Genomic DNA, 56485 nt, shown 5'->3' with positions numbered 1-56485 from the left:
GTGGATTCCGCTTCCGCGAATCCACCAACGCGAATCCGGCGCAGGGCGGCGACATGCCCTTCCGTGCCCAGGGCAAAGGCAATATCGCGCGCCAGGGAGCGTACGTAAGCGCCTTTGCCGCAATGCATTTCCAGCACCGCCATATCGCTGTCAGGACAGTCCAGAAGGCGCAGCGCCTCGATATGGACCTGGCGCGCCTGCAACTGCACGTCCTCGCCGCTGCGGGCCAGATCATAGGCACGCTCGCCATCGACCTTGATGGCCGAATAGGCGGGCGGCACCTGTTCGATATCACCGATGAAGGTGGGCAACACCGCCTCGATCGCCGCGCGATCGGGACGGACATCGCTGGTCGCGACAATTTCACCCTCACGGTCGAGCGTATCGGTGCGTTCGCCCCATTTAACGGTGAAGCGATAGGTCTTCGAGCCTTCCACCGCAAACGGCACGGTCTTGGTCGCTTCGCCCAGGGCGATCGGCAAAATGCCCGAGGCCAGCGGATCCAGCGTGCCGGCATGGCCGGCCTTCTTGGCATTGAACAGTCGCCGGACCACCGAAACGGCCTGGGTCGAGGTGATATCAAGTGGTTTGTCGAGGATCACCCAGCCATGGATGTCCTCGCCCTTGCGGCGTCGCGCCATATTGGCCTCCTTCAGGCGCCGGGGATCGGACCCGGATCGCGGGAGGGGCGGACCTAACGGAACAATGCCCGCAAGGCAAGGCCGGTGGCTTGCTGCGACCGTCGGAACACCGTAATCCTCACCCGTCCCCAAGGAGTTGCGCCATGATCCGGTTCGCCCTCACCAGCCTTCTCGTGATCGGCATCACCGTCGGCCTGCCGCGCGCCGATGGGCAGGCGCCGCGGGATGGCGACACCAGCCAGGCCGCGATCGCGCAACGGATCCATGACTGGGTGTCGCCGCTGGTTGAAACCCGCGATTTCTCCGGCGTCATCATGGTCCGGCGCGGTGACGGGGAACCGGTTGCCCTCACCTTTGGTTATGCCGACTGGGTCAGCGGCGCCCCGATGACGGCGCAAGCGCGTTTTCCCGCCGGCTCCGTCACCAAGAGCCTGACGGCCGCCATGGTCCGGCGATTGATCGACGAGGGCAGGATATCGGCCACCGGTGCGGTCAATGACTATATCCCCGAGCTGACCGGCTATGGCGCGGTGCGCATCAATGACATCCTGTCTCACACGGCGGGCCTGGCGCGCGACATTCCCGCCGGCGCTCTTGCCGATGCCCGCAGCGACACCCTCGTTTCCTGGTTGGCGCGGCAACCTGCACCCGGCGCCGGACCGCATGATTATGCCTATTCCAATCTCGGCTACGGCCTGCTCGCCGTGATCGTCGAGCGGGTGATGAATGCGCGCTATGAAACCCTGCTGGCGACTGAGTTCCTGATCCCGCTGGACATGCAGGACAGCCGCATCGCCCGGCGCGCGGCAGCGGCGGGTGCCCATGTGCCGCGCGGATATGCCGCCGGCCCGCTGCCGCTCGACCTGCGGGCGCCAATGACCGACAGCCCGGCACTTGGCGATGCCGGCCTGGTGGCGCCGATTGGCGATCTGCTGCGTCTCGCCGACGCCGTCCGGACACGCCGCATGGACCTGTTCGAGCCGGACGGCCGCATGGTCGGTGGCTGGCAGGTCGAGCAGGTCGACGGAGAGGCGATCTACACGATCCAGGGCTCGGTGCCGGGATACAGTGCCGGCATCTCCATCCTGCCCGGGCGAGATATCACAATCGCCTACGGAACGAATGTCGAATCCTATCCCAATTGGGAATTGCGCAACGCCCTTCACGCGCTCGCCCTCGACCGCCCCCTGGCGCCGCCGGCGGGCCGGCCGGCGACAGACCGGCTCACCGCCTCACATCTGGACGCTGCGGGGTCCTATGCCGGAAGCCCGTTCGGGCCGGTGGTGATCGAACCAACCGAAGGCGGTCTCGACCTCGTGCTGAGCGAGCGCGGTTGGCGCTTCTATCTCACGCCGACCGGTCCGGACGCGCTGAACTGGCGCCTGTTCAATGCCGATTTTGCCTATGAGCGTGATGAGGCGGGCCGGGTCGCGGCGATCGCGGTCAACCAGGCCGGTCTGACCGGGGCCGACAATCGCTGGCGACTTGAACGCACGGACTTGCCACCGCTGCCGGAACCTGATGCCGGCGACGTGGCCGAAGCGGGCGACGGTGATTAATCGTCCGGATCGCTGGCCCCGGCGTCCTCATCGTCAAGATCGCGGCGGACCTGCGGGCGATTGAGCAAATCGTCGACATGGCTGGCCGTGTCGAAGGAATTGTCCGGGTGGAAGTGCAGCTCCGGCGTGAACTTCATCTCGATTTCACGGCCCAAACGGCCGCGCAGGAAACCGGCGCAGCGGTTGAGGCCGGCAGCGAGCTTGGCTGAGTCGCCCCGGCCGAGCGGTGCGACATAGACTTTTGCGACACGCAAATCCGGGCTGGGGCGCACTTCGGTCACCGAAATCAATTGCCCTTCCAGATCCGGGTCACGCAATTCCTCTCGCGTGAGAATGCCGACGAGTGCATGACGAACGAGCTCGCCGGCGCGCAATTGGCGCTGGCTCGGGCCTTTGGGCGATTGGTTCTGACGGCGGGCCATGCATGTCTCCATCCCGGCGGAAGCGAGGCGCGGGGGTGTACGCCGCTTGACCGGTCGATGCAAGGGGGCGCCCCGACCCGGTTTCGTCCCTCGCCCCCCGGCGCTCATCACATTGGCCGGCCCCGGGACTTTACCGCTGCCGCCGGGGCAGGGCTACTCGCCGCCACGCACTGCCATCCGTGCAGCGATGAAACCCCGACCGAGTGCCGAGCTTGCCATGACCCGAATGACCCACGCCTGCCTTTTGGCGACCTGCCTGCTGACCGCCGCACCAAGCGCCGCGCAGTCGACCCCGGACGCGACGCCGCGCCGCATCGCCGAGGCTTGGCTGGACGCCTATGCCAGCCAGGACTTTGCCGCCATGTCGGCGTTGATGACCGAGGACACGCGGTTCATCGACCCGACCTCCTTCGACATTGATGCCGTGACCGAGCGGATCGAATGGCGCGGCCCCGCGGCGATCACGGCCGGCATTGCTGCCTGGGGCATGGATCATGGCGTCTACACGATAGACAGGACCTATGAGGCCTCCGGTCAGGTCGTGTTCAACGGCCATATGGACGTCGTTTACGGCACCGGCGACGACGCGCAGACCTTTCGCTATCCGATCACGACGATCATTGCGGTGGTCGATGGCCATGTCGCCGAGCATCGCGACTACACCGACTTCAACAATGCCGCGCCGGTGCAAGCCTCACACTGACTGACACAGGGGCGTCGCGAGCGCCCGTCCGAATGGTCTGCAGAGGGTGTGTGCCCCCTGTGCAGACCGGGCCGGCGCCTCAGGGACTCTCTGCCCGAGCCAAATCCCCGAGTCGCCGGCCTGACCCTTCACCCATCATGGAAGACAAGACGATGACACATTTCCTCTCCCTCGCTGGTTTCGCCACAGGCCTCACTCTCACCCTTGCCCCCGCGCTGTCGGCCCAGGACGATACCAATGCCGAAGCCGAAGCCATCGCCCGGACCTATATGGACCACTATTCCGCCGTCGACTGGGATGCGATGGAGGCCATGCTGGCGGCCGACATGGTCTTCAGTGACACCACCGCCCAGGGCGAGAGTTACGGGCCGGACGGCATTCAGGAGGACGGGCGCGACGCCATGATGGCGACGCTGCGCGAGTTCGGCGAGCGCTATCACCCGATCGAGCTCGGGTTTGAGTGGGATGATGTCTTCGCCTCGAACAGCCGCGTCGTCTTCATCGGCCATGTCAACGCGCTCTACCCGACACAATCAGAGGGCCAGGTCTTCCGCTGGCGCTCACGGCAGGTCAGCGTCATCACCGTTCGTGACGGGCAGGTCGTCGCGCATCAGGATTTCGCCAATTACGCGGCGCCGGAACAGGGATTGATCGCAGCCGACTGACAACTGATCCGGACCAAGGCCCGACAGCAAGAAAAAGGGCGGCCCCGTGGGGCCGCCCTGTCATGTTTCAAACCTGTCCTGGTCCGCTCGGGACCGGTGATCAGGCCTCGAGCTTGCGCGCGACTTCGATCACTTCGAAACACTCGATCTGATCGCCCTTGCGCAGGTCTTCATAGCGCTCGAAGGCCATGCCGCACTCGGTGCCCGCGCGCACATCCTGCACTTCATCCTTGAAGCGCTTGAGCGTCTTGAGCTTGCCTTCGTGCAGCACCGTATCGTCGCGCAGCAGGCGCACACCACAGCCGCGCCGGACCACGCCTTCGGTGACACGACAACCGGCGACCTTGCCGGTCTTGGTGATGTTGAAGACTTCCAGGATCTCGGCGTAACCGATGAAGTTCTCGCGCTTCTCCGGCGCCAGCATGCCTTCCATCGTGTTCCGCACATCGTCGATGACATCATAGATCACCGAGTAGTAGCGGATCTCCACGCCTTCACGTTCGGCCAGTTCGCGGGCCTGCTTGTTGGCACGGACATTGAACGCGAAGACCGGTGCACCGGATGACTTGGCGAGCAGGACATCGCTTTCATTCACACCGCCCGGAGCGGCACGAATGATCCGCGCGCGGACTTCGTCATTGCCGATACCTTCGAGCGACTGCTTGATCGCCTCGGCCGAGCCCTGAACATCCGACTTCACGAGAAGCGGCATTTCCTGGGTTTCGTCCTGTTTGAGACGCGCCATCATCTGCTCGAGCGAAGCACTGGCCGGCGATGAACCACCGGTCGCCTCACGGCCCTTGCGCTGACGGTAGTCGGCGATCTCGCGGGCGCGGGACTCGCCATCGACAACGGCGAAGACTTCACCCGGATCCGGCGCTCCATCGAGGCCGAGGATCTCGACCGGAACCGACGGTCCGGCTTCTTCGAGCTGTTGGCCGCGCTCATTGACCAGGGCGCGCACACGGCCCCATTGGGCGCCGGCGACGAGGATGTCACCGCGCTTGAGCGTGCCGCGACGGACCAGAAGCGTCGCCACCGGACCGCGGCCCTTATCGACCTGGCTTTCGATGACAATGCCTTCGGCGCTGCGCTCCGGATTGGCCTTCAGGTCGAGCAGTTCGGCCTGCAGGGCGATGGCCTCGGTCAGCTCGTCGAGACCCTCACGGGTCTTGGCCGAGACATTGACCGATTGCACGTCACCCGACATCGCCTCGACGACGATCTCGTGTTGCAGCAGGTCGGTGAGGACTTTCTGCGGATTGGCTTCGTGCTTGTCGCACTTGTTGACGGCCACGATGATCGGCGTGCCGGCAGCCTTGGCATGATGGATCGCCTCGATCGTCTGCGGCTTCACCGAGTCGTCTGCAGCCACCACCAAGATCACGATATCCGTCGCCATCGCGCCGCGCGACCGCATGGCCGAGAAGGCAGCGTGGCCGGGCGTGTCGAGGAAGGTGATCTTCTCACCGCCCTTGAGCTGGACCTGGTAGGCGCCGATATGCTGGGTGATGCCACCGGCTTCGCCCGATGCGATATCGGTCGCGCGGAGTGCGTCCAGCAGCGACGTCTTGCCGTGGTCGACATGACCCATGACCGCAATCACGGGCGCCCGCGGCAGCTTGGCCTCGTCGGCATCATCATCGGCGATGAAACCGTCTTCGACGTCAGCCTCGGACACACGCTTCACGATGTGGCCAAAATCCTCGACCACGAGCTCGGCGGTATCGGCATCGAGCACATCGTTCACGCGGACCATCTGGCCCTGCTTCATCAGGTATTTGATGACGTCGACAGACCGTTCCGCCATCCGGTTCGCCAGATCGGCCACCGTAATGGCTTCCGGCACGATGACTTCGCGTTCGATCTTGTCGCGTCCACCGGACGTGTCCTGACGGCGCTGCTTCTCGCGTTCACGGGCACGGCGCACCGAGGCGAGCGAGCGCTGACGCTCCTCATCGCCTTCCAGAATGTTCTGGATGGTCAGCTTGCCGCGGCGGCGATTATCGGTCTTGGCACGGGCCGGTTGCTGTTTGGCAGCCGGGCCGGGGCCGGCAGCCCCGCCCTTGCGCTTGACGCGACCGCCGAGGGCTTCCAGCGCGCTGGCCGGATCATCCATCGGGATGGCATCGGGCGTGGCCCGCTTTTCGTCCTTGGCCGGCGCCCGGCGGCGCGGATCTTCATCACGCTTGCGGGACCCGTCCTTGGCTGCGGTCGCAGCTTCGGCCTCGGCTTTCAGTCGCGCTTCGTCTTCAGCGGCCTTGCGCGCAGCCTCTTCGGCTTCGCGCTCTTCACGAACGGCGCGCTCGCGCTGTTCGGCCAGCTGGCGCTGCTCATTGGCAGCCCGCTGCGCCATGGCGGCGTCAGCCTCTTTCTTCTGAGCTTCGCGATCGGCGGCTTCGGCGCGGGCACGGGCAATGGCCCGTTGGCGCGCAACGAGTTCCTCTTCGGACAGGCCGAGCTGGCGTGCCTTGGCCGCCAGTGCGGACTCACCACTTTTGGCGCCCCCGCCCTGCTTGCCGCCGGGACCGCCATCCTTGGCCGGCGTTGCCACACGTTTGCGCTTCTTCTCCACGACGACCGCCTTGGAGCGACCGCGCGCAAAACTTTGCTGCACGGTACCGCCACCGGGGCGTTTCAGAGAGAGCGGCCGGCGGCCGGAGGAGTTGTTGTCGTCTGCGTCGCTCATACGAGCCTTCCAAATCGGCTTTCGTTCCGCGGGGCCTTCCGGTAGCCGAATGCCGGAAACCCGCACTGTTCAAACCACTGTCCGGCCTGAAGGCTCGCTAAACTAGCCAGCTCAAGGCCGATATCAACCGCTGTCGCGGCAATCTCCGCACGTCAGCCTTGCGGGACGAGCGGCCGGAAGCCCGAAAGCTTCCCCATCACAGTCGTAAATGCCCGCGCCTGCGAGCCTTTCGACATGCTGGCATGGACCACCGGACCGCGACCTGTCGCATCACCGATGGCTTCCGCCGTGAAACATCCCGCGACCGGGACATCACCCCAGGCCGCGAAGGCCAACCGATCCAGCTTGGACCGGCCATCCTCAGCCCCGTCCGACGCTTCGATGCGCCAAGCGGGTTTGGCGGCCTTGAGTGCCAGACGCACCGCGTCATAGCCAACCGCCAGGTCTCCGGACCGTCGCGCCAGACCGAGAAGGCTCAGCGCGCGCTCGACCAGCTGACCCTCAATGAGGCCCGGCAGGTCGTCCGGCATTTTTACCGGACACCCGAAGGCCCGGTTGAAGGCGGATTTCTTGACCGCCTTCTCAATCAACGTCCGCTCCGCACTGACCCAGGCACCACGACCGGGCAGTTTGGCAGCGAGATCAGGCACCAGCTGGTCGCCCGGCCCGAGGGCCATCCGGATGAGATCCGCTTCCTCACGGACCTCGCCGGTGGCAACGCAGCGTCGCTCCCTCGACTGGCTGGCCCGGGGGCTAGTCAGCCTTCGTCTCCTCGTCGCCTTCCGGCACCTCGGCGTCGAGGTCGAGACCAAGCGCCTCGGCTTCGGCTTCCAGGGCCGCCAGATCCATATTGGCCACGTCGAAGGCCTCTTCAGCCTCCTCGACCTCTTCTTCAACCACTTCCGGCTGCGGCAGGTCTTCCTCGGAGATCCAGCCAGCCGCAACGCGGGCCCGCATGATCATCATCTCGGCATCTTCGGAGGAGAGATTAAACTCTTCCAGGATGCCCGGCTCGCGAATTCGTTCGCCATTCTTGGTCTCGAACCAGCCACGCAGATCATCGGTCACCAGACCGGCAAGATCGTCGACCGTCTTGACGTCATTCTCACCAAGCTTGACAGCCATGGCGAGCTCGACACCCGGAACCTCAAGCACCGCGTCCTCGACACCGAGCTCCTTGCGCTTGGCGTCCTGTTCGGCAGCCAGGCGATCAAGATAATCGCGGGCACGCGCCTGGATTTCCTCGGCCGTGTCTTCGTCAAAGCCTTCGATGACGGCAATTTCGCCGAGATCGACATAGGCCAGATCCTCGACATCGGTGAAGCCTTCTGTCGCCAGAAGCTGGGCAATCACCTCGTCAACATCAAGGGCGGCGATGAAGAGTTGCGTCCGCTCAGCGAATTCCTTCTGGCGGCGCTCGGACTCTTCTTCCTCGGTCAGAATGTCGATCGACCAGCCGGTCAGCTGCGACGCAAGACGGACATTCTGGCCGCGGCGACCAATGGCGAGCGACAGCTGCTCGTCCGGCACCACGACTTCAATCCGCTGGTCTTCCTCGTCGAGGACGACCTTGGCGACTTCGGCCGGCTGAAGGGCGTTGACGATGAAGGTCGCCGGATCATCCGACCACGGGATGATGTCGATTTTCTCGCCAGCCAGCTCGGACACGACCGCCTGGACACGCGAACCACGCATGCCGACGCAGGCGCCGACCGGGTCGATGGAAGCGTCATTGGAGATGACAGCGATCTTGGCGCGCGAACCCGCATCACGGGCGACCGACGGGATTTCGATGATGCCTTCGTAAACTTCCGGCACTTCCTGCGCGAACAGGGCGGCCATGAAGTCCGGATGTGCGCGCGACAGGAAGATCTGCGGGCCGCGGACTTCTTCGCGAACATCATAGATATAGGCGCGGACCCGCTCATTGTTCTGCAGATTTTCGCGCGGGATACCGTCGGCGCGGCGGATAATGCCTTCGGCGCGACCGAGATCGATGATCACATTGCCGTATTCGACGCGCTTGACGATGCCGGAAATGATCTCGCCAACGCGATCCTTGTATTCCTCGAACTGGCGCTGGCGCTCGGCTTCACGGACTTTCTGCGTGATGACCTGCTTGGCGGTCTGCGAAGCGACGCGGCCAAATTCGATCGGCGGCAGCTCGTCGGAGAAGACGGTGCCGATCTCGGCGGTCTTGTCGATTTTCTTGGCGTCGGCGAGGTTGAGCTCCTGGCTGTCATTCTCGACCTCTTCCACAACCGTCATGTTGCGGGTCAGCGACAGCTCGCCCGTTTTCGGGTCGATCTTGGCGCGGATGTCGTTTTCGGCCCCATAGCGGGAGCGCGCGGCCTTCTGGATGGCTTCCTCGATGGCCTCGATCACGATCGATTCATCGATGGACTTTTCCGCCGCGACCGCACGGGCGATCTGCAGAAGTTCCAGACGGTTTGCACTGACACCAATGCTCATCGGGTGATCCCCGTTGCGTTGAAAAGCGACATTATTCGTCTCCTTCAGTCGTCGCGGCGCCACGGCCCCGCGCTTTCAAATCCGCCTCGATCAAGGCGTCTGTCAAAACCAGTTTGGCCTCAACGATCCAGTCGAACGGGATCATCGTGGTGTCGTCCTCGCCTTCCATGTCGAGCCCGACATTATCATCTTCAACCCCGGCCAGAATGCCGCGGAAGCGCTTGCGGCCCTCGGCGAGGCGATCGAGTTCGATCTTGGCCTCATTGCCTTCCCAGCGCGCAAAATGCGCCAGCGTGGTCAGCGGGCGATCAATCCCCGGCGAGGAGACTTCCAGGTCATATTCCCCGGCAATCGGATCCTCGACCTCGAACACGTCGGACAAGCCGCGTGACAAGCGGGCGCAATCCTCGACCTCGATACCGCTGCCATCGGCGCGGTCGGCCATGATCTGCAGGCGGGCACGCTTGCCCGACATGATGCGCACGCGCACGATCTCGAGCGCGAGCTCGGCAGCCACCGGCTCGGCGAGGGCGAGGATGCGGTCATCCTGAGGCGATTTTGTCTTCAAGGCGCGGGCCCCGGGGTCTGCAGAAACAAAAAGAGCGGCCGCCGTGGGCGACCGCTCGAATGTATCATCCGATACAATCGAACTTGTAAGAAGCCGCCTTGTACTCCGTACGGCGCGACTTGGCAAGACGGGCGCGCGGTCAGCGCCGCACGAAATCCATGAAGACCGGCGCGCAGTCGCCAAGGTTTTTGGTCTCGTAGCGGGTGGTGATGTGATCGTCAGGCGCGCGGGTCCAGTCTGCAGAGGTCCCGGCCTGCCAAACAAATCGTGCGTCGCCGGTCAGCTCGATCATGCAGTGATCGGCATAGGATTTGACGTCGGTCGCGATCCGCAGCCGCCCGCCGGGCTTGAGCAGGCGGGCGAACTGGTCGCGCGTCTCCGGCTGCACGAAGCGTCGCTTGGCATGCCGCTTCTTGTGCCATGGGTCCGGAAAGAGAAGGAAAATCCGGTCGAGACAGGCGCTCTCGAAACGCGGCAGGACTTCGCGGGCATCGGCCCGGGCCAGGCGGACATTGGTCAATTCCTGCGCGTCAAGGGCGGTCAGTGCCTTGGCGACCCCGTTCAGGAAGGGTTCGATGCCGATAAAACCGGTCTCCGGGTGGGCCGCCGCCTGGGCGGCCAGGTGCTCACCACCACCAAAGCCGATCTCGAGCGCCTGGGTCCGGCAATCCGGCATCAGAGCCGCCGGGTCGATCACCCCGTCTTCCGGCAGTCCGATGCGCGGCAGCAGATTGTCGACCAGGCCCTGTTGGCGCGCCGACAGGGGCTTTCCCTGGGCGCGTCCGAACAGGCGGAAGGCAGGCGTTTCAGGCGTCTCAGTCATCATGGGAGGCGGGTTTAGCGGGTTCCGGACGGGCTTGCACCGGGAAAGTCAGCGGCACATCACGTCTTGGCAGGATCGTCAGTCGCCAGCGTGCGCACCAGCTCCAGCACGCGCCGACGCACTTTCGCATCCGTGATGCGGGAAAAGGACTCCGCCAGCGACACCCCGTCCGAACTCTGGATGAAATCATAGACGATCGGCGTCTGGTCGCCGTCGGTCATGCCGGTCGCGCCGGACTGCTCCGCCAGACCATCGAAAAAGAACTGGACCGGCACTTCCAGCACGCTGGACAGCCGGTACAACCGGCTCGCACCGACCCGGTTGGCGCCGCGCTCATACTTCTGAACCTGTTGGAAGGTCACACCAAGTTCATCGCCCAGCTTTTCCTGGCTCATCTTGAGCAATTGCCGGCGTAGCCGGATGCGTGAGCCGACATGGATGTCGATCGGATTGGGGCCACGCGGATTTACCTTCGGCATTGAGTCACCTCGTTGGGATTGGGCCAAAGCGCAGATCAGACCGGTAATCTAGCACAACCAAAGGGATGCGTACCAATCAACTCATCTCACGGCTGCACATCATCGGCTGCGTGGACCTGCCGGAAACGCTGCCAGGACATGCCGAGCAGGACCAGGACGCAGAAGGCGAGGAAAGGCGTGTCGCCCCAAAAGGAATAGGGTGTGCGCTCAAGTCGGCCCGGCAGCGCGACATCGCGCACGCCTTCGCCGCTTGGCTCCATTGCGACACGCGCCCGGCCGAGCGCATCGACCACGCCGGACACGCCCAGCGCCGCCGATCGCACCATCGGAAGCCCGCTTTCAATACTGCGATAGCTGGCCTGGTTGAAATGCTGACGCGGACCCGCGGTCGGGCCGAACCAGGCATCGTTGGACAAATTGTAGAGCCAGTGCGCCCGCGTATCAGCCGAACGGACGAAGCCGGGAAAGATCGACTCGTAACAGATCAGCGGCAGCATGTCCGGCGCGCCGGGGATTTCCAGTACATTGGCCCCCGGCCCGGGGCTGAACTCATAGCGCGCAAGATCCTGTAACGCCTCGATTCCGGTCATCGCCATCAGCCCGGACAGCGGTGTGAATTCGCCAAACGGGGTCAGCCGCACCTTGTCGTAGAGCGCGGCAATGCGCGGTGTGCCCGACTGGTAGCGCAAGGCCGCCAGCGTGTTGTAATAGCCCAGCTCACCGCCGTCGGACGCGCGCCGGTTGACGCCCGCGAGCAAGACCTGCCCGCCATCCAGCACATCGCCGATCCGCGCCAGCGTCGCGCCGTCTTCCAGCATGAAGGTCGGCAGGGCGCCCTCCGGCCAGACGACATGGGTCACCGTTTCGATGCCGGGGCGGGCGGTCAGCGCGAGATAGCGGTCGCGGGTCAGTTCGGCACCGCCAGCAGCCCATTTCTGCGCCTGGGGAATGCCGGCCTGGACGAGACGGATCGACACGCCCGGCACATCGTCAGGCGCCGAGGCGGCGAGCCGGATGGCGCCGGTCGCCAGCACGATCATGGACAGGCCCAGCGCCGCGAAAGCCGGCAGGCTGCGCGCCAGTTCCAGCCGCGGTGCGATGGCCAGTACAGGCGCGGTGAGCACGAAAATCGTCAGCAGGCTGAGACCATAGACGCCGAACCAGGACGCCGTCTGGCTGACCAGTCCGCCGGCCGGCCAGACATAGGCGGGCAGGTTCCAGGGCAGGCCCCCGAGAAGATGGCCGCGCGCCCATTCGGCAAAGGCGAGGGCCGCCGCGAACACCAGAACCCGCCACACAGAGCGCGGCGCCAGCGCGCAATGGATCACCGCGCCGAGCCCCCAGAAAGCGGCCATCAGCGCCGCCAGTCCGATCAGCCCGACCGGCGCCAGGAATTCAACGCCATTGCCGCGGGTCAAGAAGGCATAGACGATCCACGCCATGCCGGCGATGAAATAGCCAAAACCGAACAGGAAACCGCGCAGGAAAGCGCTGCGCAGCGGTCGGTCGAAACGACGCGAGCCATCCAGTGCCGCGAACAGGACCCACAGCCCGATCATCAGGGCGGGCACGATGTGCAAGGGTGCGACCGCGAGTGCACTGAACAGGCCGGCCACGAAAAGCGCGATCCGCGGGCGCCATCCGGACCGCGTTGCCAGCCAGGTTCGCGGCCACCAGACCAGGAGGTGGAGCCGCCGCATCAGCCTGCGTCCGTGGCGTCCGTGGCCTCTGGCCCGGCCGGTTTGGGCCGCTTGTGCGGTGCCCGCACCCGCATGCGCTTGATCCGTCGCGTATCCGCTTCGATCACTTCAAACTCATAGCCGGTCGGGTGACGGATCACCTCGCCGCGCTCGGGGACCCGGCCGATCAGGGTGAAGACCAGACCGCCGAGACTGTCGACATCCTCGTCCTCGTCCTCGGCGGCGATCTCCTCGCCGACCACCGCTTCAAAGGCGTCGATCTCGGCCCGCGCCTCGACATCCCAGACACCGGGGCCACGCGAGCGGATGGCGGGCGTTTCCTCGTCGTCATGCTCATCTTCGATATCGCCGACGATCGGCTCGATCAGGTCTTCCAGCGTCACCAGCCCGTCCGTGCCGCCATATTCGTCGACCACAAGGGCCAAATGCATGCGTCGGCCCTGCATGCGGCGCAGAAGGTCGAGCGCCTTCATCGACGGCGGCGCGAACAATAATGGGCGGCCAATGGACGGCAGAACCTGTTTCTGGGCCCAGCCGGCCGGGCGCTTGCCCGACGAACCCGGCGCCAGATGGCTGACCACATCCTTGATGTGGACCACCCCCACAGGATCATCCAGCGTGTCGCGATAGATCGGCAGGCGCGAATGCGCGGCTTCGGCGAAGATCTTGGCCAGCTGCCCCAGCGGCGTCGACACGTCGACTCCGACGATATCAGCCCGCGGCACCATCACGTCAGCCACACGCAGCTTGTCCAGCGCATCGGCTTCGATGGAATTGTGAACCGGGCCCGACGCGATTGCGCTGCTACCGGAAACGGAAGATGACGCGCCACCGAACAGGCGCGCGAACCAGGATCGACTGTCAGGGTCAGAAGGGGCGGATATATCGGTCATTCAGCGTGCGGGTCGGAACCCGAATCCTCATTGGCATAGGGGTCGGCAACGCCCAATCGGGCAAGGGCGCGGCGCTCGATCATTTCCATGAGTTCGGCCTCGTCATCACCCTGGTGATCATAGCCCTGCAGATGCAGGAATCCATGGATGATCAGGTGGCGCAGATGATCGGCCGGGTCGATGGCGCGCGCTGCCGCTTCGCGGGCCACAACGCCGTGCGCCAGCGCGATATCGCCGAGATGATTGTCGGCATGCTCGCCGGAGGGAAATGACAGGACATTGGTCGGCCCGTCCTTGCCTCGGAACTGCACATTCATCGCCGCAATCGCCGCGTCACTGCCGAGCAGGACAGCGACCACACCCGGTGCGCGATCCGGCAATTCGGCACAGGCAGCACGGATCGCCTCCTCGGCGAGGCGTGTCTTGCCCTGCAGCGATGACCAGGCGTCATCTTCGACAATCAGATCAACGGCGTTCATCGCGGTTGCGCGGGGCCTGTCCGACCGCGCGCATCTTCCTCATAGGCTTCGACAATACGGGCCACGAGATCGTGGCGCACCACATCAACGCGCGAAAAGCGCGTAATGGCAACACCTTTGGTGTTGGCCAGGATATCCAGCGCATGCGGCAGGCCGGACGGATCACGTGGATTGAGGTCGCACTGGCTGGGGTCGCCGGTCACCGCCATGCGCGATCCTTCACCGAGGCGTGTCAGCACCATCTGCATCTGGGCTCGCGACGTGTTCTGGGCTTCATCAACGATCACAAAGGCCCGGTTGAGCGTGCGACCGCGCATGAAGGCGATCGGCGCGACCTCGATCCGGCCGTCCTCGCGCATTTTCTCCAGCTGGCTGCGTCCCAGCGTATCGGCCAGCGCGTCCCAGACCGGCAGCAGATAGGGATCAACCTTCTCATTGAGGTCACCGGGCAGGAAGCCGAGCTTTTCGCCCGCCTCGACCGCCGGCCGGGTGATGATCAACTTCTCGACCTTGCGCTGGATCAGCATCGAAGCGCCATAGGCCACGGCCAGCAAGGTCTTGCCGGTGCCGGCCGGACCGACGCCGAAGATCAGGTCATAGGCTTTTTCATTTTTCAGGGACCGCACATAGGCACGCTGGCCTTCGGTGCGGGCGATCAGGCTGGAACCGCGCGGCACGCGGATCACACCATCATCGACGAGACCCGGCGTCGCCTCGTCATCCTGCAGGCGCAGGGCGGCACGCACCGCCGCCTCGTCGCAGGTCAATCCGTGTTCGAGACTGCCATAGAGGCGCTTGAGCACCCGCTTGGCCTCGTCGCGCGCGCTATTGTCCTCGGCCGTGATCACCACTTGCCCGCGACCGGGCGCGCTGATCGAAACGCTCAGATCCTGCTCGATGAGCATGAAAAAGCGGTCACCGGCACCGGCCATGCCGCGCAGGCGTTCAACATCCTCGAAATAAAGGCTTTCCGAGGCCGCTTTGCGGGGTTTGGCGGCTCGCTTGCGAGCCGGGGGACGCGATGCGGTCACGCGGCACTCCGTTTGGTCCCGACCAGGCGCCCGGACAGGGCGTTGCGGGAGGCGGTTTCAATCGCGACCTCGGCGATCTGGCCGATCAGCTCGGCGGGACCGTCGACATGCACGGATTGCAGATAGGGGCTGCGGCCATGCAACTGGCCGTCGAGCCGGCCGGGCTTTTCAAACAATACCGGCAATGTCCGGCCGATCATGCTTTCATTGAAGGCAACCTGCTGGCTGTCGAGCAAGGCCTGAAGCGCAGCGAGGCGCTGCGATTTCACGCCCTCATCAATCTGGTTGAACATCGCCGCACCCGGCGTTCCGGGGCGCTTGGAATATTTGAACGAGAAGCAGGAGGCGTAATTGACCTGGCGCACCAGCTCCATCGTCGCCTCGAAATCCGCATCTGTTTCACCCGGGAAGCCGACAATCATGTCACCGGAAATCGCGATATCCGGGCGCACTTCGCGCAGGCGGGCGATCGTGGCGAGATAGTCGGCCGCCACATGCTGACGGTTCATCGCCTTGAGAATCTTGTCCGATCCCGACTGCACCGGCAGGTGGAAATAGGGCATCAGCTTGGGCGTATCGGCGAAGGCCTGGATCAGGTCCTCATCCATGTCGCGCGGATGCGAGGTGGTGAAACGGATACGCTCGATCCCGCCGATCAGCGCGACATGGCGCACCAGCTGGCCGAGGCCCCAAGCGCCGTCGGCCTCGCGACCGCTTGGCGGGGCACCGTGAAACGCGTTGACGTTCTGGCCCAGCAGCGTGACTTCACGAATGCCCTTGGCAGCAAGGGCGCGGATTTCGGCGATGATCTGATCCACCGGGCGCGACCATTCCGCGCCGCGCGTATAGGGCACGACACAGAAGGTGCAGAATTTGTCGCAACCTTCCTGCACCGTCACAAAGGCCGAATAACCCTCGACCTGGCGGTCGCTGCCCAGCTTGTCGAACTTGTCCTCGACCTCGAACTCGGTATCCAGCGCCTCGCCCTTGGCACGGTGGGCCTGGGCAATCAGCTCGGGAAGCTTGTGATAGGTCTGCGGGCCAACGACCAGGTCGACAACCGGAGCGCGGCGCATGATCTCGGCGCCTTCGGCCTGGGCGACACAGCCGGCGACGGCAATTGTCATCCCGCCCGAGGCGGCCTTCTCGTCCTTCAGCGGACGCAGGCGGCCCAGCTCGGAATAGACTTTCTCGGCCGCCTTCTCGCGGATATGGCAGGTATTGAGGATGACAAGGTCGGCCCCATCCGGCGTGTCCGACGACTCATAACCAAGCGGCGTCAGAACGTCCTTCATCCGTTCGGAATCATAGACATTCATCTGACAGCCATAGGTCTTGATGAAGAGGCGTTTGCGCGTCGTACTCATGAATTCTGCCAGTTTGCCACACACAGTCCACACTGTCCCTATCGACCAGCGGGTCGCGGGAAGGCGCGGGTTATGCTTGAAATCCCCTTGCCCCGCAAGGGGTGCGCCTAATCAGCCGGTGGCATCGGGCCGGAACCGACGGGTGCGTTCGCGGCCGGACCGACCGCCGGGACCACCGCTGCAGCGTCCGGCTTGGGATCGTGCTTGCGGGCCCGCAGCCCGACCAGCAATGCCAGGAATGTCAGGACCGCGGCGAGATAGAAGGGTGCGCCGGGCAGGTAGACCGGCGCGGTGTCGCCGGAGAAATACTTGAACGCCCGCGACATCAAAAGCGGCCCGACCACCATGGACAGGCTCTGCAGGCTGGTCATCGCGCCTTGCAGTTCGCCCTGCGCATTGGCCGGCACCTGGCGCGACATCACCCCTTGCAGGGCCGGCTGTCCGATACCGCCGATCGCCGCGACGCAGATCACCACATAGACCATCCAGCCCTCGGTCACGAGGCCATAGGCCGTATAGGCAGCAACCGCGATGCTGAGCGAAATGATGATGGCGCGCCACTCGCCGAGCTTAGGAACAAGAATCCGCGTCAGCCCGCCCTGGACGATGGCGGCGGTCAGTCCGACCACCATCAGTGACAGGCCGACATCGGCTTCGCTCCAGCCGAATTTGAAGGTCGAATAATAGGACCAGATTGCCGGATAGACGGCGTGTCCGAACAACATCAGGAAAACCGCGCCCATCAAGACCAGGGCAACCGGATAGTGGCGCATCTGGTAGATCGACCCGAACGGGTTGGCCCGGCGCCAGTCAAAGCCGCGCCGGTTCTCCGGTTTGAGTGTCTCCGGCAGCACCAGCAATCCATAGACCAGGTTCAACCCGGCCAAGGCTGCGGCGGCGAAGAACGGCGCGCGCGGACCAAACCATTCGCCAAGAAAACCGCCGATCGCCGGCCCGACAATGAAGCCGATCCCGAACGCCGCGCCAATCATGCCGAAACGGCCAGCACGCTGTTCCGGCGGCGTGATGTCGGCGATAAACGCATTGGCGGTCGAATAGCTGGCCCCGAAAATGCCGGCCAGAACCCGTCCGGCCAACAACAGCCAGAAGACTGGCGCAAAGCCCATGATCAGATAGTCAATTGTAAAGCCGGCCAGCGCGGCCAGCAGTACCGGCTTGCGGCCAAAACGGTCTGACAGCCCGCCGACAATCGGGGCGAAGAAAAACTGCATGCCAGCATAGCTGGCCATCAGCCAGCCACCCATCACCGCAGATTCATTGGCATCCAGACCGGTAAGCTCGTGCAGAAGCGACGGCATGACCGGGATGATCAAACCAAAGCCGATCATGTCGATCAGCACGGTCACGAAAATGAAAATGATCGCGTGTTTGCCGGGCGTGCGCGCGGACATGGCCTCTCCTCGAAACCCGACGATGGGTGGCGCGCTTAGTCCTCGGCGCTCTTGAGGGGAACGCCGTAGAGTTCGAGCCGGTGATCGACAAGCTTGTAGCCCAGCTTGCGGGCAATCGCCTCTTGCAGGCGCTCGATCTCTTCATTGACGAATTCGATGACTTCACCGGATTTCAGGTCGATGAGGTGATCATGGTGTTCATCGCCGACCTCTTCGTAACGGGACCGTCCGTCGCGAAAATCATGGCGCTCGATGATGCCGGCCTCCTCGAACAGGCGGACCGTCCGGTAGACCGTTGCCAGCGAGATGCGCGGATCCTCGTCGGACGCGCGACGGTGCAATTCTTCGGCATCGGGATGGTCGTCTGACTGCGACAACACGCGGGCAATGACCCGGCGCTGATCCGTCATACGCAGGCCCTTGGCAATGCAAAGTTTCTCGATCCGGTCCGGCATGATCATTCCCCTATCGGTCCTGTCGAGAAATAGGCGCTCACGGGGCGGTCTGTCCATCTTTGCGCAGCCATTTTTCAAGGACGAGCGCATCGCTGCCATCGCGGTAATAGGCGGGGCGGCGGGCAATTTCAGTGTATCCGACTGCCAGGTACAGGGCTTGCGCGCCCGGATTACCGGTGGAAACCTCCAGAAATATCCGCGTAATACCCGTGTCGGACAGACGATCTTCGCCCGCCGCCAGAACCCGTTCTGCCAGGCCTCGGCGCCGATGATCAGGATCTGTCGCGAGAGTCAGCAATTCGGCTTCGTCAGCGGCGCTGCGAAACAGGGCCATGGCGATGAAGCCGGTGCCCTTGCTGCTGGCCAGCGCCATGCATCCGGGCAGGTTGAGCAGGGAGGCGATCTCCGCCGCAGACCAGCCGGCGGCAAAACAGCGGGCGTGCAGATCCGCCAGACGCGCTGCGCTCGACGCTTGGACGGTTTCGACCTTGTCGCTCACGCCGGCAACACGCCGCCCGGCAGTTTGGCATCAGGCGGTCTGGCGTAAAACGGGGTGGGCGGGTGTCCGGACGGATCCAGCTCACCCGTCATCGCCAGCAGCACGGCCGGGTCGAGCGTCGTGATGCCGAGATCGGAAAAGCCGTCCGGCAATCGCGCAGCGCCCGAACCCGTGACCTTGCAGCCGGATCCGGCAAGGGCCTCGATGCGGGCCGGCAGATCCGCGACGGGACAACGCTCGGGCGGCCCCGCCTCGCCCTGCGTCCAGAGTTGAAGGATCACCTCGCCGCGCTTGGCATCATGCAAGACTGCGAGTGCCGGTTGCGGGCCGGCTTGCCGTGCCAGGACCGCGAGATTGGGGATGCCGATGCAGCGTGCGCCGCAGGCCAGCGCCAGACCGCGCGCGAATGCCACCCCGACACGTGTGCCCGCGAAACTGCCCGGACCGATCGTCACGCCGATCCGCGCGATCTCGGTCGGTGCCGCCCCGGTATCGGCAAATATCTGCTGGACCATCGGCGCCAGACGCTCGGCATGACCGCGCCCGATCGGGTCGCTCAAAACATGGGAGGCACCGCCACCCAGGCGCAGGGCGACGGTGCAATTCTCACCGGTCGTATCGATTGCCAGCCACATCATGGCAGTCATTTAGAGGATATTCGCCGCCAGGTCGAAGCCCCCGTGTGGTTGTCAGGCGGTTAAATTAGCCTGCCTCAGTTTGCGATCAGAACTTTGATCTTTGCGAAGCACTTCGGAAGGACCAACAAGACCGGCATTCAAACGCACGAACCGAATCATTTAGGCGCACGCGCACATTTGATTCACGACACCTTGAATGCGCACACGTTTGATTCAGAAATTCGACTTTATAGAATCATTTCTTCCACTATTTGCATTTGTCAGCACAAACGACCAAAGTTTTGCCGAACAATGGAGATAGATTGTGAAGCCACAACTCGCATCTGATCCGTCGGGGCAGCCTATTGAAAACGAACTCGATATGCTCCTGCAGTCCATTCCCCACCAGTCTGCCGACACCCCCATCGCACGGGCCCTAGAGACACTGGCCGAACACTGCAGTGAGGGGGTTCAATTGGGGAAATCTAAAGAGCAAATCTTAAAAGAGTTAAGAGAAAAATTATCGCGGATATAATTAGGAGCATCAACCCGACGAATAAAAAAATGGAAATTGTATAGCGAGCACCAGCGTTGCTTCGATTCTGCAAATTCCATTCAGCTCTAGCAGGTAGTATCCAGTCCGAGAATTCTTCACCGCCTATGTCTTCATTGTTTAGCAAATCATAGTCTATTCGCTTCGCTGACAAAAATTCTTGCCTGTTTTTATGATGAACAATTTTAGATGGACAAAATGTATTGAAGACAACTAAGGCAAGAAAAAATAGTAGTGACCCGAGTATGTATAGCCCCAACCCCGCAACAAACGACAATAGGGGAATTTCCGACAGAGTTTCGCTGCTGCCATTCGCCCCAATTGCCAGTATCGACACAGGGGCAGCCATAACCGCCCCCATAGCAAATGTTACAGGTAGCGTTTGAGAATCTTGAAGAAATGCCCTCAGTCTCGTCCAAAGAACAAACGGTGACTTAAAAGAGCCGCGTCCGGTCACGCAGCAAGAACCCGCCAAATATCTTCGATCTTGTATGAAACGATGGTCCGAATGCCGGTCACTTTTGATCGCACCCAACGATCTTTCACGTCAGGACCTTCATGATCCGCCACCACCCGCACGAGTTCTCGAATTAGAGAGTCAGTTAGGTCGTCGGGCATCGCTGGAGATCCCCGCGCAATCCGACGGTTATACAAGTGACCCGCCCGATTGTGCTTTGTGAACAATACCAACACGATAAACGGGTTGATGTGCTCGGAAATGGCCGACGCAATAATTTCTGTCGCCTCAGCTGAGGAAGCACGGCTAATTTGACCACGAACAACGCATTTTCTTACACAGTATTCTGCCAATCTCGCATCAAAATTGATGTTTTCCTTTGCGGCTTCAACAAAAGAAGCGAACTGAGCATCCGGCTCATTTTCGGTCAAAATCGGATCTTTACCAAGCATTGGCTCACCCCAACGATCTAACGCCTCCGCAAAGTCACCCTAGGTGGCAGCGAGAGTCAATGCTATTCCACCGCCTCGACGGCCTGGATTTCCGGAATGTAGTGCTTGAGCAAATTCTCGATGCCGGATTTCAGCGTCATTGTGGATGACGGACAACCGGAACACGCCCCGCGCATCTTCAAGCGCACAATGCCGCCGTCGGAAATATAGGAATGGAAGAGGATGTCGCCGCCATCCTGGGCGACCGCCGGGCGGACCCGAGTGTCGATCAGCTCGATGATTTCCTTGACCAGGCTCTCATCCTCGCCGGCATAGGCCGCATGGCCGCTCTCGGTGACGGCGTCGCCAAGCAGGGGACGCCCCGATTGCAGCCCGTCCATGATCGCGCCGAGCAGGAAGGGTTTGATATGATCCCACTCATAGGCGTCGGTCTTGGTGATGGCGATGAAATCCTCACCGAAAAACACGCCCGACACGCCATCGACCAGAAAGAGGTCAGCCGCGAGCGGCGCATCAGCGGCATCCTCTTCGCTTTCAAACTCGCGCGGGCCGTCCGGCGCGATTTCGCGGCCGGGCAGGAATTTCAGCGTGTTCGGATTCGGCGTGGCTTCGGTCTGGATGAACATGGCAGGGCCTCCTGACGCTCACTTGGCGCTCTTTCGCCCACCATTCAACCACACTCGTGCTAGGGTTTTCAGACGAGCGCGTCGATCTCGGCTTCGTCCATGTCGCCCGGAACAACCGTCACCGGGACGGCGCGGCCTGAAAACAGACCCTTGCCGCGGGCCAAGGCCGTCACCAGCGGGCCGGGACCCTCGCCATTGGCCGACGCCGCGAGAACCAGCAGGGAGATCAGCGGATCTTCTTCGAGCAATTCGGACAGGACCTGACGGCGATCGCCTTCACGCAGAAACAGTTCCGGACGCTCGCCGGTCACCGCTTCGGCGTCTTCCGCCATCGACTCCAGCAGGGTCTCGGCGGCCGATTCGGCCTCGCGCTTGGCGGTTTCCGCAACGCCGATCCAATGGCTGAAATCACCCGGTTCATGCGTGGCGAGAATGGCAACATGCGCGCCCGTCGCCTGGGCCCGGCGGGCGGCAAAATAGAGTGCGGTCCGGCACTCGGTGCTGTCGTCCGCGACGACGAGAAACTTGCGCGTGCTATGCGGCATGACGCGAGTTTGGCGCCTGCCGCACGACACGTCCAGCAATTCATGCTAACCCCCGCAGCGAAAGGGAAATTTATGGACACTGCGACATTGATCGACCGCCGCAATGCCGGGACACCGCTGCGCAATTTCTCCGTGGATTCGCAAGCGATCACGTGGCGCGACGGGGAAGACGGCCCGCAACACAGCCTGGCGCTGACCGATGTCCGGCAAGTGCGACTGGCGGTCGAAATGGCGGGCCAGAACAGTCAAGTCGTGTGCCGTGTCAGCGCCTCCGACGGCCGCGAGATCGCGTTCGGGTCGATGCGCTGGGCCGGTATCGGCCAGTGGGAGGCCAATGCCCGCGACTTCCGTGATTTCCTGCGGGTGCTGCATGGCGGCCTGGCCGACCAGACGGGGCCGATCCGCTATGTTGAAGGTGCGTCGATGGCCTTCCTCGCGGTCATGACGGCGCTGGGTGGGGGGGTGGCGCTGATCGGCGCCGGCTTCTTCATCAAGCTCTTCCTGGTCGATGAAAACGCCATCGGACTGGTGCTGATCCCGGCGATCGCGCTCGGTGTCTGGCTGATGCGCCTGTTCTGGCCGAGGGCCGCCAAGGCCTACGATCCGGCGATTTACACAACAGCGCCCGACGATGGCAACACCAATGGTGGCACGGAGTCCGGCGCGGACCTGGCAGGAAACGAGGGTTCAGTAACGTCTCGTTAACCCAGCGGGATCCGCGCCAAACCGTCGGCCAAGGCCGCAAGGCCGGTCGGTCAGTCTTCCGCCGGGCTTTCCGGTGCCGTATTGCGCACGGAAAACGTAACCGCGATCTCGCCGGCCCGTTCAAAGACCAACACGCCCGGAACGGTATCGCCCTCTATGATCGGGGCAAGGCCGTGCACCATCAGGTGAAAGCCGCCGGGCATGAAGACCAAGGGGTCGGAATCAACAAGATCCGGCGGGGCGATCGGACGCATCCGCATCATGCCCTGCTCGTCCATTGTGTGGCCGTGCAGCTCAACCCGCCCGGCGCCGGTGACCTGCACTGACAACAGGCGGTCGGCATGACCTTGCGACAGGCGGGCCGTGAAATAGGCAGCCGTGACGTCGCGCCCGTTCGGGTGCGGCCGGATCCAGGCATTGCGCACCTCGATCACCGGCGCGATACCGTCATCCGGCAAGGGGGCCTGTTCGTCATCGGCCGCCGGCATGACGTCGCCATGGTGGTTCCCGGCGTGTTCCCGAGGACCCTGAGCGGCGTCCTGGTGGGACTCATCACCGCCGCCACAGGCGGTGAGCAGGGTGGCGAGCGCGACGAGCGGGACGAATTTCTGCATCTTCTTCTCCTCGTGAACCAGACCGGACCCGGCTGGTACAGTCGGTCTAGGGCATGGCGCGCATCGGCGGGAGTGCGGCAAAAAGCCTACCCCCAGAAGCCGACGATCTTCTTGGTCTCGGCGACGACCGGCTGGGCGACCGCGCGGGCCCGCTCGGCCCCCTTTGCCAGGATGCGGTCGATCTCGGCCTTGTCGGAGATCAGGCGACGATACTCGTCAGAGATCGGGGCAAGATACTCGACCGCGACGTCCGCCAGCGCCGGCTTGAAAGCGCCGAACCCCTGGCCGCCGAACTCACCGAGCACCTCAGCCTTGGTCTGGTTGGTGAGCGCTGCGTAAATGCCGACCAGGTTGGACGCTTCCGCCCGCCCCTCAAGCTCCTCGACCGTGGCCGGAAGCGGTTCCGGATCGGTCTTGGCCTTCTTGATTTTGCGCGCAATCATGTCGGCATCGTCTTCCAGATTGATGCGGGAATTGTCGGAGACATCCGATTTCGACATTTTCGACGTCCCGTCTCGCAGGCTCATGATGCGGGCGCCCGGGCCTTGAATGACGGGCTCGGTGATCGGGAAGATCGCTTCGCCCTTGCCGTAGTCACGATTGAAGCGGGCGGCGATATCCCGGCACAGTTCAAGATGCTGCTTCTGATCCTCGCCGACCGGCACTTCGGTCGCCTTGTAGACGAGGATGTCGGCGGCCTGCAGCACCGGATAGGTGAACAGCCCGACCGAGGCCCGTTCCTTGTCCTTGCCGGCCTTGTCCTTGAACTGCGTCATCCGCTCGAGCCAGCCGAGCCGGGCGACGCAATTGAAAATCCACGCCAGCTCGGCATGCGCCGGGACCGCCGACTGGGCGAAGATCGTGCTCTTCTCAGGATCAACCCCTGCGGCGATATAGGCGGCAGCAGCGCAGCGAACCGTATCCGGCAGGGTCGCCGGATCATGCGGCATGGTGATCGCATGCATGTCGACAATGAAGTAAAAACACTCCCGCGTCGGGTCTTCCTGCAACGCGACCCAATTCTTCAGCGCACCGAGATAATTGCCGAGATGAAGGCGACCGGTCGGCTGCATGCCGGACAGGACGCGTTGCGGACCTTTGTAATCGGTGGGCGTGTCACTCATGGGAGGGCCTTGCGGGTAAGACGGACAGGGACATGCCTCTTAGCGAGCGCAGGCGATTGCCTCAAGAGCGCTTGAGCGCCGCGCGCACCTCGGCCGGACGCAGCGCACCGGTCGTGAGCGCCGCCAACCCGTACACACCCAGCCCTGCCCCGCACACAACGAGAAGGGTCAGCAGCGTTGAATCGAACAGGATCGCCCGCAAGAGCTCGGCATAGTGTTCGGCGACCAGCAGGAAGACCGCCATGACCGCGCAGGCACCGAGAATGCGCGGCAGCTTGCCCAGAAGACGCGCATCCGGCTCAAGCAGGCCGCGCCGTTTCAGGGTGACCGCTAGCAGGATGGTGTTGACCCATCCTGCCAGCGCCGTCGCCATGGCGAGCCCGGCAAAGCCCAGCGGCCCGAAAAACAGTGCGAGGCCGACGGCCAGGTTCACAACCACGCCGACTGTCGCGAACTTCATCGGCGTCAGCGTGTCCTCACGGGCGAAGAAGCCGGGCGACAGCACCTTGATCAGTACGAAGGCCGGCAGGCCGATGGCAAACGGCACCAAGGCCTGGCTCACCATGATCGCATCGGCGGGCGTGAATTCACTGCGCTGGTAGATGCCGGTGGCCACGAAGACCGGGATGACAGCCAGCGCCGTCGCCGCGGGCAAGGTCAGGGCCATGGAAATCTCCAGTGCCCGGTTCATCGCATTCGACGCCGCCTCGACAGCACCGGCGCGGACCCGCCCGCTGAGCGTCGGCAACAACACCACGCCCATGGCAATCCCGACCACGCCAAGCGGCAATTGATAAAGCCGGTCGGCATAATAGAGCCAGGACCGTGCGCCCTCTTCGATGGTGGCGATGGATGAGGTCACCAGGATGTTGATCTGCGTCACCCCGGCAGCAAGGGCGCCCGGCACGCCCAGCACGATCAGGCGCCGAATTCCGGGAGACAGGCGCGGCAAACACAGGCTCAGGCGCAAGCCGGTGGCGCGGCACGCGGCGAACAACCAGGTCAATTGCGCGATGCCGGACAGGCTGATCCCGATCGCCAGATGCAACGCCAGACCTTCGCCCCCGGCCGGCGAAAAATAGAGAATGCCGATCAGGGTCAGGTTCAGCAGCACCGGTGCCGCCGCCGCGACCGCGAACCGGCCGTGCGAGTTAAGCACGCCGCTGAGCATCGCGCTCAACGACATCATCAACAGATAGGGCATGGTGATCTGGGTCAGCAGCACCGCCAGCTGATACTGGTCCGGCTGTCCGACGAAGCCGGGCCCCAGCGCATACATCAACCAGGGCATCAACAATTGCGCCGCGACGACAAGGATCAGCATAGCCGTCAGCAGGACAGACATGACCTGGCGGGCAAATTGGATGGCTTCTCCGGCCTCGCCGGTCTCCAACTTGCCGGCATAGAGCGGGATGAAGGCGGAGTTGAACGCACCTTCCGCAAATATACGTCTGAAAAGATTGGGGAACTGAAAAGCTGTCAGGAATATGTCAGTAACGGCGCCCGCCCCCAGAGCCGCCGCCAGCAGCATCTCCCGCACCAGGCCAAGGACCCGGCTCGCCATGGTCAGCACGCCGACAACGGCCGTGGATCGAAGCAGATGCATCTGAACCCCTTTTACCGCAACACGCTCGCCCGGGCCCGGGCGATACCGCGTTGGGCCGCTTTCTTGTCGAAGGCGGTTTCGCTTTCGGAAAAGACCGCCAGCAACCCGCTTTGCACACGCTCGACAATCGCCGCATCGACCAGTTTTTCGCCGCGATGGGTGACATAGAACACGTCCGTCGCCCGCTCGCCATAACCATCGATCTGGGCTGAAGTAAGGGCGAGGTGTTCGTCGGCGAGGATGTCGGCAAGGTCGGCCAGCAGGCCCGGCCGGTCGCGCCCCGACGCTTCGATCACGGTCGCCTGCTCGGCGATCTCGTTGGAAATCGTCACATTCGGTGTCACCCGGAAAGCCGCGTCCCGGCGCTTGAGCGGCGCCGCCGGACGCCGCCTGACCGTGACCTCACCGGTTGCCACTTCGCGCAGATACTCAACCAGGGCCTGGCGCTGTACGGCATCATGCCGGCCATAGGGCTGGCCGGCGGCATCCTGGATGTAGAAGATGTCAAACACCTGATGCGACGCCGTGGTGTTGATGGTGGCCCCGACCACATCAGCGCCAACCTCGGCGAAGGCGGCGACGATATCGGCAAACACTCGCTCCCGGTCCGGCGACCAGATCATGACCTCGGTGGCCGCCCGACGCCGGTCAACACGCACCGCCGCCGAAGTCTGGCGGGCGCCATTGCGGGCATGGCGCACGAACGCGGCGTGGCGGAAGCGGTCTTCTTCCGAAAAGGCCGTCCAATAGGCGTCATTCAGCTCGGCGGTCCACCAGGCGGCAAAGTCCGGATTGACCCGTTCGAGGCGGGGCCGGATCCGGCTGCGGGCCAATTCCGCCTTGTCGGCAAGGGTTTCGCGCGCCAGTTGGAGATTGTCGCCATCACTCGACAAGACCTGCTCGGTCGCCGTGTAGAGTTCGCGAATGAGCTGGCCTTTCCAGCCATTCCAGACACCGGGGCCGACGGCCCGAATGTCAACAACTGTCAGGACGGTGAGCAGACGCAGCCGCTCAACCGTGCCAATGGCGGCCGCAAAGTCCGCCACTGTGCGCGGATCTGACAGGTCGCGCCGCTGCGCCGTATCGCTCATCAGGAGATGCGAGGCGATCAGCCAGGACACCAGTTCGGTCTCGGCCTCACCCACACCCATGCGTTCACAGGCCGTCAGCGCCCGCGCGGCGCCTTCGATACACTGGTCCCCGGCCCCCTTGCCGGTATCATGCAACAGGACAGCCAGATGCAGGGCTCGGCGATTCTGGATCAGCGGCGCCAGCTTGGTCGCCAGCGGGTGATCAAGCGGATGCAGCCCGTCCTCGATCTCGCGCAGGAGGCCAAGCGCCTGCAGCGTGTGCTCATCCACGGTATAGCGGTGATACATGTTGAACTGGGTGCGCGCGACAATGTCCCCGAACTCGGGCAGATAACGCCCCAACACCCCGGCCTCGGTCATCATCCGCAACACCGCCATCGGCGCCGCACTGTCCAGCAAAACCGCAAAAAAGGCCCGCGCCGCGCGCGGGGCTCGGCGGAAATCATCATCGATCAGATGCAGCGTCCGGCCGATCCGGGCCACGGCCTCGGGATGAAGGTCGAGACGCCGCGACGCCGCCACATGGAAAAAGCGCATCAAGCGGATCGGATCTTCGCGGATCTGGGTGGCGTGGGCAAAGTCGAGCCGCCCTTCGCGGACGATGAACTCGCCAACATCGGCATCCTCGGCCGCATCCATGCCCGGCGGAAGGAAACGCGCCAACCCCTTGGGCTTGGACTTCCAGGCATCGGCTTCCAGCTTGGCGCAGACCAGGCGGGTCAGGGCGCCGACATCCATGGCGGTGCGGAAATAGCGGCGCATGAAGCGTTCTACACCGCTTTCGGTATCGCCATCCTCAAAGCCCATGCGGGCGGCAATCTCGGGCTGGACGTCAAAGGTCAGGCGCTCATCCTTGCCGCCGGCCAGCTCGTGCAGGTGAAACCGCACCGTCCACAAAAAATCATCAGCGAGAATGTATTTCGAGACATCCTCGACCGAGAGCAGGCGGCTGCCGACCCAGCGCTCGAAAGCGTCGGCACCATAAAGAAACTGCGCCAGCCAGCGCATCAGTTGCAAATCGCGCAGCCCACCCTTGCCGGACTTCAGATTGGGTTCGACCGTGTAGCGCGACCGCCCGGCCTTCTCGATCCGGGCGTCTCGCTCGCGCAGCTTGGCCTCGACGAAAGCCGGCAGGTCACCGGCCACGACTTCGTCGCGAAAACGCTGGGCCAGGGTCGCGGTCGCCGCTTCTTCGCCGGCAAGATGACGCAGCGACAACAGGGCCGTGCGCTCGGACGCATCCTCGCTGGTCAGCGCGATGGTCTCGTCCATTGTGCGACAGGCACCGCCGCCGACATCAATCTTGAGGTCCCAGAGCGCATAGAGGAATTGCTGCAGGAAGGCGTCGGTCAGCTCACTCGGCGCATCCGGCTTGATCAGCATCAGATCAATATCCGAGGAGGGTGCCAATTCGCCGGCGCCAAATCCGCCCTGGGCACACAACGCGACGCCGGCCGACCCGTCCGGGTCTGCGGCGGCCATCGAGTCGAACAAGGCATGCAGGCACGCGCTCATCCCGTCGGACAGAAGATGTGCCGCGACCGCCCCACCGCCGGCACCGGACAGGCTGGCAAAGGCCTGGCCGCGGAACCGGTCAATCGAGGCGCGAACATGGCTCAGGGCCGATGCTCGCGCAGCCGGCGAGTCCCAGCCTTGCTGGGCCAGGGCAGCCGCCAGTTGCGCCCGCAATTGCAGACCATCCAGCGAAGCAGGCAGAACGGGCATCTTCATCGTGGGACCAATCTAGTTTACCGCAGGACGGGACGTCACGTTTTCTGCGTCATAGCCTTGAGGGCGTAAAGGACTTCCAGGGCTTCGCGCGGACTGAGCGCATCCGGATCAATCTGTGCCAAGCGTGTCTCGACCTCGGAGATGAAGGGTTCCGGCTCCGGTTCGGCGAGCGCAAAAAGCGGCAGATCGGTCAGGGCGGCCGCCGGTGTGCCATCCGCCTCAAGCCGCTCCAGGATGGCTTGCGCGCGCTTGACGGCCATGCGCGGCAGGCCAGCCCGGCGCGCCACCTCGATCCCGTAGGAGCGATCCGCCGCGCCGCTGCCAACCTCGTGCAGGAAGACAAGCTCACCCTTCCACTCGCGCGCCTTGAGCGAGACATTGCCGGCCGCGTCGAGATCATCGGCCAGCCGCGTCAGCTCGTGATAATGCGTCGCGAACAAGGCGCGGCAGCCATTGACGGCATGAAGATGCTCGGCTGCCGCCCAAGCGATAGAGAGACCGTCAAAGGTCGCGGTACCGCGGCCAATCTCATCGAGAATGACAAAACTGCGCGGCGTCGCCTGATTGAGAATAGCGGCAGTCTCGATCATCTCGGCCATGAAGGTTGAACGGCCGCGCGCTAGGTCATCGGCGGCACCAACCCGGGAGTAAAGCCGGTCTGCAATGCCGATCCGTGCCGTCCGCGCCGGCACATAACAGCCGGCCTGGGCCAGCATCAGGATCAGCGCGTTCTGGCGCAAAAAGGTAGATTTACCGGCCATGTTGGGGCCGGTCACGAAAGTCAGCCGGGCTGCCTCGCTGCCGGCGCCGTCGAGACGGCAATCATTCGGCGTGAAACGGCCATCGCCGGCCTTCGCCAAGGCCCGCTCGACCACCGGATGGCGCCCGCCCTCGATGTGAAACACGCTGTCGTCGGACATCACCGGGCGGCTGGCCTCTGAGTCCTCGGCCCATTCCGCGAGGCCGGCCGAGACATCGAATTCGGCCAAGGCCCGGGCGGCGGCCCGGATCAGCTCGGCCTGAGCCTCGACGCGGTCGCGCAGGGCCGCGAAAGTCTCGATCTCCATCGCCAGTGCCCGGTCGCCGGCCGACGCGATCTTGGCTTCCAGCTCGGCCAGCTCCGTGGTCGAAAAACGCACCGCATTGGCCATGGTCTGGCGATGGATGAAGCGCTCATCGCCCATCAGGGCGTCGCCATGCTTGGCCGTCACTTCGACGAAATAGCCCAGAACATTGTTGTGCTTGACCTTGAGGGCACTGATCCCGACCGCCTCGGCATAGGTCTGCTGCAGGCCGGCCACGACCCGGCGCGAGGCATCGCGCAGCTGCCGCAACTCATCGAGTTCTGCCCGCCAGCCCTCAGCGACAAAACCGCCGTCACGAGCCAGAAGCGGCGGCTCGTCGACAATCGCGCGTTCCAAGTCAGCGATCAGGGCGGCGAGGTCCGGCTTGTCATTCATGACCAGCGCCGTTAGCCCCTCAGCGATCAGGGCCGGCGGCGTATCGAGTGTCTTGTCGAGCAGGCGCGAGGCAATGATTTCGCCTTCCTGCAGGGCCGCTGCCAGAGATTTGAGGTCCCGCGGCCCCCCGCGTCCCAGCAACAGGCGCGACAGGGCCCGCTCGGCATCGCCGGCCTGACGCAGACGCTCACGCAGGTCACGGCGTTCGGCCCGCCCCCGTTCGAACCAGGCAATCGCATCCAGGCGCGCTTCGATCATCGCCACATCGGTCAGCGGCCGGGCCAGGCGTTCCGCCAGACGGCGGGCGCCGGGGGCCGTCACGGTGCGGTCGATCGCGTCGAGCAGGGATCCCTGACGTGATCCTGACAAAGTGCGCTCGATCTCAAGACTGGCGCGGGTGGCCGGATCAATGGCGAGGCTTGCTCCGGCCCGGATCTGGCGCGGCGGGGCCAGCTTGGCCGGCGCCCCGGCCTGTGACAGGGCGAGATAGTCCAGCAAGGCCCCCAGCGCCGCGCATTCGGCCTTCGAGAATTCACCGAAAGCGGTCAACTCCTGGACCTTGAACTGGTCCTTGAGCTGACGCTCGGCCGAGGCCGGGTCGAACTTGGCCCGCGGCAACGGCGTCAGCGTCGAGCGCGGTGCCAGCAGGGCCGCTTCCGCAAAAGCGCGCTCTTCGACCAGCAGCTCGGCCGGACTCATCGCGGCGATCTCGGCGGCGAGATGGTCGGCATGGACTGGCGAGACCCGGAAATCACCGGTCGAGACATCGGCCCAGGCGAGGGCCGCCTCGCCCGTCGCCAGCTGCGCCAGGGCGGCGATCCGGTTCGAGACGCGCGGATCGAGCAGGCTGTCCTCGGTCAGCGTGCCCGGTGTCACAACGCGTGTGATGGCGCGCTCGACCACCGCTTTCGATCCGCCGCGCGCCTTGGCCGCCTTGGGGTCTTCCATCTGCTCGCCGACCGCGACCTTGAAGCCGGCCTTGATCAGCCGGGCCAGATAGGCCTCGGCGGTGGCGGCCGGAACCCCGCACATGGCAATCGGTTCGCCCTGGTGTTCGCCGCGTTTTGTCAGGGCGATGTCAAGAGCCGCCGACGCCCGCACCGCGTCGTCGAAAAAGAGCTCGTAGAAATCGCCCATGCGGTAGAATAACAGCGCATCCGCTGGCGCCTGCGCCCGCAGGGCCAGGAATTGCTGCATCATCGGCGTCGCGCCCTCAGCAGAGGGGAAGGTGCGATCGCGCGGCACGGGGAAGGTCGACAGGGCGTTCATCGGCGCAGACGGTGGCGAGGTTTCGCCTTGCGTGCAAGGGGGTGAAGCGGCTAGAGCGCTGTAAGGCCCGGGACTTCAAAAATTTACCCGGAGTTTGGAAGTTACAAGGACATCGGTGATGAACGACAGAACCAGCCACGTCGAGGACGAGGAAGCCCTCGCCTTCCACAAGGATCCCGTTCCCGGCAAGCTGGCCATGTCCCCGACCAAGCCGATGGCGACCCAGCGCGACCTGTCACTGGCCTACAGCCCGGGCGTCGCCGTGCCGGTCAAGGCGATCGCCGCCGACCCCGACAAGGTCTACGACTATACCTCCAAGGGCAATATGGTCGCCGTGATCTCCAACGGGACCGCCATTCTCGGCCTCGGCAATCTGGGCGCCATGGCGTCCAAGCCGGTGATGGAAGGCAAGGCGGTGCTGTTCAAGCGCTTCGCCGATATCGACGCCATCGACATCGAGGTCGAGGAAGAGGACGCCGAGCAATTCATCGAATGCGTCAAACGCATCGGCAATACGTTCGGCGGCATCAATCTGGAAGACATCAAGGCGCCGGAAAGCTTCATCGTCGAACAGCGCCTGCGCGAATTGCTCGACGTGCCGGTCTTCCATGACGACCAGCACGGCACCGCCATCATCTCGGCCGCCGGCATCATCAATGCCTGCGAACTGACCAATCGCCGCATGGAAGACCTCACCGTGGTGGTCAATGGCGCCGGCGCGGCCGGGATCGCCGTCCTCGAACTACTCAAGGCGATGGGCGTGCAGCCGGACAATGCCATCCTGTGCGACAGCAAAGGCATCATCCACACCGAGCGCGACAATCTCAACCAGTGGAAGGCGGCCCACGCGATCGTCACCGACAAGCGCTCGCTGGCCGAAGCGGTCGAGGGCGCAGATTGTTTCCTCGGCCTGTCGGTCGCCGGCGCGCTGACCCAGGACATGGTCAAGACCATGGCCAAGGACCCGATCATCTTCGCCATGGCCAATCCGGACCCGGAGATTTCCCCGGAAGACGCCCGCGCCGTGCGCGAGGACGCCATCGTCGCCACCGGCCGGTCGGACTATCCCAACCAGGTCAATAATGTCCTCGGCTTCCCCTATATCTTCCGCGGCGCCCTCGATGTGCGCGCCCGCACCATCAATGAAGAGATGAAGATCGCCGCCGCCCAGGCACTGGCCGCCCTGGCCAAGGAAGATGTGCCGGACGAGGTCGCCGCCGCCTATCACGGCGCCCGCCCGACCTTTGGCCGTAATTACATCATCCCCTCGCCCTTTGATCCGCGGCTGATTTCCTATGTCCCGCCCTATGTCGCCCAAGCGGCCATGGATACCGGCGTCGCCCGCAAGCCGATCCCGGACATGGCCGCCTATCGCGCCTCCCTGGCCCGCCGCCTCGACCCGACCGCTGCCCTCTTGCAACGCATCCAGGGTGCGGTGATGGGACATGGCCGCCGCATCGTGTTTGCGGAAGGCGAGGAACCGTCCGTGATCCGCGCCGCCTATGCCTTCCAGAACCAGGAATTGGGCAAGGCCATCCTGGTCGGCCGCGAGGAGATCACGCGGGCCAATATGCGCCTTGTCGGCGTGCCGGAAGATTGTATCGAGATCGTCAATGCGCGACTGTCGGATCGCAATGCGGATTATTCCGACTTCCTCTACAGCCGCCTGCAGCGCAAGGGTTATCTCAAGCGCGACGTGCAGCGCATGGTCAATAATGACCGCAATGTCTTCTCCGCCTGCATGGTCAAGCTGGGCGATGCCGACGGCATGGTGACCGGCACGACGCGCGCTTATGGCGCCGCGCTGGCCGATATCTCACAAGTGCTCGACCCGGCCGAGGGCCAGCGCGTGATGGGCATGTCGATCGCGCTGGTGAAAAACCGCACCCTCTTCATCGCCGACACCAATATCGCCGAATTCCCCGACGAGGAGGCGCTTGCCGACATCGCCATGGAGACCGCCGCGGCCGCCAAGGGTTTTGGCTTCACGCCCCGCGTTGCCTTCCTGTCCTATTCGACTTTCGGCAATCCGTCGGGAGACCGCTCCGACAAGCTGAGCCGGGCCGTCCAGATCCTCGACGAACGCGGGGTGGATTTCGAATACGAGGGCGAGATGAATGTCGATGTGGCGCTCGACCCGTCACACCGTTTCCTCTACCCGTTCTCGCGCCTGAAGGGTCCGGCCAATGTTCTGGTCATGCCGGCCATCCATTCCGCCTCGATCGCCACCAAGCTCTTGCGCATGGCCGGCGGTGCCACGGTGATCGGGCCGATGCTGGTCGGCGTCGAAAAACCGGTCCAGATCGCCCGGCTGGGTGCGTCGGTGTCAGAGATCACCACGCTGGCAGCGCTCGCGGCCTATGATCCGGACAAGCATGATGTGGAAAGCGGGCTGGCGGAGTAGGGGTCAGCTCTATTCGGTCTGTCGTTCCGCGAATTTGTGTTCGCCTTTGGCAGCGGCCGGTCCGAACCGGATGACGACGGCAAGAAGAATGGCCGCCGGAATGGTCCAGGCCGCCGTGAGTACAAAGAAGACGACCCAGCCGACGGCATCCGCCAAAACGCCGGAGAAACCGGACAGGAACTTCGCGAACAGGGCGTAGAAGGAGCTCACCCACGCGTATTGGGTGGCGGCGCTAGCCGGATCAACCAGGCTCGACAAATAGGCGATGAAGACGGTTGTAACGAAACCGCCGGCCAGATTGTCACCGACGATCGCGATCAGCAATTTCCAGCTTTCGTCCGGCTGCGCCGTGGCGGCCAGCCAAGCATAGGCACCATTTGTCACAAGTGTGATGACCAGCCCGATCACCAAGGCCCGCATCATGCCGATCCGCAAGGCCGTCACACCGCCCACAAAGAGCCCGAACATCGTCGCCGCGAGGCCGGGTCCTGCCTGTATGCCACCAACAACAGCGCGGTCGAATTCAAGGTCCGAATACAGGGGCGAGGCCATCACACCCATGGTGAAATCGCTGATCCGATAGAGTGAAATCAACGCGACCACCGGGATGATCCACCAGCCGAGGCGGGCGAAGAAGTCCTTGAAGGGCTGCCACACGGCATTGACGACCTTCACCCCGAAACTGCCTTCAAGGGCGCGGCGTCCAACGCCGGCCTTCGGTTCCTTCATGAAGAAGACGAGGCCGGCCGAGATGGCCATCGCGGCGGCCATGACAAGAAACGAAACATGCCAGTTGGACCATTCGGATATCGCCAGACCCAGTCCGGACGTCATATAGGCGATGCGGTAGCCAAAGGAGTATGCCGCCGCCATGTTCGCCTGCATGTCATTCGACGCCGACTCGATCCGCCAGGCGTCAATCGCGACATCCAGGGTCGCGCCGGAATATGCCAGCAACAAAGCCGCGATTGCGATGGGAAGCAGGGTCGCGAGAGTCCGGAACACGGAGAGAGCCTCGAAGTGCTCGTCTTCTCGCACCAGAGACAATAAGCGCCGGTATTCATCTTCCGGTAGCTCCACGACCTGGGCGCCGGTTTCGTCCACAACCGGCTCGACGGGGTGAGTCACATTGCCGATGACGGCACCGGCATCTCGCTCCGGGTCAGCCTCGGCCGTTGCCAGTGAGTCCAGAAGGACCTGGTATTCGCCCGCTTCGATCTGGGCGATGCGCACACCGGTGTCGTCGCGGCGATAGGAAGCACCTGTCGGGTCTGTCGTCGCCACGAATCCAAGCGCAATAACCGTTCCGGCAATGGCCGTGACCATCCAGGCCCGGCGGGTGCCGAGACGCTTGGACAGGAGCGGAATTTTGACCCGATCAACGACCGGGGCCCACAGCCATTTGAGTGTGTAGGCCAGCGTAACAAAGTAGAAAAAACCAATGGTCGAACGGTCAATTCCGGCATCGCGGAGCCAGTAGGACAGCTTCTGGAAAACCATGTAGAGCGGAAGCCCGGACGCAAAGCCCAGGATCAGCATCGAGATCATGACCGGCGTCGCATAGACGACCAAGGTTTGCATGAAGGTGCGCTGCCCCGCAACGCCGGCAGTTTCTCGCAAGTCAGACATGGGCTTACCACTCCGGCAGGGGACGTTGTCACCCCATGCTGGCGCGGTTTCCGGGGCGGCACAAGCGGGTGAGGATGTCGGCGAGCTGGTCGGCGTCGAGCGGCTTGGTGAGGAATTCATCCATGCCGGCGCCCAGGCAGAGCTTGCGATCAGCCTCGCTATCATTGGCGGTGAGGGCGATCAGGGGCAGGCGGCAGCCGGCCTCGCGGGCGGCGCGGGCCACGTCCGGCCCGTCCAGGCCGGGCATGCGTTGATCCAGCAGGGCGGCATCAAATGCCTGTGATGTCAGGCTTTCCAGGGCGGCGTCACCGCGCGCGACCGGTGTGACCCGCACGCCGAGACCTTCCAGGCATTTGCGGGCAATCAGGGCGTTGACCGGATCGTCCTCGGCGACCAGCAGATGCAGGCCCGACAGGTCCGGCTGGAAACAGGCGCCCGGCGCCAGCTGGCCCTCCGGAACGGCTGTTGACCCGTCGACCGCCTGCCCGGATGTCAGTTGCGCCACAAGGGTCGCAGCCCGGACCGGTTTGACGAACCAATTGGCATCACCCTCGGCGACCAGGTCGGTGCGCTGCGCTTTTTCGGCCGGCGTCACCAGCTGCCAGACCTGGGCGCTGCCAGCGTCATCCGCCCACGCCGCGTCACACAAGAGCTCGCGACCTTCCGCCTTGGCCAGATCCGCGGCGGTCATGATCGCCGTGGCCTCGGCGCCGAGGGCTTCAAGCTGGTCGCACAGGCTTTCGCGCAGCGTGTCATTGGCGCTGGCGACAAAAACATGACGGCCCGACAGCGGCCGGTCGGTGCGCGTGGCCAGCACAGGCAGATCGAAGATCAGCCAGAATTTGGCACCCTCGCCGAGCCGGCTCTCAACGCCCATGGCGCTGTTCATGGCGTCAGCGAGACGGCGGACCATGGCCAGACCAAGCCCGGCCCCGCTTTCGGCGCCATTGCGCTCGGCAGCACCGCGCTCGAAATGCTCGAACAGGCTTTCCTGGTCGGCTTCGGAAATACCCGGCCCGGTATCGCTGACCGACAGGGCCAGCCGGTCGCGCCCCTCACTGTCCGGTGCATTGGCAATGTCGAGCCGGACGCCGCCGGCTTGCGTGAATTTCACGGCATTGCCGAGCAGGTTGTAGAGGATTTGCTTGAGCCGGGCGGCATCGCCGGTGATCCGTGACGGTGCGCCGGCGGCATGAACGACGCCGATTTCGAGGCCTTTTTCCTGGGCGCGCGGCGCGGCGAGTTCCACCGTCTCGCGGACGAGGTCAGCGACATCGACCGTCTCCGGACGCAATTCCAGCCGGCCGGCCTCCAAGCGCGACAGGTCGAGAATATCGTCGACCATCGACAGGGCATGATCGGCGGACGCCGCGATCGAGCGGACATAATCGGCCTGGTCGGGCTTGAGCGGCGTCGCTTCGAGCAGACGCGACACGCCGAGCGCACCGGCCAGCGGCGTGCGCAATTCATGGGTTACCGCAGCAAAGAAAAGGGATTTGGCGCGCTGCGACGCTTGCAGGTCATCGTGCGCAGCACGGCGGCTGGTGACGTCGCGACCCACCGAAATGACGCCGGCACCGTCCGGCAGGAGGCGCTCATCCCACTCGATCCAGATCGCGCCCTTGCGCGTCCGCATCAGCATTTCATAGCGCCGGGAATCCTGGGCCGAGACCGGCGGGGCAACCGAGAACCAGCGTCCGACCCAGTCCTCGCGCGCGCCACCAAAGGCCCGCAGGAAGGCCGCATTCACATACATCACCCGGCCACCATTTCCGCGCACGAGGATGAGTTCGCCGGCCGCGTCGAGGGCCGTCAGAAGCAGGGTGTCGATCGCGCCGGGCAGGGTGTCAAACGGGCTTGCGGTATCAGCCGCAGCATCGACTGCAATACCGGACCCGTCGCCTGGTTTCGGTGCGCCGGGCCGGCCGGAGGCAGACGCAGTCCCACCATTCGCCGCGATATCAGGCCGCGATGAACTGGCTGTCAGGCGATCTTCCGGCTCGTCGGCCATCTGCATCCTTCGGATCGAACTGCCTGATTGATAGATGATTTGGGTTAATGAAGCGTCGTTATGCCCCGCCTGGATTGACGAGTTTGCGGCAGGCCGGGCTGGCTCCGCGCTTCCCGCAGTCAAGGTGCCCGCCAAATCTCAGGCACGCACGGCCGGGTTGGCCGTCGGACCGGCGCGTTGCAGGCCACGGCGACAGGACAGGGCTTCGGCAATGTGGAGACGGCGCACGGCTTCCTGGCCCTCCAAGTCGGCAATGGTTCGCGCCACCCGCAGAACGCGGTGATAGGAGCGGGCGGTGAGCGCATGCTGGATGGCGGCCTCGTTCAGCAGCGCCTCGCCAGCCCGGTCCGGCGCGGCGACATGATCGAGCAGGTCGGTCGGCAATTGTGCATTCAGACAGCCGCGCCCGGCCTGTGCCTCCCGCGCCCGCGCCACCCGGGCAGCGGCCTCGGCGGTGCCTTCAACCGGGGGCGGCAGGGCGAGGTCGGCGGGCGTGACCGGTGGCACCTGAATCTGCAGATCGATCCGGTCGATCATCGGGCCGGATATGCGGGCCTGGTAATCAATGGCACAGCGCGCCCCGCGGCGACAGCTGGCGCCATCAGCGCCGCCACCGCCGCAGCGACAGGGATTCATCGCCGCGACCAGCTGGAAGCGGGCCGGATAGGCGATATGGGCATTGGCCCGCGCCACGGTGATGGATCCCGTTTCCAGGGGCTGGCGAAGACTATCAAGCACTTGCGGATGGAATTCCGGCAATTCATCCAGGAACAGAACCCCGCGATGCGCCAATGAGGCCTCACCCGGCCGGGCCCGGCTGCCGCCGCCGACCATGGCGGCCATCGAGGCCGAATGGTGCGGTGAACGGAAAGGCCGGTTCCGCGTCAGTCGGCCGCGCTCGAGCAGGCCGGCCACCGAGTGGATCATGGACACGTCGAGCAGTTCCGGCGCGGTCAGCGGCGGCAACAGGCCGGGCAGGCGCTCGGCCAGCATCGATTTGCCCGACCCCGGCGGGCCAACCATCAGCAGGTTGTGATTGCCCGCCGCGGCGATCTCCAGCGCCCGCTTGGCCCCTTCCTGTCCCTTGACCTGACGCAGGTCGACATCGGGGCCAGCCTCGATCAACTCGCCGGGCGCCGGGCGGTCAATCACCTGGCTGCCCTTGAAATGATTGATCAGCTGGATCAGCGTCGTCGGCGCCAGAATGGCCAGGTCACCACCGGCCCAGGCGGCTTCCGGACCACAGGCTTCGGGGCAGATCAGAGCCCGGCCGGCCGCATGCGCCGCCACGGCAGCGGGCAGGGCACCCGGCGCTGGCCGGATGCGCGCGTCGGCGCCCAGCTCACCAAAGGCCAGATAGTCCTCGGCCACATCCTTGGGCAGGACATCCAGCTCGGCCAGCACGCCGATCGCGATCGGCAGGTCGAAATGCGCACCTTCCTTGGGCTGGTCGGCCGGGGCGAGATTGACGATCAGCCGTTTCGACGGGAGCGACAGGCCCAGCGCCGAGAAAGCTGCCCGGACCCTTTCCCGGCTTTCGGCGACCGCCTTGTCGGCCAGCCCGACGATGGAAAAGATCGGCTGGGACCCGCCCGCAACCTGAACCTGTACATCCACAAGACGGGCTTCGGCGCCGTGGAAGGCCACTGAAGCGGTTCGAGCCGCCATGACGAATCTCCCGACATACCGGGGATTTGATTCACAGGCATCCGCCTGTGTCGCGCCCCGCCACCAGATGCAACCCACCTGTCTCGCAGCGCAACCCGATCCGGTAACCGTCCGGCATCATTGGGTTTTCCACAGGTTCGTTCACAACCAGATCAAAACAGGAACAAAGCATGTACGATAAATTGTCGCACGTCAAGCGTGTATTCTAGGCGCCGACCCGGCGGGCCACCGCATCCCAGAAGGCGGCGCAGGCATCGATTCCGGAGAAACGCTTGAGCTCCTGGACGCCGGTCGGTGAGGTGACATTGATCTCGGTCAGGCGATCACCGATCACATCAATGCCGACGAGGACCAGGTCCCGCTCCTTGAGGATCGGACCGATCGCGTCACAGATCCGCATATCGCTATCGGTCAGGCCGGACGCTTCGGCGACCCCGCCCACATGCATGTTCGAGCGGGTCTCACCGGTTTGCGGCACGCGGTTGATGGCACCGATCGGCTCGCCATCAATGATCAGGATGCGCTTGTCGCCCGCTGACACCGCCGGCAGGAAAGCCTGCGCGATCACCGGCTCGCGCGATTGCGCGAAGAAAGTCTCGAGCAGCGCCGAGAAATTGCCGTCGCCCGGCTTCAGGCGGAAAACCCCGGCGCCACCATTGCCATAGAGCGGCTTGATGATGATGTCCTGATGGGTATCCCGAAACCCGGTCAGGGCCGCAAGGTCGCGTGTGATCAGGGTCGGCGGGATGATGTCGGGATAAAGGAGCGGCAGGATTTTTTCCGGGCTCGAGCGGACCCAGAACGGATCATTGAGTACCAGGGTTTCACCCTTCAGCATTTCCAGCAGGTGGGCGGCGGTCTGATAGGCCATGTCGAAGGGCGGATCCTGGCGCATCAGGACGACATCGACATCGCGCGCCAGATCCAGCACCCGCGCCTCACCAAGCTCGGCGTGCTCGCCCTGGACATGCCTGACCCGGACCGGGCGGGCCCGGGCGAGAATGCGGCCTTCCTGCCAGGCCAGCTGGTCGGGATGATAGACGTAGAGCTCGGCGCCCCGGGCCTGGGCCTCTTCCATCAGGGCGAACGTCGTGTCGGCGTCCACATTGACAGTCTCGATCGGGTCCATCTGGACCGCAACACGCCATGCCATCATCTCGTCTCCGGTCCACCGATCAATTGTGGTCCGGAGTTAGGGCCGTCGCCCCGGGATTCAACCCCCGGATTCGCTTCGCCGACACAGGCTTCAGCCCGGCGTTCGCCGCGCGCCGGCAGATTGGTCGGCACGCCGGCGATGCGGACATAGGAGACGACCTCCTCAACCCCCTCAACCAACGAAGCATGGGCGCTGGCGCGCTCCAGCTCGCCGCGATTGCGGGCAACGCCTAGCAGATAGACCCGGCCGGCACGGGTTTCGACATTGAAATTGATCGAGCGCACGGAGCGGTCGGAGATCAGACGGCCATTGACCCGGGCCGTGATCTCGGCGTCGCGGGTACGGTCACGGAAGCCCTGGCCGGACCCGACCACGATTTCATTAGCAACATTGCGCACCGCAACCGAGGACCAGGCCAGACATTCGGCCATCAACCGGTCATCCTCGCGCGGCACCCGTCCGGTCAAAAGCGCGATGCCTTCGGTCACTTCGACATCGACGCCATCAAGGGCAAAGCCTTCCGAGCGCAGCATGGCCGACTTGATCGAGACCGAGGCATTGGTGTCGTCGAGCTGGCGGCCGATCGACCGATCCTGGCCAACCGCACCGACGGAACTGCAGGCCGACGGGGCCAGCCCGACAAGCCCGGCCAGCAGCAGGGTGGACATAAAAGAAAGACGGTCGGCCATACACGAAGCTCCTGTCGAATCGCCCGCGCCCCAGCTTAGTCATTTGCAGACGCGCTACCATGACAAGTCGCGGCGCCCAGGCCAAGCCACATCACAAAAGACACGATACCGGGCCGGGTCAGAGCAGGTCGCGGGCGCCGTCTCCGGGAATCCAGGCCGCGCGGCGATGTTGTGGCCAACGGCCCGGCACGACCAAGAAGAGGTCATAGCGCAAATGCAGCGCCTGCACGGCCGGGCGCGAGGCCCGCCAGATCGAGGCCGCACGGGTGATGCGACCGCGCTGGCGCGGCCCGATCGACTCAAGCGCGGCCTTGATGCTGGGCCGCGCCTTGACCTCGACAAACACCAGATATTCACCGCGGCTGGCGACCAGGTCGATCTCGCCGGCGGCCGTGCGGGCACGATGATCAAGCAGGCGATAGCCCTTGGCGACCAGCCAGGCCATGGCCAGCCATTCAGCCCAGCGGCCGCGGGCTTCCGCCTGCCGCCGCTTACGGGTCACCGGTCCTGGTCCTTGAGCGCCAGGGCTCGGGCATAGACATCGCGCCGCGGCCAGCCGGAGGCTTCGGCGACATGGCTGGCGGCCTCCTTGACGCGCATGTCCTCAAGCGCCGCGCGCAAGGCGGTATCGATCCGCCCGGCATCCCAGTCATCCACCGGCGGCGGGCCGACGACAATCACGACTTCACCGCGTGGCGGCCCGGCTTCTGCGTAGTGAGCGGCCAGTTCGGACAGGGAGCCGCGGCGTGCCTCCTCGTGCAGCTTGGTCAGCTCGCGGCAGACCGCCGCCGGCCGGTCTCCCAACACCTTGGCGAGGCTGGCGATCATCGCCGGAAGGCGCGATACGCCCTCATAGAAAACAAGGCTGCCGGGGATGTGGCGAAACGGCTCAAGCCAAGCTTCGCGCGGACCGGTCTTTTGCGGCGGGAAGCCGGCGAAGGTGAAACAATCGGTCGGCAGACCGGCAATGGCGAGCGCCGCCAGCACCGCCGACGCGCCGGGGATGGCAATGACCGGGATACCGGCCGCGATCGCGTCGCGGGCCAGCTTGTAGCCCGGATCAGAGACCAGCGGCGTGCCCGCATCCGACACCAGGGCAACGCGCTTGCCGGCTTCAAGATCTTCGAGAATTCCGGGCCGGACCCGCTCACCATTATGGTCATGATAGGCCGTCAACTCGACCCGCAGCCCGTAGGCATCGAGCAGTCGCCGGGTGACGCGGGTGTCTTCGGCAAGGACGCGGTCGGCTTGTCCGAGCACGTCGAGCGCCCGCAAGGTGATGTCGCGCAAATTGCCGATTGGCGTCGAAACCAGGTAAAGCCCCGGCCCGAGCGCTTGCCCCCTGCCGCCACGGCGGATAGCTTCGCCAAGAATTTCCCGGGATGTTTCGGTCATGCTTTCAGTCTTCAATTCGCGTATCGCCCTGCCGACGGACACATTGGCACAAAGCCGCGGCCTGCGCTGCCTCGCTGTCATCGCGATGGTCGGCACACTCGCCGCCTGTGGCACAACGCAGACCGCGCCGCCGGCGCCGATCTACACGCCGCCGGAACCGGTAATCGATGAACCGGTCGAAATCGAGCCCGATCCGGTCGAGGAGCCGGTCGCCACCGGCCTCATCCCGCCACACATGGCGGACCGCGAAATCGCCCGCGTCGCCCTGCTATTGCCTTTCTCGGCTGACAATTCCGGCGCCCGCTCGGAAGCGCTTCGCCTGTTGAATGCGGCCGAGCTGGCCCTGTTCGAGCGCGGCAGCGGCAATCTCCTGCTGATCCCCAAGGACACACAAGGCACACCGCAGGGCGCCCGGTCTGCGGCCCAGGCCGCTGTCGAGGACGGCGCCGACATCATTATCGGGCCGCTGTTCGGACCGGCTGTTTCCGCTGCCGGCCAGGTGGCTCGCCAGGCCGGCATCCCGGTCATCGCCTTCACGACGGACGCCACGGTTGCCGGCAATGGCGTTTATCTGATGAGCTTTCCGCCGGAGATTGAAGTCGCCCGCATTGTCGAATACGCCACCCGTCAGGGCGTCGAGCGCTTCGCCTATCTCGGGCCGCAGAGCCGCTACGGCATGGCTGTGCACGCCGCGCTGCAGGACAATGCCGCGCTGACCGGCGGCTATGTCGCCGCGGAGAGTTTTTATACCGGCGATGTTGAAGCCATGGCACGCGCCTCGGCGCGCCTTGCGGAAGGCGTGTTCGAACCGCTGACCCCGGAAGAGGCCGACGAGCTGCGGCGCGAAGCCTGGGTGCCCGACCCCGAGGCGGCCTTCCAGGCGGTGATCCTGCCGGAGGGCGGGACGCGCCTTCGCGCGCTGGGACCGCTGTTGATCTCGCAATCGGTCGACCCACTTGTCGTGCGCTTCCTCGGCACCGGGCTTTGGAATGACCCCGACCTGCTGCGGGAGCCGGCCCTGCACGGCGGCTGGTTCGCCGGTCCGGACCTGGACGCCCGCACCAATTTCGAGACGGCCTATCGGGCAGCCTATGGCAATGATCCCTCGCGGATCGCCAGCCTTGCCTATGACGCGATGAGCCTGGCCGCCCATCTCGACGGCGGTGAGCGCGGTTTCACCCGGGAAGCCATTGAGGAAGAGCAGGGTTTTCTCGGCGCCGATGGCCTGTTCCGTTTCGTCGGGACCGGACTGATCGAACGCGGACTGGCGATTTATGAAATGCGCTCCCGCGGACTTCGGGAAATCGAACCGGCGCCGCTGACCTTCGAACCCATCGAGGCGTTCTAGTCCCGGCCGCTCAGGGCAATATTTCGCGGGTAACCCGGTCGGCCAGCAGACGGCCCGCCGGTGTGAGGCGTATACGCACCCCGTCACGGGCCAGGAATCCCTCGTCGATCATCCGGTCGATGCCGGCCGCCTCTGGCTGGCATCCGGTGGCGGCGGCGAGATGGTCGAGATCCAGACCGTCGGTGATCCGGAGCCCGAGAAAGGCCCGCTCAATCATGTCCTCGGGCGGAGAAAGCTGTTCGCGGCCAGCGTCCGGCACGCCGGAGCCGCGCGTCGCAACACCGGCAATATAGTCAGACGGACGCCGGGCAGCCGTGGTGGCGATCCGGCCACCGTCCGCCGTACTGCGCCCGAGCCGGCCATGCGCGCCGGGTCCGACACCGATCCAATCCCCACCTTCCCAATAGATCCGGTTATGGGTCGAACGATCCGCGTCGCTGCGGGCATGGTTGGAGACTTCATAGGCGGGAAAGCCTGCCGCCGCGCACATCTCGCCGGTGAGCTCGTAGAGATCGGCGGCGCTGTCCCCGTCCACGGCTAGCGTCTCGCCCCGCTCGGTCCGCTTGCCGAAGGCCGTGCCCGGCTCGATGGTCAGCTGGTAGGCCGAGATGTGACCGGCGCCAGTGGCCAGCGCCTCTCCGAGTTCGGTCCGCCAGTCAGACAGGGTCTGACCGGCATGGGCATAGATCATGTCGACCGAGACCCGATCGAAGGAAGACAGGGCCATGTCGATGGCCTGACGCGCACCGGAGCCGTCATGATCACGGCCGAGACCGGCAAGGACCGCATCATCGAAACTCTGGACCCCCAGCGACAGGCGGCCCACGCCGGCCTGTGCAATGCCGGCGAAACGGGCCTGGTCATTGGGATTGGCCTCAAGACCGATTTCCGCGCCCGTCGACAACCCCCAGAGCCGGTCCGCCGCCTCTATCACCCGGGCAATCCAGTCAGGCTTCATCAGTGAAGGCGTTCCTCCGCCGAAATGCAGGCTGGCCAACGCCCGCGGCCCGGTGCGCTCGCGCCAGTCCGCCATGTCGTCCAGAATTGCCGCGAGCAGCGCCTCGTCATCGCCCTTGGGCCGATAGACATTGAAATCGCAATAGGGACAGATCCGCGCGCAATAGGGCCAGTGCAGGTAAAGCCCGAGCGCCTGGCCGAGATCGGTCATCGCTGGAAACCCTGCGCGACCATCGCGTCCAGCGCACGGGCGCGATGGCTGAGCTGGCGCTTCTCGTCAGCGCTCATCTCGCCGAATGTGCGGTCATGACCGGCGGGCTGGAAGACAGGATCATAGCCGAAACCTTCCGGACCACGCGGCGGCCAGACGATCTCGCCTTCGACCTCGCCCTCAAAGAAGACAATGTCCTCGCCAGGTCGAGCCAGGGCAATCGTGCAGACAAAGCGCGCAGTGCGGTCAGCGCTGCCAGACGCCGAAAGCGCGTCCTCGACCCGCTGCATGGCGCGACTGAAATCGCGCGGCTCGCCGGCCCAGCGGGCTGAATGGATGCCGGGATCACCCCCGAGCGCATCGACAGACAGTCCGGAATCATCGGCCAGGCAAGGCAGGCCCGTCGCCTCACAGGCCGCCCGCGCCTTCAGCGCCGCGTTACCGCGAAATGTCGTCTCGGTTTCTTCCGGTTCAGGAAGGGCGAGGTCGCGGGCGCTCTTCAGGGTCACTCCGAAGGGGGCCAGAATCCGCTCCATCTCCTTGATTTTACCGGCGTTATGGCTCGCCAGCACCCAGGTTTCCCGGTTCATTTTGCCGCTCCCGCGCCATCTCATTTATCGCCTTTCGAAAAATTCATATCGAAAAACGATATTTTTCGCTTGCGCCCGCCGAACTTTGTGTTTATCGATAAACAACAAGGACGGGACACGTCGTCCGAACAACATGAATGACAACGGTAATTGGTCAGATACAAGACAAAGGAAACAGTGAAATGGTCAGGTCCAACAATTCAGGCATGCAGATGATCGGCTCCATCGCCATCAACCTCATGCTGCTCGTCGCTGTCGGCGCCGGCGCGTTCTACGCCATTGCCCCGGTCGCGGCATGATGGAAAAAGTCGCGTGAGGTCCGGTCAAACGGATTAAGGTCACCGGACCTCGCGTGCGACGCCTAGCAGGGAAGGGGCGGCTATGAAGGCACTGGGAAGCGGATCACTCGCATCCGTTTTGAAGGTGGTACTGGACGTGGTCTGGTACCTGGCCTGGGCCCTATTGGGTTTTGCAGCCCTCGTCCTGATTGCAACCGGCGCCACCCTGCTGATGGACTGGCTTGGTTATTCGCCGAGCTTCGTCACACAGTTTTTTGAGACCATCCGCAATCACGGCTGGGTCTACCCGATCTTCGTCGCCGAGATCGTCGCCTTCCTGGTCGTGATCGACCGGCTGCGCCGCATCTTCTCGACCCTGATCGCCGGCGACCCCTTCGTACCGGAAAATGCCGGCCATTTGCGGGTAATCGCGATTGCCATCGCCGCCTACCAGGTCCTGCGTCATGTCACCCAGGGTGCGGTCGCCATGATCCTGACCCTTCTGGATACCGATAATCCGGTGGTCGGCGGGCTCGAACTGGCAGGCGTGGACGGAATTGATCTGGGGGCCTGGTTCGCCGTGGTGGCGCTTCTGGTCCTGGCGGAAGTCTTCCGCGAAGGCGCGCGGATGCGCCAAGAACAAAAATTGACGATTTAGGGGAGACGCACACCATGCCCATTCGCGTCACTCTTGATCGCATGCTCCTCGAGCGCCGCATGTCGCTGACCGAACTCTGCGACCGTGTCGGCATCACCATGGCCAACCTGTCCATCCTCAAGACAGGCAAAGCCAAGGCCGTCCGCTTCTCGACCCTGGAAGCGCTCTGCCGCGAACTGGGTTGCCAGCCCGGCGACCTGCTGAGTTTTGATGATGAGGACGATGACGCCGACGCAGCCGAATAGGCGCGAACGTCACCCAAAGACCGCCGACCCAAGGGTCGACGGGACAGACGGCGGGGGTGGGCCTGCACGGTAGCCCCTTCCCAAAGAGGCCGTGCGGGCCGTTTCCAGCCCCCCAGCGCGCCCCCGCCGTCTGTTCTTTAATTCAACCGGCTTCCGCCTTCAGTGCAAGTACTAAGCCTTCAGTGCGGCCAGTTGCGCCGCGCACAGGTCGGTGACGCCGGCCTTGGCGAGGGCGAACAGCAGGTCGAAATCTGTCTCCGGGATCGGCTTGTCTTCCGCGGTGGCCTGGATCTCGACAATCCCGCCCTTGTCGGTCAGCACGAAATTGGCGTCGGCCTCGGCGCGGCGGTCCTCCTCGTATTCAAGGTCGAGCCGGGTTTCGCCGTCGATGACACCGCAGGAGATGGCCGCGAGCTGGCCGTGAACCGGGTCCTCGGTCAGCAAGCCTTCCTCGATCAGATAGCCGGTCGCCTGTTTCAGCGCCACCCAGGCACCGGTGATGGCCGCCGTCCGGGTGCCGCCATCAGCTTGCAGGACATCGCAATCGATGGTGATCTGGCGCTCGCCGAGGGCTTTGAGATCCACAACGGCGCGCAGGGAGCGACCGATCAGACGCTGGATTTCCTGGGTGCGGCCGGACTGCTTACCGGCAGACGCTTCACGGCGCGAACGCGTATGCGTCGCCCGCGGCAACATGCCGTATTCCGCCGTCACCCAACCCTTGCCGCTACCGCGCATCCACGGCGGGACGCTTTCTTCAATGCTGGCGGTGCACAGGACATGCGTGCCGCCGAAACGGGCCAGACAGGAGCCTTCGGCATAGAGCGAGGCGCCGGCCTCGAGGCTGATTTCGCGCATGGCGTCGCGGGCGCGTCCATTGGGTCTCATGCTCGTCTCCGGTGTCGGTGCTGTCATGCCCCGCTCCTAGCGGCGTTGTCGGTGGGCTTCAAGCGCCAAGCACGCGCAAAGCGGATTGAACCCGGGCGCAGGCACGACTAATTGAAGACTCATGTCCCAGACCGCACCGCAATCGGCCCTGGCCGCGCTGGATGACCGCATGCGCACGATCTTTCGCGAGATCGTGGAAGCCTATCTGCGCTCCGGCGACCCGGTCGGCTCGCGCACCCTGTCGCAGACCGGCAATCTCTCCCTGTCGCCGGCCTCGATCCGCAACACGATGGCCGACCTCGCCGATCTCGGCCTGTTGAGCGCGCCGCATTCCAGCGCCGGTCGCATGCCGACCCATGCCGGCCTGCGCCTTTTCGTTGATGGCCTACTGCAGGTTGGCGAATTGTCGGCAGATGAGCGCAAGGCTATCGAAGGGCAGGTTTCAGTATCCGGGCGCTCGACACAGGATTTGCTGACTGAGGCAACCTCCCTCCTTGGCGGGCTTGCTGGCGGCGCCGGTTTGGTGATCACCTCGAAGCGCGAAGCGCCGATGCGGCATGTGGAATTCGTACCCTTGTCCGCTGTGGAAATGCTGGCGGTTCTGGTGTTTGAGGATGGCAGCGTCGAGAACCGGCTGATGCGAACACCGGACGGCATCCCGCCGGCCGCGCTGATCGAGGCCGGCAATTACCTGTCCACTCGCCTCAAGGGACGCACGCTGAGCGATGCCCGCAAGGCCATTGAGCTCGAAATTGCCGAACGTCGTTCCGCTCTTGACGGCGCCGCGGAAAGCCTTGTGACGCTGGGGCTGGCCGACTGGAGCGGTGGCCAGGGCCGCGAACGCTCGCTGATCGTGCGCGGCCAAGCTCGCCTTCTGGAAAGCCTCGAGGCCGCCAGCGACCTGGAACGCATCCGCCTCCTGTTTGACGACATCGAGCGCAAGGAAGAGCTGATCACCTTGCTGGACAAGGCCCGCGACGCCCAGGGCGTGCGCCTGTTCATCGGCGCCGAAAACCCGCTTTTCAGTCTGTCGGGTTCCAGTGTGATCGTGGCGCCCTATATGAATGCCGAACAGGAAATCATCGGGGCGCTGGGTGTAATTGGCCCCACCCGTTTGAACTATGCCCGTGTTATCCCCCTCGTCGACTACACCGCCCGTGTGGTCGGACAGATACTGGACAGCGCGCGATCGCGAGAGTGAAGACAGATGAGCGACACAGAGAACAAGCCGCACGAAGACCCGCAAGCCCCGCAGGACGAAACCGCACCCGCCGCTGCTGAAGACAGCGCCGAAGCGGCTGTCGACCCGGCAGACCAAACGGCAGACGAAACGACCGAGCTGGACCCGGTCCTCAAGCTGACCGGAGAACTTGATTCCATGCGGGACAAGCTGTTGCGTGCCCTGGCCGAGGCCGAGAACACGCGCCGCCGTGCCGAACGCGATGTCGCCGATGCCCGCAGCTACGCCGTTTCCAGCTTCGCCAAGGACATGCTCGACATTTCCGACAATCTCACGCGCGCCATGAGCGCCGTTGACGAGACCGCCCTCGCCGACGCACCGGACGCTGTGAAAAACCTCGTCGAAGGCGTGGCCATGACCGAAAAGGCCATGGCCACCAAGATGGAGCGTCACGGCGTCAAGAAGGTCGACCCGCAGCCGGGTGACACTTTCGATCCGCACAGGCACCAGGCCGTTGCCCAGATTCCGTCCGAACATGGCGCCGGCAAGATTGCTGCCGTCATGCAGACCGGTTTCGTGATCGCCGACCGCACCCTGCGCGCCGCCATGGTCGCCGTCTCCTCCGGCCCGGTGGCCGGCAATGGTGACGCGTCCGGCGGTACCGGCGGCAATGTCGACGTGAAGGCCTAGCCTCCACGCCGGGCGTCACACCCGCAACATTCGCGCCGCGGACTCTCGCATCACGCTCGATGACGGGTCATGATACGGCGCGAACGAGCGGGAGACACCCATGACAATGCTGCCTGGTTGGGCGATAGATGCCATGAACATCCTGGCCCAGGCGTTCATTCTCGCCGTCGGCCTGGCGGCCCTGATCGCCTTGCTCATGTATGTTACCGACATCACCCAGACGCGCGACGCGATTCGGCGCAATTATCCCGTCGTCGGTCGCTTCCGTTCGCTCTTCACAACGCTGGGCGAATTCTTCCGGCAGTATTTCTTCGCCATGGATCGCGAGGAGCTGCCCTTCAACCGGGCTGAACGGGAGTGGGTGGGCCGTTCATCGGAGGGCAAGGGCGGCACAATTCCATTCGGCTCGACCAAGCCGATGGACAAGCCGGGCAATGCGATCTTCGTCAATTGTCCATTCCCGCTGCTGGACGACCATGCCGCCGATACCCAGCCGATGCGGGTCGGACCGGACGCCCGCATCCCCTATGACGCACCGTCCTTCTTCAATGTTTCCGGCATGAGCTATGGCGCCCTGTCCAAACCGGCGGTGCGGGCGCTGTCACGCGGGGCCGCCAAGGCCGGCATCTGGATGAATACCGGTGAGGGCGGGCTGTCACCGATGCACCTGGAAGGCGGCTGCGACCTCGTCTTCCAGATCGGCACCGCCAAATACGGTGTCCGCGACGAGCTGGGCGGCCTGTCCGACGAGAAGCTGCGCGAAGTTGCCGCCCACGAAACCGTGCGCATGTTCGAACTCAAGCTGTCGCAGGGCGCCAAGCCGGGCAAGGGCGGCATCCTGCCGGCCGAGAAAGTGACCGCCGAAGTCGCAGCGATACGCGGCATTCCCGTTGGTCAGGCCTCGATCTCGCCCAATCGGCACCCCGAGTTCGACGATATCGGAGGTCTGCTCGACATGATCGAGCATATCCGGCAGGTCACCGGCAAGCCAGTCGGTTTCAAGGCGGTGATCGGCGCCTATGGCTGGATTGACGAGCTGTGCGTCGAGATCACCAAGCGCGGACCGGAGAGTGCCCCCGACTTCTTCACCATAGACAGTGGTGATGGCGGCACCGGCGCGGCGCCGATGGCGCTGATGGACAATGTCGGGCTGACGATCCGAGAAAGCCTGCCGATCGTGGTCTCCATCCTCGAACGCTATGGCTTGAAGGACCGTATCCGCGTGGTCGCGTCAGGCAAATTACTGACCCCGGGGGCGGTCGCCTGGGCGCTCGCGGCCGGCGCCGACTTCATCCAGTGCGGCCGCGGCTTTATGTTCTCGCTCGGCTGCATCCAGGCGCTGAAATGCCACAAGAATACCTGCCCGACCGGCGTCACGACCCACAAGAAACACCTGCAGCGCGGTCTCGTGGTCAAGGACAAGGCCGAGCGGGTCGCCGCTTACGCCAACACGGTGCGCCAGCATGTCGAGATGATCGCCCATTCCTGCGGCGTGCCGGAACCGCGCCGACTGGGCCGCAAACATGTCCGCATCGTCCAGGCCAATGGCCGCTCCCTGCCGATGACGGCGCTGAATTACCTGCCTGACGACGAAGCACCCAACCGGGAAATCCCCGGCTAGGCCTGATATCCACGCCATCGGACACAAAAAAGCGCCGGAACCCGCAGGCTCCAGCGCTCTTTTCATTCGGCCACATCCACCGTATCGCCGTTAGCAGGCGCGATACTCACCATTGCGCCAATAGGTGCAGCCATCGCGATTGTTGACGTAGTAATAGCGATTGGCGCGCTCATCGAGATAGAGGCGGGACTGGTTGGGATTGTCCTCGGTCCAGCGACAGCCGCCTTCCGAGCGACAACCGGCATAGGCGCCGGCCGCGCCACCGACCACACCGCCAATGATGGCGCCGGTCTCGGCATCACCCGAGCCGGTATTATTGCCGATCACGGCACCGGCAGCCGCACCCATGGCTGCGCCGGTGGCCGCACCGCGGGTCGTCGCGCCACAGGCTGACAGGCCCACAACGGCAACAGAAACAATGAGCAACGACTTGATCATGACGACGTCTCCCGTATTGGTTCGACTTTCGATACGGGGGTGTAACGCGTGGATGCTTGGATTGTTCCCGACACCCGCCCACGCCTTGTGATTGCCGAACCTTCATTTTCTCGACAACTTCGCTTGAGGTCCGTGCGGACAGTTTCCGGGCACGAACTCGGAGTAGCACCATGATCCTTCGCCTTGCCTCTATCGCCCTCATCACCTGCACCGCTGACCAGGCAAAGCCCACGACAGTCCGGCCGGACTTGCAGCTGCTTGAGCAAATTGCTGTCGCACAGACAATCAATGCCGAAGCGGGCGACATCATCTGGCCGGGCTTCGCCGATGCGCCGGACAGCGTCCTTCTCATTCATGGTGAGCAAGAGTCCCTCTTGTGCCATGACGGTCCGGCGAACGGGTTTGCCCGCCAGACCGACGATGCCGAAACCGGCTGCACCCTGGCGACCCGCGATCGGGTCTTTCCGCCCAACATGCTGGCCAGCTTTCCCGCGATAGACGGTGTCCCGACGATTGTGGTCGGAACGCCGGAAGCAACCGGTCTCACGCTCGACAGCTGGATGATGACGCTTATTCACGAGCACATGCATCAGATGCAGGATTCCCAGCCAGGCCAGTACGAGCAGGCGCTTGCGCTGGGCCTGAGTGGCGATGACCAGACATCGATGTGGATTTTGAACTATCCGTTCCCTTATGCTCGGGCAGAAACCATTGCCCTGGCCCGCGAGTTGGCGGACACGGCGCTGACCGTCCTCGCAGCGCCGGACCGAACGGCACTGGAAGCCGGTTTCGCTGACTATCTCGACCGGCGGGCGGCCTTTCTGGCCTCGGTTTCGGAAGCCGACGCCCGATATTATGAGATGCAAAGCTGGAAGGAAGGCGTGGCGCGCTGGACCGAGCTGGCCGTTATGCGCGAATCCGGACGCGAGAATCCGCGCCACCGGCAGCTTGCCGCCGGCCAGCTTGATCGCATGATTGCCGAGCTGACGCAGCTCGACCTGGAAGCGCAGGGCCGGGTGGCCTTTTATGCGCTCGGGTCCGCCGAGGCTGAAATGCTCGAACGCCTGGATCCGAGCTGGCGCGAGATTTACTGGCAGGACCTGTTCAGTATGGGCGCCGCGATCGCTGCCGTCACACCGCCAGCTTTACCCGCCGCATCGTCAGATTGATCCGGCCGCCGCCCGGAAATGCCTCCCGTGGCAGCAAGGTCGATGTGCCCGGATAAATCCGGTCGACGCCGTGATAGCAACGCCGCGCTTCGCCGCCGAGCACGACGACATCACCGGATGACAATACCAGTGAGGCCGTCTTGCCACCTCTTTGCGGTCCACCGATGCGAAAGCGCGCCTTGTCGCCCAGCGAAACCGACACCACCGCGGCATCGGTCGCTTCTTCATCCCAGTCCACATGCATGCCCATGCGGCTGTCAGGCGCATACCAATTGACCAGACAGGCCTCAGGCCGGGCCGGGTAGTCCGACACTGCATCCCACAGGGCCAGGAGGGGATCCGGCATCGGCGCCCATGCCGAGCCGGTGTCCGGATGCTCCGGCTCATAGCGATACCCTTTGGCCTTGTCAGTGACCCAGCCCAGGGTACCGAAATTCGTCATTCTGACGGACAGAGGCTGACCGGTACGAGGCATGCTGGGGCGCCAGAACGGCGCGGATCGGGCACCATCGACCACGGCGGCGATCAATTCTGCCTGGGCTGCCCGGTCGAAATAGCCGGGCAGGAAACGAAATCCGTCGGGAGGAATGAATGCAGCTGTCATCAACCGACAAAGTAGGGGTTTGACGCTCAACTACCAGCCGCGCGCTCCGGGAATTCAAAACAAAATCAGTGCGGGCGCTCCCCGCGCTCAGGCCGGTCACCACGACGAACCGGCTCGGGCCGCTCATCGGCAGGCTTGTCGTCGCGCTCCCCATCCTCATCGCTCCCGTCATCAGTCGCGCTGTCCGATGAGGATTGCGGGTCTCCCATGCTTTGCTGGAGTGTATGGCTCAGCTCATGGGCCATCATGCCCCGGCTGGCGGGCGAATTCGGATCACGCTCGCCCAGTGTGAGGTTCGAGCCGTGCGTAAAGGCGCGCGCGTCGGTATCGTGTGTCGAGCTGTCGCCATCATGGGCCCGGACATCAGCGAAAATATTCGTTGAATCATCCGGTTCGAAACGGTCTCGGATCAATGGGTCTATTGGCTGTCCGCCATTGTCACCGGCCGGCCCACCACCGCCGGTTTCGCCATCCTCGCCGCCGCCATCATCATCCTGCGACAGGGCTGTACCGGTCAGGGCAATTCCCAGCACTATCGAAACAGTCAGGAAACGGAGCATGGTGGGCCTCCCGGGATCAGGGCGTTATCATAGCATATAACTGCTGCGAATGCGCTGGCGACCGGTCACGGGCCTTGCACTGTTCGCCGTCCCTCCCTAAATCGCCCACTGAGCGCAGGGTTATTCCCGCGAACATTTGAACCAGACCGGTGTCGGCACACCGGTATCATCAATGACGATCCCGAAGGGGGCAGTCAGCGGGGTGTGAGGTGCTTCTTTTGGAGGCCGCGCATTCGCCGGACGGGTCCCGCTTTGAAAAAACGGAGAAGCGATCAATGAGCAAGGTCATCGGCATCGACCTGGGTACGACCAATTCCTGTGTGGCTGTTATGGAAAGCGGCCAGCCAAAGGTCATCGAGAATTCCGAAGGCGTCCGGACCACCCCGTCCGTCGTGGCCTTCACCGAGGATGGCGAGCGCCTGATCGGCCAGCCGGCGAAACGCCAGGCCGTCACCAACCCCGACTACACCTTTTTTGCCATCAAGCGCCTGATCGGCCGCATGATGGACGACCCGACGGTCAAGAAGGACATCGACATGGTGCCCTACGCCATCGTCCCGTCCGACAGCAATGACGCCTGGGTCAAGGGCCGCGACAAGAAATACTCGCCGTCGGAAATCTCCGCCTTCACCCTGCAGAAGATGAAGGAAACGGCGGAAAGCTATCTCGGCGAGAAGGTCGAAAAAGCCGTGATCACGGTTCCGGCCTATTTCGACGACGCCCAGCGTCAGGCCACCAAGGACGCCGGCAAGATTGCCGGCCTGGAAGTCCTGCGCATCATCAACGAGCCGACCGCGGCCGCCCTGGCCTATGGCCTCGACAAGGGTGAGAACAAGACGATCGCCGTCTTCGACCTCGGCGGCGGCACGTTCGACGTCTCGATCCTGGAGATCGGTGATGGCGTATTCGAGGTGAAGGCCACCAATGGTGACACCTTCCTCGGCGGTGAAGACTTCGACATGCGCATCGTCCAATACCTTGCGGACGAGTTCAAAAAAGAGAACGGCATCGACCTGAAGTCCGACAAGCTGGCCCTCCAGCGCCTGAAGGAAGAAGCCGAGAAGGCCAAGAAGGAACTGTCCTCGGCCACCTCGTACGAAGTGAACCTGCCCTTCATCACGGCCGACGCCTCGGGCCCGAAACACCTCAATATCAAGCTCTCCCGCGCCAAGCTGGAAGCCTTGGTCGAGGATCTGGTCAAGCGCACACTCGATCCCTGCAAGAAGGCGCTCAAGGATGCCGGCCTCAGCCCGTCCGACATTGACGACATCGTCCTCGTCGGCGGCATGACCCGCATGCCGAAGGTCCAGGAAGCCGTGAAGGGATTCTTCGGCAAGGACCCGCACAAGGGTGTGAACCCGGATGAAGTCGTTGCCATGGGTGCCGCCATCCAGGCCGGCGTGCTGCAGGGCGATGTCAAAGACGTGCTGCTGCTCGACGTCACCCCGCTGTCGCTGGGTATCGAAACCCTGGGCGGTGTCTTCACCCGCCTGATCGAGCGCAATACGACGATCCCGACCAAGAAGTCGCAGACCTTCTCGACCGCCGACGACAACCAGACCGCCGTGACCATCCGGGTTTCCCAGGGTGAGCGCGAAATGGCGGCCGACAACAAGCTGCTGGGCCAGTTCGACTTGGTCGGCATTCCGCCGTCACCGCGCGGCCTGCCGCAGATCGAGGTCACGTTCGACATCGACGCCAACGGCATCGTCAACGTCTCGGCCAAGGACAAGGCGACCGGCAAGGAACAGCAGATCCGCATCCAGGCCTCCGGTGGCCTGTCCGATGACGATATCGAACAAATGGTCAAGGACGCCGAGGCCAATGCCGAGGCCGACAAGCAGAAAAAGGAACTCGTCGAGGCCCGCAATGGCGCCGAGGCGATGGTCCACCAGACTGAAAAGCAGCTTGAGGAGTTCGGCGACAAGGTACCGGGCGACGACAAGGACGCCATCGAGGCGGCCCTGAACGAGCTGAAGGAAGTCAAGGATGGCGAGGATCTCGAAGCCATCCAGCAAAAGACCCAGGCGCTGGTCCAGGCCGCCATGAAGCTTGGCGAGGCCATCTACTCGGCCCAGCAGACCGAGGCCGCCGAAGCCGATGCCAAATCTGACGCCGAAGGTGATGATGACGTGGTCGACGCGGAGTTCTCCGAAGTCGACGACGACAAGAAGAAAGACGCGTAAGGTCCGGTTTGACCGGGAGGGCAGCGTGCCCTCCCGGCCCAAGCCATAAAGTCCGGCCATGACCCGTCCCGATCCCCTGACCGCTCCGTTCGGAGCTTTCGCCCTCTCGCCAATGGCCGAGACGCTTCGTCGTCTGCCCATGGCGATGCCGGGGGATGCGCTGCGCCGTAGCGCGGAATCCGTCGTCCGCCGCGCCCTGATGT

Annotated in this window: 52 protein-coding genes (2 of these 52 cut by a window edge); 14 read left to right on the top strand and 38 right to left on the bottom strand. The window is 64.1% G+C overall.

Annotated features, from left to right (window positions below):
• Positions 1 to 641 carry the 5' portion of a tRNA pseudouridine(55) synthase TruB gene (truB, locus tag AWH62_RS09655; RefSeq protein ID WP_075190258.1) on the bottom strand. Its footprint begins 316 nt before the window's first position, so the window shows 641 of its 957 coding nt (coding positions 1-641); its start codon is at positions 639 to 641; its stop codon lies beyond the left edge, outside the window.
• A gap of 143 nt (positions 642 to 784) precedes the next feature.
• On the opposite strand from truB, the gene AWH62_RS09650 reads away from it, so the two are divergent.
• Positions 785 to 2200, top strand: a complete 1416-nt coding sequence (locus AWH62_RS09650) for a serine hydrolase (RefSeq protein WP_075190257.1) — start codon at positions 785 to 787, stop codon at positions 2198 to 2200.
• Here AWH62_RS09650 and rbfA read toward each other — a convergent pair.
• Positions 2197 to 2622: a 30S ribosome-binding factor RbfA gene (gene rbfA / locus AWH62_RS09645; RefSeq protein WP_075190256.1), complete on the bottom strand. Its 426-nt coding sequence runs from the start codon at positions 2620 to 2622 to the stop codon at positions 2197 to 2199. The two genes, AWH62_RS09650 and rbfA, sit on opposite strands and share 4 nt — an antisense overlap.
• Positions 2623 to 2839: 217 nt before the next feature.
• On the opposite strand from rbfA, the gene AWH62_RS09640 reads away from it, so the two are divergent.
• Positions 2840 to 3325 carry a nuclear transport factor 2 family protein gene (locus AWH62_RS09640; protein WP_158025604.1) on the top strand — a complete coding sequence of 162 codons (486 nt, stop codon included), beginning with the start codon at positions 2840 to 2842 and terminating at the stop codon, positions 3323 to 3325.
• Positions 3326 to 3477: 152 nt separating this feature from the next.
• Positions 3478 to 3990, top strand: coding sequence for a nuclear transport factor 2 family protein (locus AWH62_RS09635; protein ID WP_158025603.1), 513 nt, complete (start codon positions 3478 to 3480; stop codon positions 3988 to 3990).
• A 100-nt stretch (positions 3991 to 4090) separates the two neighbouring features.
• Here AWH62_RS09635 and infB read toward each other — a convergent pair whose 3' ends face one another.
• The 18 genes from infB to AWH62_RS09550 all read right to left on the bottom strand — a co-directional run bounded on the left by infB (position 4091) and on the right by AWH62_RS09550 (position 22107).
• Positions 4091 to 6679 carry a translation initiation factor IF-2 gene (infB, locus tag AWH62_RS09630; protein ID WP_075190253.1) on the bottom strand — a complete coding sequence of 863 codons (2589 nt, stop codon included), beginning with the start codon at positions 6677 to 6679 and terminating at the stop codon, positions 4091 to 4093.
• A 152-nt stretch (positions 6680 to 6831) separates the two neighbouring features.
• Positions 6832 to 7440 (bottom strand): RNA-binding protein, encoded by a 609-nt coding sequence (locus tag AWH62_RS09625; protein WP_075190311.1) that lies wholly within the window; start codon positions 7438 to 7440, stop codon positions 6832 to 6834.
• A complete protein-coding gene (gene nusA, locus AWH62_RS09620; RefSeq protein WP_075190252.1) occupies positions 7433 to 9151 on the bottom strand; it encodes a transcription termination factor NusA in 1719 nt (572 codons plus the stop codon). The genes AWH62_RS09625 and nusA overlap by 8 nt, the downstream gene beginning before the upstream one ends.
• Before the next feature lie 31 nt (positions 9152 to 9182).
• Positions 9183 to 9719: a ribosome maturation factor RimP gene (rimP, locus tag AWH62_RS09615; RefSeq protein ID WP_075190251.1), complete on the bottom strand. Its 537-nt coding sequence runs from the start codon at positions 9717 to 9719 to the stop codon at positions 9183 to 9185.
• Positions 9720 to 9858: 139 nt separating this feature from the next.
• A complete protein-coding gene (trmB, locus tag AWH62_RS09610) occupies positions 9859 to 10542 on the bottom strand; it encodes a tRNA (guanosine(46)-N7)-methyltransferase TrmB (RefSeq protein ID WP_075190310.1) in 684 nt (227 codons plus the stop codon).
• Positions 10543 to 10601: 59 nt separating this feature from the next.
• Positions 10602 to 11021, bottom strand: a complete 420-nt coding sequence (locus AWH62_RS09605; protein WP_075190250.1) for a helix-turn-helix domain-containing protein — start codon at positions 11019 to 11021, stop codon at positions 10602 to 10604.
• Positions 11022 to 11107: 86 nt separating this feature from the next.
• A complete protein-coding gene (gene lnt, locus AWH62_RS09600; protein WP_075190249.1) occupies positions 11108 to 12721 on the bottom strand; it encodes an apolipoprotein N-acyltransferase in 1614 nt (537 codons plus the stop codon).
• Positions 12721 to 13614 carry a CBS domain-containing protein gene (locus AWH62_RS09595; RefSeq protein ID WP_075190248.1) on the bottom strand — a complete coding sequence of 298 codons (894 nt, stop codon included), beginning with the start codon at positions 13612 to 13614 and terminating at the stop codon, positions 12721 to 12723. The genes lnt and AWH62_RS09595 overlap by 1 nt, the downstream gene beginning before the upstream one ends.
• Positions 13611 to 14093, bottom strand: coding sequence for an rRNA maturation RNase YbeY (gene ybeY / locus AWH62_RS09590; RefSeq protein ID WP_075190247.1), 483 nt, complete (start codon positions 14091 to 14093; stop codon positions 13611 to 13613). Before ybeY ends, AWH62_RS09595 begins: the two co-directional genes overlap by 4 nt.
• Positions 14090 to 15124, bottom strand: a complete 1035-nt coding sequence (locus AWH62_RS09585) for a PhoH family protein (protein WP_121211361.1) — start codon at positions 15122 to 15124, stop codon at positions 14090 to 14092. Before AWH62_RS09585 ends, ybeY begins: the two co-directional genes overlap by 4 nt.
• A complete protein-coding gene (miaB, locus tag AWH62_RS09580; RefSeq protein ID WP_075190246.1) occupies positions 15121 to 16491 on the bottom strand; it encodes a tRNA (N6-isopentenyl adenosine(37)-C2)-methylthiotransferase MiaB in 1371 nt (456 codons plus the stop codon). Before miaB ends, AWH62_RS09585 begins: the two co-directional genes overlap by 4 nt.
• A gap of 107 nt (positions 16492 to 16598) precedes the next feature.
• Positions 16599 to 17903 (bottom strand): TCR/Tet family MFS transporter, encoded by a 1305-nt coding sequence (locus tag AWH62_RS09575; protein WP_083635108.1) that lies wholly within the window; start codon positions 17901 to 17903, stop codon positions 16599 to 16601.
• Positions 17904 to 17938: 35 nt separating this feature from the next.
• Positions 17939 to 18358 (bottom strand): Fur family transcriptional regulator, encoded by a 420-nt coding sequence (locus tag AWH62_RS09570; protein ID WP_075190308.1) that lies wholly within the window; start codon positions 18356 to 18358, stop codon positions 17939 to 17941.
• A gap of 37 nt (positions 18359 to 18395) precedes the next feature.
• On the bottom strand, positions 18396 to 18857 hold the full coding sequence (locus AWH62_RS09565) for a GNAT family N-acetyltransferase (protein WP_075190245.1): 462 nt from the start codon (positions 18855 to 18857) through the stop codon (positions 18396 to 18398).
• Positions 18854 to 19504 carry a tRNA (adenosine(37)-N6)-threonylcarbamoyltransferase complex dimerization subunit type 1 TsaB gene (tsaB, locus tag AWH62_RS09560; RefSeq protein WP_083635107.1) on the bottom strand — a complete coding sequence of 217 codons (651 nt, stop codon included), beginning with the start codon at positions 19502 to 19504 and terminating at the stop codon, positions 18854 to 18856. The genes AWH62_RS09565 and tsaB overlap by 4 nt, the downstream gene beginning before the upstream one ends.
• A gap of 976 nt (positions 19505 to 20480) precedes the next feature.
• Positions 20481 to 20936: a hypothetical protein gene (locus tag AWH62_RS16825; protein ID WP_143743001.1), complete on the bottom strand. Its 456-nt coding sequence runs from the start codon at positions 20934 to 20936 to the stop codon at positions 20481 to 20483.
• A 62-nt stretch (positions 20937 to 20998) separates the two neighbouring features.
• Positions 20999 to 21562, bottom strand: coding sequence for a NifU family protein (locus tag AWH62_RS17250; RefSeq protein WP_075190243.1), 564 nt, complete (start codon positions 21560 to 21562; stop codon positions 20999 to 21001).
• Between the two features lie 68 nt (positions 21563 to 21630).
• On the bottom strand, positions 21631 to 22107 hold the full coding sequence (locus tag AWH62_RS09550) for a universal stress protein (protein WP_075190242.1): 477 nt from the start codon (positions 22105 to 22107) through the stop codon (positions 21631 to 21633).
• A gap of 72 nt (positions 22108 to 22179) precedes the next feature.
• On the opposite strand from AWH62_RS09550, the gene AWH62_RS09545 reads away from it, so the two are divergent.
• Complete coding sequence (locus AWH62_RS09545; protein ID WP_075190241.1) at positions 22180 to 22812, top strand: hypothetical protein; 633 nt, start codon at positions 22180 to 22182, stop codon at positions 22810 to 22812.
• Between the two features lie 50 nt (positions 22813 to 22862).
• Here the strand turns inward: AWH62_RS09545 and AWH62_RS09540 are convergent, their stop codons facing one another.
• The 5 genes from AWH62_RS09540 to mutS form a co-directional block, all read right to left on the bottom strand.
• On the bottom strand, positions 22863 to 23426 hold the full coding sequence (locus tag AWH62_RS09540) for a copper chaperone PCu(A)C (RefSeq protein WP_075190240.1): 564 nt from the start codon (positions 23424 to 23426) through the stop codon (positions 22863 to 22865).
• Positions 23427 to 23512: 86 nt separating this feature from the next.
• Positions 23513 to 24550 carry a tryptophan--tRNA ligase gene (gene trpS, locus AWH62_RS09535; RefSeq protein WP_075190239.1) on the bottom strand — a complete coding sequence of 346 codons (1038 nt, stop codon included), beginning with the start codon at positions 24548 to 24550 and terminating at the stop codon, positions 23513 to 23515.
• Positions 24551 to 24611: 61 nt separating this feature from the next.
• Positions 24612 to 26156 (bottom strand): murein biosynthesis integral membrane protein MurJ, encoded by a 1545-nt coding sequence (gene murJ, locus AWH62_RS09530; protein ID WP_075190238.1) that lies wholly within the window; start codon positions 26154 to 26156, stop codon positions 24612 to 24614.
• 11 nt (positions 26157 to 26167) lie between these two features.
• Positions 26168 to 28978: a [protein-PII] uridylyltransferase gene (glnD, locus tag AWH62_RS09525; RefSeq protein WP_075190237.1), complete on the bottom strand. Its 2811-nt coding sequence runs from the start codon at positions 28976 to 28978 to the stop codon at positions 26168 to 26170.
• Positions 28979 to 29013: 35 nt separating this feature from the next.
• Positions 29014 to 31707: a DNA mismatch repair protein MutS gene (gene mutS / locus AWH62_RS09520; RefSeq protein ID WP_075190236.1), complete on the bottom strand. Its 2694-nt coding sequence runs from the start codon at positions 31705 to 31707 to the stop codon at positions 29014 to 29016.
• 118 nt (positions 31708 to 31825) lie between these two features.
• Here mutS and AWH62_RS09515 point away from each other — a divergent pair, with 118 nt between their 5' ends.
• On the top strand, positions 31826 to 34111 hold the full coding sequence (locus AWH62_RS09515; RefSeq protein ID WP_075190235.1) for an NADP-dependent malic enzyme: 2286 nt from the start codon (positions 31826 to 31828) through the stop codon (positions 34109 to 34111).
• Positions 34112 to 34120: 9 nt separating this feature from the next.
• Here the strand turns inward: AWH62_RS09515 and AWH62_RS09510 are convergent, their stop codons facing one another.
• The 7 genes from AWH62_RS09510 to rsmI all read right to left on the bottom strand — a co-directional run bounded on the left by AWH62_RS09510 (position 34121) and on the right by rsmI (position 42659).
• Entirely contained in the window at positions 34121 to 35740 is a 1620-nt protein-coding gene (locus tag AWH62_RS09510; protein ID WP_233128290.1) for an MFS transporter, read from the bottom strand.
• Between the two features lie 28 nt (positions 35741 to 35768).
• Positions 35769 to 37751 (bottom strand): hybrid sensor histidine kinase/response regulator, encoded by a 1983-nt coding sequence (locus tag AWH62_RS09505; protein ID WP_233128289.1) that lies wholly within the window; start codon positions 37749 to 37751, stop codon positions 35769 to 35771.
• A 138-nt stretch (positions 37752 to 37889) separates the two neighbouring features.
• Positions 37890 to 39419, bottom strand: a complete 1530-nt coding sequence (locus AWH62_RS09500) for a YifB family Mg chelatase-like AAA ATPase (protein ID WP_075190234.1) — start codon at positions 39417 to 39419, stop codon at positions 37890 to 37892.
• A 205-nt stretch (positions 39420 to 39624) separates the two neighbouring features.
• Positions 39625 to 40572 (bottom strand): glutathione synthase, encoded by a 948-nt coding sequence (gene gshB / locus AWH62_RS09495; RefSeq protein ID WP_075190233.1) that lies wholly within the window; start codon positions 40570 to 40572, stop codon positions 39625 to 39627.
• Complete coding sequence (locus tag AWH62_RS09490) at positions 40572 to 41264, bottom strand: BON domain-containing protein (protein WP_075190232.1); 693 nt, start codon at positions 41262 to 41264, stop codon at positions 40572 to 40574. The genes gshB and AWH62_RS09490 overlap by 1 nt, the downstream gene beginning before the upstream one ends.
• 118 nt (positions 41265 to 41382) lie before the next feature.
• Complete coding sequence (locus tag AWH62_RS09485) at positions 41383 to 41766, bottom strand: YraN family protein (protein WP_075190231.1); 384 nt, start codon at positions 41764 to 41766, stop codon at positions 41383 to 41385.
• The gene (gene rsmI / locus AWH62_RS09480) at positions 41763 to 42659 is read right to left on the bottom strand and encodes a 16S rRNA (cytidine(1402)-2'-O)-methyltransferase (RefSeq protein WP_143742999.1); all 897 of its coding nucleotides are present in this window, start codon (positions 42657 to 42659) and stop codon (positions 41763 to 41765) included. Before rsmI ends, AWH62_RS09485 begins: the two co-directional genes overlap by 4 nt.
• Between rsmI and AWH62_RS09475 the strand changes: the two genes are divergently transcribed.
• Positions 42658 to 44007, top strand: a complete 1350-nt coding sequence (locus AWH62_RS09475) for a penicillin-binding protein activator (RefSeq protein ID WP_075190230.1) — start codon at positions 42658 to 42660, stop codon at positions 44005 to 44007. The genes rsmI and AWH62_RS09475 overlap by 2 nt on opposite strands.
• 10 nt (positions 44008 to 44017) lie before the next feature.
• Here AWH62_RS09475 and hemW read toward each other — a convergent pair whose 3' ends face one another.
• Positions 44018 to 45175 carry a radical SAM family heme chaperone HemW gene (gene hemW, locus AWH62_RS09470; protein ID WP_075190229.1) on the bottom strand — a complete coding sequence of 386 codons (1158 nt, stop codon included), beginning with the start codon at positions 45173 to 45175 and terminating at the stop codon, positions 44018 to 44020.
• Entirely contained in the window at positions 45172 to 45765 is a 594-nt protein-coding gene (rdgB, locus tag AWH62_RS09465; protein ID WP_075190228.1) for an RdgB/HAM1 family non-canonical purine NTP pyrophosphatase, read from the bottom strand. The genes hemW and rdgB overlap by 4 nt, the downstream gene beginning before the upstream one ends.
• 381 nt (positions 45766 to 46146) lie before the next feature.
• Here rdgB and AWH62_RS09460 point away from each other — a divergent pair, with 381 nt between their 5' ends.
• Positions 46147 to 46701, top strand: coding sequence for a DUF2975 domain-containing protein (locus AWH62_RS09460; RefSeq protein WP_075190227.1), 555 nt, complete (start codon positions 46147 to 46149; stop codon positions 46699 to 46701).
• A gap of 14 nt (positions 46702 to 46715) precedes the next feature.
• Positions 46716 to 46946 (top strand): helix-turn-helix transcriptional regulator, encoded by a 231-nt coding sequence (locus AWH62_RS09455; RefSeq protein WP_075190226.1) that lies wholly within the window; start codon positions 46716 to 46718, stop codon positions 46944 to 46946.
• A 171-nt stretch (positions 46947 to 47117) separates the two neighbouring features.
• On the opposite strand, the gene rph is transcribed toward AWH62_RS09455, so the two are convergent.
• Complete coding sequence (rph, locus tag AWH62_RS09450) at positions 47118 to 47834, bottom strand: ribonuclease PH (RefSeq protein WP_075190225.1); 717 nt, start codon at positions 47832 to 47834, stop codon at positions 47118 to 47120.
• A gap of 121 nt (positions 47835 to 47955) precedes the next feature.
• Here rph and hrcA point away from each other — a divergent pair, with 121 nt between their 5' ends.
• From hrcA to AWH62_RS09435, 3 genes are all read left to right on the top strand, one after another.
• Positions 47956 to 49035 (top strand): heat-inducible transcriptional repressor HrcA, encoded by a 1080-nt coding sequence (gene hrcA, locus AWH62_RS09445; RefSeq protein WP_075190224.1) that lies wholly within the window; start codon positions 47956 to 47958, stop codon positions 49033 to 49035.
• 6 nt (positions 49036 to 49041) lie between these two features.
• Entirely contained in the window at positions 49042 to 49704 is a 663-nt protein-coding gene (gene grpE, locus AWH62_RS09440; protein ID WP_075190223.1) for a nucleotide exchange factor GrpE, read from the top strand.
• Positions 49705 to 49810: 106 nt separating this feature from the next.
• Positions 49811 to 51325 (top strand): FMN-binding glutamate synthase family protein, encoded by a 1515-nt coding sequence (locus AWH62_RS09435; protein WP_075190222.1) that lies wholly within the window; start codon positions 49811 to 49813, stop codon positions 51323 to 51325.
• Between the two features lie 90 nt (positions 51326 to 51415).
• On the opposite strand, the gene AWH62_RS09430 is transcribed toward AWH62_RS09435, so the two are convergent.
• On the bottom strand, positions 51416 to 51763 hold the full coding sequence (locus AWH62_RS09430) for a glycine zipper 2TM domain-containing protein (protein ID WP_075190221.1): 348 nt from the start codon (positions 51761 to 51763) through the stop codon (positions 51416 to 51418).
• A 170-nt stretch (positions 51764 to 51933) separates the two neighbouring features.
• Between AWH62_RS09430 and AWH62_RS09425 the strand changes: the two genes are divergently transcribed.
• Positions 51934 to 52932, top strand: a complete 999-nt coding sequence (locus AWH62_RS09425) for a hypothetical protein (RefSeq protein WP_075190220.1) — start codon at positions 51934 to 51936, stop codon at positions 52930 to 52932.
• Here AWH62_RS09425 and AWH62_RS09420 read toward each other — a convergent pair.
• Positions 52895 to 53536: an alpha-ketoglutarate-dependent dioxygenase AlkB gene (locus tag AWH62_RS09420; RefSeq protein WP_075190219.1), complete on the bottom strand. Its 642-nt coding sequence runs from the start codon at positions 53534 to 53536 to the stop codon at positions 52895 to 52897. The two genes, AWH62_RS09425 and AWH62_RS09420, sit on opposite strands and share 38 nt — an antisense overlap.
• Positions 53537 to 53601: 65 nt before the next feature.
• A complete protein-coding gene (locus tag AWH62_RS09415; protein WP_075190218.1) occupies positions 53602 to 54096 on the bottom strand; it encodes a DUF4157 domain-containing protein in 495 nt (164 codons plus the stop codon).
• Positions 54097 to 54371: 275 nt separating this feature from the next.
• Between AWH62_RS09415 and dnaK the strand changes: the two genes are divergently transcribed.
• Both dnaK and AWH62_RS09405 read left to right on the top strand, forming a co-directional pair.
• Complete coding sequence (gene dnaK / locus AWH62_RS09410) at positions 54372 to 56282, top strand: molecular chaperone DnaK (RefSeq protein ID WP_075190217.1); 1911 nt, start codon at positions 54372 to 54374, stop codon at positions 56280 to 56282.
• A gap of 58 nt (positions 56283 to 56340) precedes the next feature.
• A protein-coding gene (locus AWH62_RS09405; RefSeq protein ID WP_083635106.1) for an FkbM family methyltransferase crosses the window boundary here: on the top strand, positions 56341 to 56485 show its beginning. 725 nt of this gene lie beyond the right edge of the window; the window shows 145 of its 870 coding nt (coding positions 1-145); the start codon lies at positions 56341 to 56343; its stop codon lies off the right edge, out of view.

It is taken from the genome of Maricaulis sp. W15 (assembly GCF_001924955.1).
GTDB lineage: Bacteria > Pseudomonadota > Alphaproteobacteria > Caulobacterales > Maricaulaceae > Maricaulis > Maricaulis maris.
This window is presented reverse-complemented; position numbering and strand designations above follow the sequence as displayed.

What these genes read in the sequence shown, in the direction of transcription:
- AWH62_RS09570 (WP_075190308.1), bottom strand. Translation starts at nt 18,358, where the DNA reads ATGCCGGACCGGATCGAGAAACTTTGCATTGCCAAGGGCCTGCGTATG.
- AWH62_RS09435 (WP_075190222.1), top strand. Translation starts at nt 49,811, where the DNA reads ATGCTGCCTGGTTGGGCGATAGATGCCATGAACATCCTGGCCCAGGCG.
- tsaB (WP_083635107.1), bottom strand. Translation starts at nt 19,504, where the DNA reads ATGACTGCCATGATGTGGCTGGCAATCGATACGACCGGTGAGAATTGC.
- infB (WP_075190253.1), bottom strand. Translation starts at nt 6,679, where the DNA reads ATGAGCGACGCAGACGACAACAACTCCTCCGGCCGCCGGCCGCTCTCT.
- rdgB (WP_075190228.1), bottom strand. Translation starts at nt 45,765, where the DNA reads ATGAACCGGGAAACCTGGGTGCTGGCGAGCCATAACGCCGGTAAAATC.
- rsmI (WP_143742999.1), bottom strand. Translation starts at nt 42,659, where the DNA reads ATGACCGAAACATCCCGGGAAATTCTTGGCGAAGCTATCCGCCGTGGC.
- murJ (WP_075190238.1), bottom strand. Translation starts at nt 26,156, where the DNA reads ATGCATCTGCTTCGATCCACGGCCGTTGTCGGCGTGCTGACCATGGCG.
- AWH62_RS16825 (WP_143743001.1), bottom strand. Translation starts at nt 20,936, where the DNA reads ATGCTTGGTAAAGATCCGATTTTGACCGAAAATGAGCCGGATGCTCAG.
- dnaK (WP_075190217.1), top strand. Translation starts at nt 54,372, where the DNA reads ATGAGCAAGGTCATCGGCATCGACCTGGGTACGACCAATTCCTGTGTG.
- trmB (WP_075190310.1), bottom strand. Translation starts at nt 10,542, where the DNA reads ATGACTGAGACGCCTGAAACGCCTGCCTTCCGCCTGTTCGGACGCGCC.
- lnt (WP_075190249.1), bottom strand. Translation starts at nt 12,721, where the DNA reads ATGCGGCGGCTCCACCTCCTGGTCTGGTGGCCGCGAACCTGGCTGGCA.
- AWH62_RS09420 (WP_075190219.1), bottom strand. Translation starts at nt 53,536, where the DNA reads ATGACAGCTGCATTCATTCCTCCCGACGGATTTCGTTTCCTGCCCGGC.
- AWH62_RS09635 (WP_158025603.1), top strand. Translation starts at nt 3,478, where the DNA reads ATGACACATTTCCTCTCCCTCGCTGGTTTCGCCACAGGCCTCACTCTC.
- AWH62_RS09490 (WP_075190232.1), bottom strand. Translation starts at nt 41,264, where the DNA reads ATGGCCGACCGTCTTTCTTTTATGTCCACCCTGCTGCTGGCCGGGCTT.
- gshB (WP_075190233.1), bottom strand. Translation starts at nt 40,572, where the DNA reads ATGGCATGGCGTGTTGCGGTCCAGATGGACCCGATCGAGACTGTCAAT.
- mutS (WP_075190236.1), bottom strand. Translation starts at nt 31,707, where the DNA reads ATGAACGCCCTGTCGACCTTCCCCGTGCCGCGCGATCGCACCTTCCCC.
- AWH62_RS09510 (WP_233128290.1), bottom strand. Translation starts at nt 35,740, where the DNA reads ATGTCTGACTTGCGAGAAACTGCCGGCGTTGCGGGGCAGCGCACCTTC.
- AWH62_RS09550 (WP_075190242.1), bottom strand. Translation starts at nt 22,107, where the DNA reads ATGCCGCATAGCACGCGCAAGTTTCTCGTCGTCGCGGACGACAGCACC.
- AWH62_RS09595 (WP_075190248.1), bottom strand. Translation starts at nt 13,614, where the DNA reads ATGACCGATATATCCGCCCCTTCTGACCCTGACAGTCGATCCTGGTTC.
- AWH62_RS17250 (WP_075190243.1), bottom strand. Translation starts at nt 21,562, where the DNA reads ATGTTCATCCAGACCGAAGCCACGCCGAATCCGAACACGCTGAAATTC.
- AWH62_RS09475 (WP_075190230.1), top strand. Translation starts at nt 42,658, where the DNA reads ATGCTTTCAGTCTTCAATTCGCGTATCGCCCTGCCGACGGACACATTG.
- AWH62_RS09640 (WP_158025604.1), top strand. Translation starts at nt 2,840, where the DNA reads ATGACCCGAATGACCCACGCCTGCCTTTTGGCGACCTGCCTGCTGACC.
- AWH62_RS09460 (WP_075190227.1), top strand. Translation starts at nt 46,147, where the DNA reads ATGAAGGCACTGGGAAGCGGATCACTCGCATCCGTTTTGAAGGTGGTA.
- ybeY (WP_075190247.1), bottom strand. Translation starts at nt 14,093, where the DNA reads ATGAACGCCGTTGATCTGATTGTCGAAGATGACGCCTGGTCATCGCTG.
- nusA (WP_075190252.1), bottom strand. Translation starts at nt 9,151, where the DNA reads ATGAGCATTGGTGTCAGTGCAAACCGTCTGGAACTTCTGCAGATCGCC.
- AWH62_RS09505 (WP_233128289.1), bottom strand. Translation starts at nt 37,751, where the DNA reads ATGGCCGACGAGCCGGAAGATCGCCTGACAGCCAGTTCATCGCGGCCT.
- AWH62_RS09500 (WP_075190234.1), bottom strand. Translation starts at nt 39,419, where the DNA reads ATGGCGGCTCGAACCGCTTCAGTGGCCTTCCACGGCGCCGAAGCCCGT.
- AWH62_RS09455 (WP_075190226.1), top strand. Translation starts at nt 46,716, where the DNA reads ATGCCCATTCGCGTCACTCTTGATCGCATGCTCCTCGAGCGCCGCATG.
- AWH62_RS09575 (WP_083635108.1), bottom strand. Translation starts at nt 17,903, where the DNA reads ATGTCCGCGCGCACGCCCGGCAAACACGCGATCATTTTCATTTTCGTG.
- AWH62_RS09430 (WP_075190221.1), bottom strand. Translation starts at nt 51,763, where the DNA reads ATGATCAAGTCGTTGCTCATTGTTTCTGTTGCCGTTGTGGGCCTGTCA.
- miaB (WP_075190246.1), bottom strand. Translation starts at nt 16,491, where the DNA reads ATGAGTACGACGCGCAAACGCCTCTTCATCAAGACCTATGGCTGTCAG.
- AWH62_RS09415 (WP_075190218.1), bottom strand. Translation starts at nt 54,096, where the DNA reads ATGCTCCGTTTCCTGACTGTTTCGATAGTGCTGGGAATTGCCCTGACC.
- rph (WP_075190225.1), bottom strand. Translation starts at nt 47,834, where the DNA reads ATGAGACCCAATGGACGCGCCCGCGACGCCATGCGCGAAATCAGCCTC.
- glnD (WP_075190237.1), bottom strand. Translation starts at nt 28,978, where the DNA reads ATGAAGATGCCCGTTCTGCCTGCTTCGCTGGATGGTCTGCAATTGCGG.
- hrcA (WP_075190224.1), top strand. Translation starts at nt 47,956, where the DNA reads ATGTCCCAGACCGCACCGCAATCGGCCCTGGCCGCGCTGGATGACCGC.
- AWH62_RS09650 (WP_075190257.1), top strand. Translation starts at nt 785, where the DNA reads ATGATCCGGTTCGCCCTCACCAGCCTTCTCGTGATCGGCATCACCGTC.
- AWH62_RS09540 (WP_075190240.1), bottom strand. Translation starts at nt 23,426, where the DNA reads ATGCAGAAATTCGTCCCGCTCGTCGCGCTCGCCACCCTGCTCACCGCC.
- AWH62_RS09425 (WP_075190220.1), top strand. Translation starts at nt 51,934, where the DNA reads ATGATCCTTCGCCTTGCCTCTATCGCCCTCATCACCTGCACCGCTGAC.
- AWH62_RS09605 (WP_075190250.1), bottom strand. Translation starts at nt 11,021, where the DNA reads ATGCCGAAGGTAAATCCGCGTGGCCCCAATCCGATCGACATCCATGTC.
- AWH62_RS09545 (WP_075190241.1), top strand. Translation starts at nt 22,180, where the DNA reads ATGGACACTGCGACATTGATCGACCGCCGCAATGCCGGGACACCGCTG.
- trpS (WP_075190239.1), bottom strand. Translation starts at nt 24,550, where the DNA reads ATGAGTGACACGCCCACCGATTACAAAGGTCCGCAACGCGTCCTGTCC.
- AWH62_RS09515 (WP_075190235.1), top strand. Translation starts at nt 31,826, where the DNA reads ATGAACGACAGAACCAGCCACGTCGAGGACGAGGAAGCCCTCGCCTTC.
- hemW (WP_075190229.1), bottom strand. Translation starts at nt 45,175, where the DNA reads ATGACCGATCTCGGCCAGGCGCTCGGGCTTTACCTGCACTGGCCCTAT.
- grpE (WP_075190223.1), top strand. Translation starts at nt 49,042, where the DNA reads ATGAGCGACACAGAGAACAAGCCGCACGAAGACCCGCAAGCCCCGCAG.
- rbfA (WP_075190256.1), bottom strand. Translation starts at nt 2,622, where the DNA reads ATGGCCCGCCGTCAGAACCAATCGCCCAAAGGCCCGAGCCAGCGCCAA.